Source organism: Bacillota bacterium, assembly GCA_024653485.1.
Lineage (GTDB): Bacteria > Bacillota > SHA-98 > UBA4971 > UBA4971 > UBA6256.
The window spans coordinates 1-55,796 of sequence record JANLFY010000016.1; the positions used below are offsets into that span (position 1 = coordinate 1).

At 63.1% G+C, this 55,796-nt stretch carries 45 protein-coding genes and 2 tRNA genes; 37 read left to right on the forward strand and 10 right to left on the reverse strand.

What is annotated here, in order from left to right; all coding sequences use genetic code 11:
* Positions 1 to 137: 137 nt before the first annotated feature.
* The 20 genes from NUW12_11055 to NUW12_11150 all read left to right on the forward strand — a co-directional run bounded on the left by NUW12_11055 (position 138) and on the right by NUW12_11150 (position 23,509).
* Positions 138 to 222: transfer RNA gene (locus NUW12_11055), tRNA-Leu, on the forward strand.
* Positions 223 to 784: 562 nt separating this feature from the next.
* Positions 785 to 1,930 carry a branched-chain amino acid ABC transporter substrate-binding protein gene (locus tag NUW12_11060; protein MCR4403290.1) on the forward strand — a complete coding sequence of 382 codons (1,146 nt, stop codon included), beginning with the start codon at positions 785 to 787 and terminating at the stop codon, positions 1,928 to 1,930.
* A gap of 169 nt (positions 1,931 to 2,099) precedes the next feature.
* Positions 2,100 to 3,005 carry a branched-chain amino acid ABC transporter permease gene (locus tag NUW12_11065; GenBank protein ID MCR4403291.1) on the forward strand — a complete coding sequence of 302 codons (906 nt, stop codon included), beginning with the start codon at positions 2,100 to 2,102 and terminating at the stop codon, positions 3,003 to 3,005.
* A gap of 90 nt (positions 3,006 to 3,095) precedes the next feature.
* Complete coding sequence (locus NUW12_11070) at positions 3,096 to 4,064, forward strand: branched-chain amino acid ABC transporter permease (GenBank protein ID MCR4403292.1); 969 nt, start codon at positions 3,096 to 3,098, stop codon at positions 4,062 to 4,064.
* The gene (locus NUW12_11075) at positions 4,064 to 5,035 is read left to right on the forward strand and encodes an ABC transporter ATP-binding protein (GenBank protein ID MCR4403293.1); all 972 of its coding nucleotides are present in this window, start codon (positions 4,064 to 4,066) and stop codon (positions 5,033 to 5,035) included. The genes NUW12_11070 and NUW12_11075 overlap by 1 nt, the downstream gene beginning before the upstream one ends.
* Positions 5,036 to 5,081: 46 nt before the next feature.
* Positions 5,082 to 5,864, forward strand: a complete 783-nt coding sequence (locus NUW12_11080; protein MCR4403294.1) for an ABC transporter ATP-binding protein — start codon at positions 5,082 to 5,084, stop codon at positions 5,862 to 5,864.
* Positions 5,865 to 5,882: 18 nt separating this feature from the next.
* Complete coding sequence (locus NUW12_11085; protein MCR4403295.1) at positions 5,883 to 6,023, forward strand: hypothetical protein; 141 nt, start codon at positions 5,883 to 5,885, stop codon at positions 6,021 to 6,023.
* A gap of 524 nt (positions 6,024 to 6,547) precedes the next feature.
* Entirely contained in the window at positions 6,548 to 7,810 is a 1,263-nt protein-coding gene (locus NUW12_11090) for a hypothetical protein (GenBank protein ID MCR4403296.1), read from the forward strand.
* Between the two features lie 124 nt (positions 7,811 to 7,934).
* Positions 7,935 to 8,453 (forward strand): hypothetical protein, encoded by a 519-nt coding sequence (locus NUW12_11095; protein MCR4403297.1) that lies wholly within the window; start codon positions 7,935 to 7,937, stop codon positions 8,451 to 8,453.
* Between the two features lie 24 nt (positions 8,454 to 8,477).
* Positions 8,478 to 9,017: a hypothetical protein gene (locus tag NUW12_11100; protein MCR4403298.1), complete on the forward strand. Its 540-nt coding sequence runs from the start codon at positions 8,478 to 8,480 to the stop codon at positions 9,015 to 9,017.
* Positions 9,018 to 9,758: 741 nt separating this feature from the next.
* Positions 9,759 to 10,544 carry a TIGR04076 family protein gene (locus NUW12_11105; protein MCR4403299.1) on the forward strand — a complete coding sequence of 262 codons (786 nt, stop codon included), beginning with the start codon at positions 9,759 to 9,761 and terminating at the stop codon, positions 10,542 to 10,544.
* Between the two features lie 109 nt (positions 10,545 to 10,653).
* Positions 10,654 to 12,600 carry an aldehyde ferredoxin oxidoreductase family protein gene (locus NUW12_11110; GenBank protein ID MCR4403300.1) on the forward strand — a complete coding sequence of 649 codons (1,947 nt, stop codon included), beginning with the start codon at positions 10,654 to 10,656 and terminating at the stop codon, positions 12,598 to 12,600.
* A gap of 22 nt (positions 12,601 to 12,622) precedes the next feature.
* Complete coding sequence (locus tag NUW12_11115) at positions 12,623 to 13,903, forward strand: branched-chain amino acid ABC transporter substrate-binding protein (GenBank protein ID MCR4403301.1); 1,281 nt, start codon at positions 12,623 to 12,625, stop codon at positions 13,901 to 13,903.
* 97 nt (positions 13,904 to 14,000) lie between these two features.
* Positions 14,001 to 14,930, forward strand: a complete 930-nt coding sequence (locus NUW12_11120; GenBank protein ID MCR4403302.1) for a branched-chain amino acid ABC transporter permease — start codon at positions 14,001 to 14,003, stop codon at positions 14,928 to 14,930.
* A gap of 131 nt (positions 14,931 to 15,061) precedes the next feature.
* Positions 15,062 to 17,863 carry a branched-chain amino acid ABC transporter ATP-binding protein/permease gene (locus NUW12_11125; GenBank protein MCR4403303.1) on the forward strand — a complete coding sequence of 934 codons (2,802 nt, stop codon included), beginning with the start codon at positions 15,062 to 15,064 and terminating at the stop codon, positions 17,861 to 17,863.
* Positions 17,864 to 18,169: 306 nt separating this feature from the next.
* Positions 18,170 to 18,853, forward strand: a complete 684-nt coding sequence (locus tag NUW12_11130; GenBank protein ID MCR4403304.1) for an ABC transporter ATP-binding protein — start codon at positions 18,170 to 18,172, stop codon at positions 18,851 to 18,853.
* Positions 18,854 to 18,859: 6 nt separating this feature from the next.
* The gene (locus tag NUW12_11135) at positions 18,860 to 20,095 is read left to right on the forward strand and encodes an ABC transporter permease (protein ID MCR4403305.1); all 1,236 of its coding nucleotides are present in this window, start codon (positions 18,860 to 18,862) and stop codon (positions 20,093 to 20,095) included.
* Positions 20,096 to 20,120: 25 nt separating this feature from the next.
* Positions 20,121 to 21,365: an ABC transporter permease gene (locus tag NUW12_11140; GenBank protein MCR4403306.1), complete on the forward strand. Its 1,245-nt coding sequence runs from the start codon at positions 20,121 to 20,123 to the stop codon at positions 21,363 to 21,365.
* Positions 21,366 to 21,411: 46 nt separating this feature from the next.
* On the forward strand, positions 21,412 to 22,206 hold the full coding sequence (locus NUW12_11145; protein ID MCR4403307.1) for an outer membrane lipoprotein-sorting protein: 795 nt from the start codon (positions 21,412 to 21,414) through the stop codon (positions 22,204 to 22,206).
* A gap of 292 nt (positions 22,207 to 22,498) precedes the next feature.
* The gene (locus NUW12_11150; GenBank protein MCR4403308.1) at positions 22,499 to 23,509 is read left to right on the forward strand and encodes a hypothetical protein; all 1,011 of its coding nucleotides are present in this window, start codon (positions 22,499 to 22,501) and stop codon (positions 23,507 to 23,509) included.
* Between the two features lie 58 nt (positions 23,510 to 23,567).
* Here the strand turns inward: NUW12_11150 and NUW12_11155 are convergent, their stop codons facing one another.
* A complete protein-coding gene (locus NUW12_11155) occupies positions 23,568 to 23,876 on the reverse strand; it encodes a hypothetical protein (protein ID MCR4403309.1) in 309 nt (102 codons plus the stop codon).
* 528 nt (positions 23,877 to 24,404) lie between these two features.
* On the opposite strand from NUW12_11155, the gene hydE reads away from it, so the two are divergent.
* The 13 genes from hydE to NUW12_11220 all read left to right on the forward strand — a co-directional run bounded on the left by hydE (position 24,405) and on the right by NUW12_11220 (position 43,282).
* Entirely contained in the window at positions 24,405 to 25,772 is a 1,368-nt protein-coding gene (hydE, locus tag NUW12_11160; GenBank protein MCR4403310.1) for a [FeFe] hydrogenase H-cluster radical SAM maturase HydE, read from the forward strand.
* A 198-nt stretch (positions 25,773 to 25,970) separates the two neighbouring features.
* Positions 25,971 to 27,452, forward strand: coding sequence for a [FeFe] hydrogenase H-cluster radical SAM maturase HydG (gene hydG, locus NUW12_11165; protein ID MCR4403311.1), 1,482 nt, complete (start codon positions 25,971 to 25,973; stop codon positions 27,450 to 27,452).
* 40 nt (positions 27,453 to 27,492) lie between these two features.
* Positions 27,493 to 28,836 carry a [FeFe] hydrogenase H-cluster maturation GTPase HydF gene (gene hydF, locus NUW12_11170; protein MCR4403312.1) on the forward strand — a complete coding sequence of 448 codons (1,344 nt, stop codon included), beginning with the start codon at positions 27,493 to 27,495 and terminating at the stop codon, positions 28,834 to 28,836.
* Between the two features lie 131 nt (positions 28,837 to 28,967).
* On the forward strand, positions 28,968 to 30,218 hold the full coding sequence (locus NUW12_11175; protein MCR4403313.1) for a glycosyltransferase: 1,251 nt from the start codon (positions 28,968 to 28,970) through the stop codon (positions 30,216 to 30,218).
* 135 nt (positions 30,219 to 30,353) lie between these two features.
* Positions 30,354 to 32,717 (forward strand): hypothetical protein, encoded by a 2,364-nt coding sequence (locus NUW12_11180; GenBank protein ID MCR4403314.1) that lies wholly within the window; start codon positions 30,354 to 30,356, stop codon positions 32,715 to 32,717.
* A gap of 136 nt (positions 32,718 to 32,853) precedes the next feature.
* On the forward strand, positions 32,854 to 34,011 hold the full coding sequence (locus NUW12_11185; GenBank protein ID MCR4403315.1) for a DNA repair exonuclease: 1,158 nt from the start codon (positions 32,854 to 32,856) through the stop codon (positions 34,009 to 34,011).
* On the forward strand, positions 34,008 to 37,349 hold the full coding sequence (locus tag NUW12_11190; GenBank protein ID MCR4403316.1) for an AAA family ATPase: 3,342 nt from the start codon (positions 34,008 to 34,010) through the stop codon (positions 37,347 to 37,349). The genes NUW12_11185 and NUW12_11190 overlap by 4 nt, the downstream gene beginning before the upstream one ends.
* Positions 37,350 to 37,628: 279 nt before the next feature.
* A complete protein-coding gene (locus tag NUW12_11195) occupies positions 37,629 to 38,612 on the forward strand; it encodes a DMT family transporter (GenBank protein MCR4403317.1) in 984 nt (327 codons plus the stop codon).
* A 99-nt stretch (positions 38,613 to 38,711) separates the two neighbouring features.
* On the forward strand, positions 38,712 to 39,875 hold the full coding sequence (locus NUW12_11200; protein MCR4403318.1) for an ABC transporter substrate-binding protein: 1,164 nt from the start codon (positions 38,712 to 38,714) through the stop codon (positions 39,873 to 39,875).
* A 125-nt stretch (positions 39,876 to 40,000) separates the two neighbouring features.
* Positions 40,001 to 40,861: a branched-chain amino acid ABC transporter permease gene (locus NUW12_11205; GenBank protein ID MCR4403319.1), complete on the forward strand. Its 861-nt coding sequence runs from the start codon at positions 40,001 to 40,003 to the stop codon at positions 40,859 to 40,861.
* Between the two features lie 6 nt (positions 40,862 to 40,867).
* Positions 40,868 to 41,797 carry a branched-chain amino acid ABC transporter permease gene (locus tag NUW12_11210; protein MCR4403320.1) on the forward strand — a complete coding sequence of 310 codons (930 nt, stop codon included), beginning with the start codon at positions 40,868 to 40,870 and terminating at the stop codon, positions 41,795 to 41,797.
* A complete protein-coding gene (locus NUW12_11215; protein ID MCR4403321.1) occupies positions 41,781 to 42,575 on the forward strand; it encodes an ABC transporter ATP-binding protein in 795 nt (264 codons plus the stop codon). Before NUW12_11210 ends, NUW12_11215 begins: the two co-directional genes overlap by 17 nt.
* Positions 42,572 to 43,282, forward strand: a complete 711-nt coding sequence (locus NUW12_11220; protein ID MCR4403322.1) for an ABC transporter ATP-binding protein — start codon at positions 42,572 to 42,574, stop codon at positions 43,280 to 43,282. Before NUW12_11215 ends, NUW12_11220 begins: the two co-directional genes overlap by 4 nt.
* An 18-nt stretch (positions 43,283 to 43,300) precedes the next feature.
* On the opposite strand, the gene NUW12_11225 is transcribed toward NUW12_11220, so the two are convergent.
* Positions 43,301 to 43,377 (reverse strand) — tRNA-Pro (locus tag NUW12_11225).
* A gap of 302 nt (positions 43,378 to 43,679) precedes the next feature.
* Here NUW12_11225 and NUW12_11230 point away from each other — a divergent pair.
* The 3 genes from NUW12_11230 (at position 43,680) to NUW12_11240 (ending at position 45,716) form a co-directional block, all read left to right on the forward strand.
* The gene (locus NUW12_11230; protein MCR4403323.1) at positions 43,680 to 44,246 is read left to right on the forward strand and encodes a uracil-DNA glycosylase; all 567 of its coding nucleotides are present in this window, start codon (positions 43,680 to 43,682) and stop codon (positions 44,244 to 44,246) included.
* A gap of 73 nt (positions 44,247 to 44,319) precedes the next feature.
* A complete protein-coding gene (locus NUW12_11235) occupies positions 44,320 to 44,760 on the forward strand; it encodes a TIGR04086 family membrane protein (GenBank protein ID MCR4403324.1) in 441 nt (146 codons plus the stop codon).
* A gap of 584 nt (positions 44,761 to 45,344) precedes the next feature.
* Positions 45,345 to 45,716, forward strand: a complete 372-nt coding sequence (locus NUW12_11240; protein MCR4403325.1) for a hypothetical protein — start codon at positions 45,345 to 45,347, stop codon at positions 45,714 to 45,716.
* A 94-nt stretch (positions 45,717 to 45,810) separates the two neighbouring features.
* Here the strand turns inward: NUW12_11240 and lexA are convergent, their stop codons facing one another.
* On the reverse strand, positions 45,811 to 46,437 hold the full coding sequence (lexA, locus tag NUW12_11245; GenBank protein ID MCR4403326.1) for a transcriptional repressor LexA: 627 nt from the start codon (positions 46,435 to 46,437) through the stop codon (positions 45,811 to 45,813).
* Between the two features lie 226 nt (positions 46,438 to 46,663).
* On the opposite strand from lexA, the gene NUW12_11250 reads away from it, so the two are divergent.
* Positions 46,664 to 47,074 carry a LysM peptidoglycan-binding domain-containing protein gene (locus NUW12_11250; GenBank protein ID MCR4403327.1) on the forward strand — a complete coding sequence of 137 codons (411 nt, stop codon included), beginning with the start codon at positions 46,664 to 46,666 and terminating at the stop codon, positions 47,072 to 47,074.
* Between the two features lie 135 nt (positions 47,075 to 47,209).
* On the opposite strand, the gene NUW12_11255 is transcribed toward NUW12_11250, so the two are convergent.
* The 7 genes from NUW12_11255 to NUW12_11285 all read right to left on the reverse strand — a co-directional run bounded on the left by NUW12_11255 (position 47,210) and on the right by NUW12_11285 (position 55,518).
* Entirely contained in the window at positions 47,210 to 48,346 is a 1,137-nt protein-coding gene (locus tag NUW12_11255; protein MCR4403328.1) for a HEAT repeat domain-containing protein, read from the reverse strand.
* A gap of 155 nt (positions 48,347 to 48,501) precedes the next feature.
* On the reverse strand, positions 48,502 to 48,729 hold the full coding sequence (locus NUW12_11260; protein ID MCR4403329.1) for a zinc ribbon domain-containing protein: 228 nt from the start codon (positions 48,727 to 48,729) through the stop codon (positions 48,502 to 48,504).
* A gap of 275 nt (positions 48,730 to 49,004) precedes the next feature.
* On the reverse strand, positions 49,005 to 50,420 hold the full coding sequence (locus NUW12_11265; protein MCR4403330.1) for a tetratricopeptide repeat protein: 1,416 nt from the start codon (positions 50,418 to 50,420) through the stop codon (positions 49,005 to 49,007).
* 147 nt (positions 50,421 to 50,567) lie between these two features.
* The gene (locus NUW12_11270; GenBank protein ID MCR4403331.1) at positions 50,568 to 51,404 is read right to left on the reverse strand and encodes a DUF72 domain-containing protein; all 837 of its coding nucleotides are present in this window, start codon (positions 51,402 to 51,404) and stop codon (positions 50,568 to 50,570) included.
* An 8-nt stretch (positions 51,405 to 51,412) separates the two neighbouring features.
* Entirely contained in the window at positions 51,413 to 52,696 is a 1,284-nt protein-coding gene (dinB, locus tag NUW12_11275; protein MCR4403332.1) for a DNA polymerase IV, read from the reverse strand.
* Positions 52,659 to 54,767: a DUF4910 domain-containing protein gene (locus tag NUW12_11280; GenBank protein MCR4403333.1), complete on the reverse strand. Its 2,109-nt coding sequence runs from the start codon at positions 54,765 to 54,767 to the stop codon at positions 52,659 to 52,661. The genes dinB and NUW12_11280 overlap by 38 nt, the downstream gene beginning before the upstream one ends.
* Positions 54,768 to 54,909: 142 nt before the next feature.
* Positions 54,910 to 55,518 carry a phosphate propanoyltransferase gene (locus NUW12_11285; protein MCR4403334.1) on the reverse strand — a complete coding sequence of 203 codons (609 nt, stop codon included), beginning with the start codon at positions 55,516 to 55,518 and terminating at the stop codon, positions 54,910 to 54,912.
* Positions 55,519 to 55,796: the final 278 nt, after the last annotated feature.

Sequence of the window (55,796 nt, forward strand, 5' to 3'; positions counted from 1 at the left end):
GGTGACATTTTCTCAGACCGCTTACAGGGTGACATTATCACAGGCCGACGACAGAGAGACCCCAGCGATCGTTGATCACGAGCCGCGCATCTGGTAGAATATGTGCGCGGACACAACGAACGAAAGCGACTTTGCGTGCGAGAGTGGCGGAACGGCAGACGCGCCAGACTTAGGATCTGGTGGGCAACCCCCGTGAGGGTTCAAATCCCTCCTCTCGCACCAGTTATTTAGCAGGGGTTTCGCGGTTCGACCTGTCATGGTCGTTCGCCGTTGCACAATCTCCTTGTTCGGCCTGTTGTGTGCTGTCCCCAGAAACGCAGTGGGAGGCTCCGCCAAGCCCCGATCCGTCCGTCTTCTCCATAACCACACCACAGCGCACGACCTCGCCGGATGGCCCCACACGTCACGCGGGATGCCTAAGTCTCGCGTCCCGTGTTCTGGTCAGTTCCACATGGGGGACATGCGCCAGTACGCGTCGAAGGAGCTCCTTTGCGCGGCATTCCACTGCTGTCCCGCGCTCTGACCGCGTCCAAGCGCTCGAGCTCACGAGTGGAGACAAAACCCTATCTGAGAACAGCCGCACAGGAGGAGGAGAGGAGCAAAACAGGGCGAATTAGTATGCATCACGCGGCCTCCGCGGGGGAGGCGCGCCCATCCGGCGGGGTCCCGAGTCGTCAGCGTCAATGAGTGGAATGAGTGGATCGAAGGCAAGTAGACCCGGCGGGGCGGGTGGACGCGCGTGAGCTCCGGCGAGAGGTGAAGATCGACAGGAGGTGTCTGAGAAGTGAGAGGTTGTCGGTCGCGATTGTGTCTCGTCTTCTTGGTGACGATCCTCGGGTTGGGTACGTCAGCTTTCGCCGCTAAGGAGCCCATCCGCATTGGCCTTCAGGCGCCTATCACGGGTCAGTGGGCTTACGAAGGTGAGATGGCGCTGAACTGCGTCCAGATCGTGGCAGACGAGCTCAACGGCAAGGGAGGCGTGTTGGGGCGCCCGATCGAGATCGTCCCTGGCGACGACCAATGCAGCCCCAAGCAGAGCGCCTTGGTTGCCCAGCGCATGGTGAGCGAGAAAGTGGTCGCCGTCATAGGCACGTACGGCTCATCGGTTACAGAGCCGGCGGCGACCATATACGAGAGGGCGGGCCTTCTCAACATAGCATACGGCTCGACGGCAGAGCAGCTCACGGCGCACGGATGGAGGTTCTTCTTCCGCACGTGTTTCCGCGACGACCGTCAGGGCGCGTTTTTCGCGCAGTTCGTGAACGACGTCCTCAAGCTCAAGAGGGTCGCCATTCTCCACGACAACACCACTTTCGCAAAGGGTCTGGCCGAGGCGGCGCGCCGCTCACTTGAGCAGGCGAAAAGGGCCGAGATAGTGTTCTACGACGCGGTCACGCCGGGCGAGAGGGACTTCACGCCCGTCCTCAGCCGCATGCAGACCTCCAAGCCCGATGTGGTGTACTACACGGGGTACTACCCGGAAGCCGGCCTCATCATCAGGCAGATGAGGGATCTCGGCAGCAAGGCGGTTTTCGTCGGAGGAAACGCCGCGATCAACGACGAGTTCATCAGCATCGCGGGGCGGGAGATAGCGAAAGGCGCCTTGATGACACAGGAGCCCATGCCCACGGACCTACGCTACCCTGAGGCGAAGTCGTTCCTCGACGAGTACGTCCGTCGCCACAAGGCGCCGCCAAGCAGCCCCTGGCCGGTGTACGCCGCGGACGCGCTCAAGGTCATCGCGGCGGCCATAGAGGCGACCGGGTCGACTGATTCCAAGGTGTTGGCGACCTACATTCGTGACAAGATGAAAGACCTCCCCGGCATCACCGGTCCGATCTCGTTTGACGACGCGGGCGACCGGGAGGGAGCCATCTACCTTGCGTACGAAGTGACCGCCGACGGGAAGTTCAAGCCATACCAGCAGTGACCACGAGCTTGCCAAGCGCGCGTCTCACCGCGCGCTGCGACCCGCGCGCAAAGCGGCGCGGCGCGTAGGGCGAGGCGACCCAGCAGTCGTCCGTGCTCGAGACTGGTCTTCGGATTGGAGGTGGCGGCGCGGAGGCCTGCCCGCGAGGCAGGCCCTCCGTGCCGAAGGTATGGCTTTGTTCGTGGAACAGCTCGTCAACGGTCTCACGGTGGGAGCGGTGTACGCCCTGGTAGCCCTGGGTTACACGATGGTGTACGGAGTGATGAGGCTCATCAACTTCGCTCACGGCGACTTCTTCATGCTTGGGTCGTACCTTGGGTTCACGCTCCTGGTTGGCACGTTCGTCGGTAGCTCTCTGCCGCTCTGGGCCGGGCTGGTACTGGCCGTCGTGGTGTCGGCGCTCGGGATAGCCATTCTAGGGATGCTCGTGGAGCGCGCGGCTTACCGTCCCCTGCGCAGGTCGAACCGGCTAACGGCGGTAGTATCGGCCATGGGGGTCTCCATCTTCCTTCAGAACTCGGCCATGCTCATATGGGGCCCGCGATACAGAGCATATCCGCCTTGGGCCGTTCCCGACGCGCGGTGGCAGATAGGAGCCGTCCACTTAGGCTTCATGCAAGTGCTCGTCCTGGTGGTGTCAGTCCTCTTGATGGCGGGACTGTATCTCTTCGTCCAGCGAACGACGGTGGGAGCGGCTATACGCGCCACCGCCATAGACCATGATGCAGCAAGGCTCATGGGCATCGACGTGGATCAGATCATTCGGCTCATCTTCGTCATAGGGCCTGGGCTCGGAGCGGTGGCGGGGGTTTTACTGGGCCTGTACTACCGCCAAATCCACTTCACGGTCGGGTGGTCGTACGGCCTGAAGGCTTTCACCGCAGCGATACTCGGGGGCATCGGGAACATACCCGGGGCCATGGTGGGAGGCCTGTTATTGGGGATCTTGGAGATGCTCGGGGCGGGCTACGTATCCGCAGCATGGAAGGACGTGTTCGTCTTTCTCATACTGATCCTTCTGCTCATGTTCCGGCCTACGGGGCTCTTGGGCGAACGCGTCGCGGAGAAGGTCTAGAGTGAGAGAACGACGGGGAGTATGGGAGGAGTGCAGGAAGTGACGTCTTTGCATGTCACCCCAGGGCAGGAGCCTAGACGCCGCGCGTGGATGTCCAAGATAGCGGGGCTCGCCGATCGCAACCCGGTCTGGGCACTTGGGGCGATAGCTGCAGCCGCGATCGTCTTCCCACTGGTTGCAAGCGACTACTGGATAGACGTGGCGGTCTTCTGGGGATTGTACGTGCTCCTCGGCCTAAGCCTGAACATCATCGTGGGGGAAGTCGGCCTCTTCGACATGGGCCACATGGCCTTCTTCGCCATCGGGGCATACACCACGGCCATCCTGAGCGGGCGTTTCGGCATCTCATTGTGGCTGCTCCTGCCGGTCGCCGGAATCGTAGCAGGTCTCGCCGGCTACGTGCTGGCAAGGCCCATCATCCGTCTGCGAGGCGACTATCTCCTCATAGCCACGATAGGGCTCAACGAGATAGTGCGCATCAGCCTGCTGAACAACCCTTGGGGGCTCACCGGCGGACCGAACGGCATCATCATGCTGGACCAGTTCCGGGTCTTCGGCCTCCTGATACAAAGGCCGATACACTTCTACTACCTGGTCTGGGCGCTCGTCGCCGCCAGCGTGTTCGCCCTGGTCCGGCTGCAGAGGTCGCGCATAGGCCGCGCGTGGAACTGCATCCGTGAAGACGAGGTAGCAGCGGAGGCCATGGGCATCGACGTGCGGTGGGCAAAGCTCCTGGCCTTCACCCTAGGTGCAGGCCTGGCTGGAGCGACCGGGACGGTCTTCGCGGCCAAACTAGTGGTCATATCCCCCGAGAGCTTTACGTTCATGGAGTCTGTGATTCTCTTCTGCATCGTGATTCTTGGCGGAATGGGCTCGATTCCTGGCGTCGTCCTTGGCTCGGCGGCAATGCTCGTGCTTCCGGAGATCCTCCGCAACTTCGCCCAATATCGAATGCTGTTCTTCGGGGCGGCCTTGGCGCTCATGATGATATTCCGCCCTCAAGGTCTCTGGCCCAGCAAGCGGTGGTCGACGAAGCTGCAAGAAAGCGAGGGTGAGTGATGACCGTCGCCTGTGACAAGATCGGTGAAACGAGTGCAAGCGGTTTCAGCGGTGCCGACGAAACGCACCGCGCGCGTGGCGGATGTGCCTCGCGTCGGCACGACGGTGGAGTCCTCCTCGAGCTGAAGAAGGTGAGCAAGCGCTTCGGCGGTCTACGGGCAGTGGACGGCTTCGATCTCGACGTGTGTGAGGGAAAGATCACGAGTCTCATCGGACCGAACGGAGCCGGCAAGACCACCGTCTTCAACCTCATTACAGGCATTTACCGTCCGGACGAGGGCGAGATCCTCTTCGCAGGTCGAGACCTGGTGGGCAGAATGCCCCATCAGGTGGCTGAAGCGGGTATCGCCAGGACCTTTCAGACGCTCAGGTTGTTCGAGAACCTGACGTGCTTTGAGAATGTGCTGGCGGGCCAGCATTGCAGAGGCCGAGCAGGAGTGCTCGCATCCATTCTCCGAACGGCTGCGCAGCGCGCGGAGGACGAGCGCATGAAGACAGAGGCGGAGCGATGTCTCCGCCAGATGGGGCTTTGGACATGGCGGGACGAACTCGCGCGCAATCTGCCGTACGGGAACCGCAGGCGGCTCGAGATAGCAAGGGCTCTCGCTACGAAGCCGCGCCTCCTCATCCTGGACGAGCCCGCAGGCGGCTTGAACGAAGAGGAGACAGCGGGGCTCATGGACCTCATTGAGGAGATCAGGGCTTCAGGGGTCACCGTCTTCCTCATCGAGCACGATATGCAGGTGGTCATGGGGGTATCAGACGTCGTGGCGGTGATGGACAACGGGCAGAAGATAAGCGAAGGCACCCCCGAGGAGGTCCAGAGCGACGCGCGCGTAGTCGAGGCGTACCTTGGCACCGAGGACGCTTTTGACGATGTGGATGAGGATGACAGGACCGATGGAGACGACAAGGGTGGCCGAACGGCCACCGCCGGGGCGACCGAGAATCCACCGGGTTTCGGAATGTAGGGTTTCGGAATGTGAGGCCAGCCGTGTCTTATGAGGATGGGTTGACATGAGCCTACTTGAGCTTGAGGACGTCCACATATCCTACGGGAACGTGGAGGCAGTGAAGGGCGTGAGCATGGTCGTGGGCGAAGGAGAGACGGTGACTCTCCTTGGCGCCAACGGCGCGGGCAAGACCACGACGCTCCGGGCAATATCCGGCCTACTGCGTCCGCGCGCGGGGCGGATCCGCCTCGGGAATCAGGACATTCACACACTGCCGGCTCACAGAATCGTGGGGCTCGGGGTGGCCCACGTTCCTGAGGGGCGCCGGGTCTTCTCCACGCTCACGGTGGAAGAGAACCTCAACCTCGGAGCGTACGGGCACCGCGCGAACCGCGCCAGGGTTGAGGCGTCAAGGGAACGCGCATACAGGCTCTTTCCGAGGCTCGCAGAACGACGCGGGCAACTCGCCGGGACGCTTTCCGGGGGCGAGCAGCAGATGCTAGCCATCGCCCGCGGGCTCATGGCCGATCCCAAGGTGCTCCTCCTGGATGAACCGTCATTGGGTCTTGCGCCCAAGCTCGTCCAGGAGATCTTCCGCACGATTCGGGAGATAAACAGGCAGGGCGTGACCATCCTCCTCGTCGAGCAGAACGCGCGGATCGCTCTGTGCGTGTCGCACAGGGCGTACGTGCTCGAAACAGGGCGAATCGTGCTCGCTGGCTCCTCGCGGGAGCTGCGCCAGGATTCCAGGGTGCAGCAGGCGTACCTTGGGGTGGGGCGCAGGCCCTCCTCAGGCCGCCGGCCCGCCCCAGAGGAACCGCCGTCCGACTCGCTACCTTGCCGTTGAAGTCGGAGAGGGTCTGTGATGAAAGCGATGCCTTGCCACTTGGTCGCGTCGAAGCTCCTCGTGACGTCCTTCGATGTTCCCTTTCCCTCCAACACCCAAAGAAGGGATGAAGAACCGGGAATCCTCGACAGGCCGAGAGGAACTTGCTACAAGGTGTAGAATCAGTTCCTATCAATGACGAACCGCGCTCGCGGTTCGGAGCCGGGCGCCGGGCCGGCGCGTGCCTTGAGGGGGAGGGACCGGCCATCGGGAAGCGTCCACGTGCCGGGGGCGGCGGCAAGCGAGAACGCCAAGCGCGGCCCGCCCGAAGGCGATCGCTCGGGGATGGCTATTGCAGTGTTCGCGCTGCATGGGCCCACAGTGGTGTTGCGCTCGTCACAGTCCTAGTAGCGGTGTCTCTCCTCTTCATCGTGTCCACAGCGTGTCTCACCTTGGCCATTTTCGCCGCACGCGTAGCCTCGTGGTCCGTGGAGCGAACGAAAGCCCTTTACGCAGCCGAGGCGGGCATAGACCGTTGGCTTTTCGAGGCGTCCGCAGAGCTTGCAGGCTCGGGCACCGGCCGTCACAGTCACGGGGGAAAGGGTCGCGGGCATACCCACCGCCCCGGCGGAGGCACGCCAGGTCACGGCCATGGCGGGGGCGGCCAGAGTGCTCATGGGTCTCCAAGTCTCGGGGACCTCGAGGTGAGTGGAGAGATCGACGGGATTCCTTATGTGGCCAGCGTGGAGAGCTCCCCTTCCCAAGACCTCTATCGTGTGGTGTCCGTGGCCCAGGCGCCTTCGCGTACGGTGACAGTTGCCGTGACGGTGGGACTCGTGCCGGAAGCCTGGAGGCACGTGGTGTACGCCCCTGATCCGTGGTATTCCGCCATCCTGAGATGGTTCCTGATGGTCAACGACCCATCGCAGTACCAGCCGTCGTCTGGGGCGAACGGGGCGGTCTGGCTGGCGTCGCAAGACTCTCGCCAGGTTCCTGTCCCTGACTGGGGCCACGAAGGCGCGGACGGCTACTGGGTCCGAGCGGCTCCGCCGTGGGATCCGCCACTTGACGACACGCCGGTCAATGTCCCTCCGTCCGGGATAGTCACCCTTGAGGGTGACGGCCCCTTTTACATCAAAGACTGCCAGCACCGCATCAGAGACCTCAGAACGAACATAGAAGGCGATCTGTTCATAGAGGACTGTGTGATAGAGAAGATATCGGGGCACGTCACCGGGAACATAGTCGTGCGCAACACCGGGAAGGACAAGGGCGTCGCAGCAATCACGGGACGGATCGATGGCTCGATCTGCGTCGATTCGTCTGAAGCCAGCCCATCTGGTAATTGGCCGGCGAGCACGACCATCGGAAGCGGCGAGGGACCCACAGTTGTCGGGGGAAGTGTGTACCTGCGCGGAAGGTCGCCCGGCATACTCCGGGACGTCCTAGTCATAACGGGGCCGGACGAGGGCGACGACGTCGAAGGGACGTCCATCGGGGGAGGCGCCTTCGCCGACGAAGCGTGCCTCTACGTAGAAGGGCGGGTCACCATCCAAAGGACTCAGACTTTCCCGGCCGTCTTGGCGACAGGCTTTGTCGTCCTTGACGGAACCTCGGGCACCGTCCGCGTAGAAGGGCCGGTGTACTCGGAGGCACAACACGCGTTCTCTGTCCTGGATGTGAACCCTGACATCCCAGGGGATATCGATGAGTGGGTGGACCACAAAGGTCTGGGAGTGCTCATGTTCGGTGACAGCCTCGAGGGAGAGGGACCGCCCACGGTCTATGTGGTGGGCAGCGTGGTGAGTCCGGGTTCGACGCTTCTCGCCGGAAACGTCTTCGTCTCATACGATAGAGGGCTCTTGTCGAACCCTCCGCCGCTATTCTCTGGCGGCAGGGAGGCGGTGAGCCTTATCGCGGGCACGTGGTCGAGCAGTCAGGAGCGAGTCATCGCGGACGAGCCCTAGACCTTTCAAGAGGCGTCGCAGGGCGACGCCGTAACGCGAGGCCGATCCGGGCATGACCACTCTTCGCACGCTTCGAGAGAAGCCAGGGGGCACACCACGCGTGACATGAGATGGAGCTGTGAACATGGACAGGAGAGAACTGCGAGATCCTTGCATGGCCAATGAGACACGACGTACACGCCTCATCCATGCGATGACATGTCGGCAACTGGGCCCATCTGCGATCCGCATGCGGAGCGCGGTGAGGAGGCGCCCGGGAGAGGCCGCGGGTTTCGGACTCATCGAGGTTCTTGTAGCCATCATGCTGGTCTCCGCCGTGGTCGTCCCCGCGATGTCGAGCGTCGCGAGCTTCCTCAGGAGCACCAGGCAGTCCAGCCTCGAGGCCCAGGCTCTCGACCTTGCCCGAAGCACTATAGAAGCACTCAAGGACCTCGGCCCCAACGCGTTTTCTCAGGGAGCGTCGGTTATCGAGGTGGCGAGCCCGGATGGCAAGACGTCGTTCGACGTAGAACGGGTGTTGAGTGTATACGACGAGGACTCCGGAAGCTCGCTGTGGCAAGTGACCGTGTCGGTATACGAACACCCCAAGTCCGAGGTCGACTCGCCCGTGTGCGCGCTGACGACCTTGATATATCCGCAGTGAGCAGCCATGGAGGATGACGAGATCTTGGAAGGGGTACGCATGAACAGGCCGCGCAGCGCTCTCGGCGACAGAGGCTTCACGCTTGTGGAGTTCCTTGCGTTTCTTGCCCTGGTCCCACTCGTGATCGCAATATCTTTCAGCGCAGTTTGGGTCGTCATGGGCATGCACAAGCTCGCGGGCGCGCAGTCAAGCGTGTCCACCGCGGCCATGGTGGTCATGGAGACGCTGGGGCAAGACCTCAGGGGTATGAAGGAGATTCGCGATGATTCCTCCTCAACGTGCCTGCGCGGTCGCCTCCAAGACGACGTGACAGAAGTGACGTACGAGTTCACCCCGCCGGGTGTGTCACAACCGGGTATGATCACGCGGAACGGCGCTCGTCTCTTCGGCTCAGGACTGTCAGTTACCTCATGCGAGTTCACCTACCTGGTGCCGGGTCCGGGAGGCGCGCTGCAAGAAACGAGCGATGTCGGAAGCGCTTCGTCCGTGAAGGTCCGGTTCGTGGTGGAGCAGGCGCCCGCTTCAGCGGGGTTCGAGGCCGTGTTCAATCTGAGAAACCTTTAGCTGAGAATGCAGGCGGTTTCACCGAACCTGCTCGGCGCTCGTCGGAACGGTTTCGGAGCGGTTGAGGAGCAGGTTCGCGCGGGCAAGTCCGGTCGAAGGCCACCGGCGGACGCGGGTGCGCGAACGCGAAATCCGCTGTTGACAACGGAGGAAGGATGTTGCTAGAATAGGGGCAACCGGAGCCGTCCGGGCATCCGGGTCCGATAAGCGAGATCTACATCAGCGAAAGGCGTAGAAGGGGAAGGTCGCCACGGAACGGCCCTATCCGGAGCGAGCGGGGGATGGTGCAAGCCCCGCGGAAACGGGTGTGGTGAGTGGGCCCCGGAGCCGCAGGCTGAAAGGCCGGTACGCGTTGTGCCCGAAATGCGCGACCGCGACGTGACACCGCCAGCGCCGCTGAGTCGTCGTCTGTCGATCGAGGCCGTGACATTCGTAAGCCAGCGTCCGGGCGAGTAGGCTGAGCCGGAAGCCACCGTTAAACGGCGGGGATATCGCCGGACGCGCCGAGGCGCTGAAAGCCGTATCCTAACAACGAGTGGGGCAGGTGTGTCTTGTCTCACGAGGGTGGCACCACGGGTTTGAAGCTCGTCCTTCACGGGGCGAGCTTCTTTGTTTCGCGCGATGTCCGAAGAGAAGACGCGACGTCGCCGGGTGAGGAAGCCTCGCAGCACAGCGGGGTCCGGGCAGCCGTCCTCGGAGATGTCCGGCGGGAGAGATGAGCAGAGAGCGAGGAGCCAGCCTATGTATGACCTGAAAGTCGTCGTCGATGAGGTCCGCGGGTTCTGTGACCTTCCGATGAAGGTGGGAGATTACTTCGAAGTTCACGGGGGGCGGATCACGATCCCTCACGGCAAGTTCATGTGCATGTGGGCGCTTCAGAGCATTCTCCCCATGCTTCCCGCGAGACAGCGGAACATAGTTGAGGAAAACGACTGGCTATCGGAGACTGTTCGCGTGGTATGCCCCGACCCGGATGGCATGGTCATTTTCCGGATCGAGCGCGTGGGCGAGGGCGCGGTAGAGCCCGCTGATGGCGAGATGGGTGAAAGGAGCGACGCGCGAACGGCCACCATTGCCCGCCCGAGCCCCGGGCCGCACCCTAGGATGCTTGTGAATGAGAGAGCCTGCTCGGGGTGCCGAACGTGCGAGCTCGTGTGCAGCTTCAGCCACGAGCGGAAATTCTCCGACTTGCTATCCAGAATACGCGTGGACAAATTCGACGAGGACGGAGTCGACCGTCCGCTCGTGTGCAGGCAGTGCGGGATCGCCAGGTGCGTCGAAGCGTGTCCCAACGAGGCTCTCTCGCGAGACCCAAGGACGAGGAGCGTCGTGGTGGACGCAGCGCGCTGCGCAGGATGCGGCGCGTGCGCCGAGGCTTGTCCTTTTGACGCCGTGGCGTTTCATCCCGACACGGGGATCCCGCTAATCTGCGACTTGTGCGGTGGAGACCCTGAGTGCGTGAAGAGGTGTCCCACCCACGCACTCGCATACGGCCGCGCGGGCGCCCCAAACCGAAACCAGGCTTAGCGCCGGGTGGTCACGTGAAGGAGTGAGGGGCCAAGGTCGCGCCGCGGCCGGTGCCGAGCCGCGGCGGGTGCGTCCTGAATCGGAAGGCAAAGCCGGGAGGCAAATGGACATGAGATTCTTCGGGTATGCTGGAAGGATACTCCGCGTTGACCTGGGCGAGGGTGACCGCGCAGGACACAAGACAGGCGCAGTCGTGGTAGAACCGCTCGACGTCAAAGATGCCTTGCGGCACATCGGCGGGCGCGGGCTCAATGTGGCGCGCCTCACCCGCGAGATAGACCTCGACGTCGACCCTCTATCCCCGGAGAACCTCCTCATCATCGGGGTGGGTCCGCTCGACGGAACGCTCTTTCCCGGCGCCTGCCGCGTCAACTTCACCTCCAAGTCTCCGCAGACAGGGATACTCGGAGACTCCAACGCCGGTGGGTTCTTCGGTCCAGAGCTCAAGTTCGCCGGGTACGACCAGGTCGTCGTGAGCGGACGCGCCAAGACCCTCTCCTACCTATTGATATCGGACGGTGATACGCGTGTCATCCCGGCACGAGACCTGGCCGGACTCGACGTATGGGAGACGCAGAGGCTGCTCCTCGACAGGCACGGCCGCCGGGCGCAAGTGGCGTGCGTTGGCCCAGCCGCTGAGCGCGGCGTGCGTTTCTCGGGCATATTCTGTAACCTGGCACGCCCTGCGGCGCGCACCGGGATGGGCACGGTCCTGGCGTCGAAGAACCTCAAAGCCGTGGTCGTACGTGGTAAGAGGCCTGTGGAAGTCGCCCATCCCGACGAGTTCCTCGACTTCGTCAGGGCCCTGGACACCAAGATACTGAGCCACCCCGAGTACGGGCCCAGGGTGGCGCTTGGAACCACGAGGCTCGTCTCGGCCCTCAACGCCGCGGGGTGCCTCGCTACCCGCCACTTCCAGACCGGGAGGTTCGAACACGCGCCGGCGGTGAGCGGCGAAACCCTCGCGGCGCGCCTCAGGGTGAAGAGCAAGGCGTGTTTCTCGTGCACCATACCATGCAGCAGGTTCTTCGAGGTGAAGTCCGGGCCTTATGCTGGCTTGAAGAGCGAAGGGCCGGAGTTCGAAGGGCTGGCGGCGTTCACCTCGCGAGTGGGTTCGAACGATCTCGAGGCGGGCCTCGCCACACTGGACATGTGCAACCGTGCGGGAATGGACGTCATCTCCACCGCGGAGTGCGTGTCGTTTGCCATGGAGTGCTTCCAACGCGGCATCATTTCGAAGCAAGAGGCAGACGGGCTCGACTTGACGTGGGGAAACATCGATGCCGTGCAGACCCTGGTCCGAAAGATCGCGTCGCGCGAAGGCTTCGGGGACGTGCTCGCGGATGGGGTGCGTGAAGCGGCGCGCAAGATCGGAAGAGGTAGTGAAGACCTCGCCATGCACGTGAAAGGCCTCGAGATATTCATGGCCGATCCGAGAGGCATAAAGGGGTATGCATTGGGCAACGCCGTCGCGAGCCGCGGCGGAGATCACCTCCGGTCGGAGCCGTCTTTCGAGTTCACCCAGGACGCTGCGGCTGCAGTGAGAAGGTTCGGAACGAAGGAGGCAGCATTCAGGCTCGAACACAAGGGCAAGGGGCGTGTGGTCAAGCATTTCGAGGAGCTGTGCGCTCTCGCTGACTCACTCGACGCGTGCAAGAACACGATCGTTAACATGGAGGTCCTACCCTTCGATGAGGCTGCGACAGTGCTAAGAGCTGCAACGGGACTCGACTTCGACGAGACAGCGGTGCAGGCAGCGTGCGAGCGCACGGTCAACCTCGAACGTTGCCTCATAGTAGCGCTCGGAGTTCGGAGAAAGGACGACACTCTTCCGAGGCGTTTCAGGGAAGAGCCGATGCCCGCGGGGTGCGGGGCCACGACCGGCGCCACCGTTGCCTTGGATGAGATGCTGGACGAGTACTATGAAGCCCGAGGGTGGGATGCGGGTACCGGAGTCCCGACCGCGTCTACTTTGGAGAGACTCGGCCTGCACGAATGGGTGACTCGTCTTGCGAGCCGGGGCGTACCGGTGGCCGGCCGCCTAGAATCTCTGTGAGGAGCAAGGAGGTAGAGAAGAAATGAGGCTGGTGGTCACTCATCTGGTTGGAGCGGCGATGCGGAGATCGATGGGGATGATTGGGGTTTTGGTCAGGAGAGGGTGCATGCTTCGATTCGAGCGGATCGGGGAGGACGTGAGCCGTCAACTGTGGATTGCGGCGCTCGTGACGTTGGCCGTGTGTGCGCTGTCAGGTCCGGCCTTCGGCAAGGACCTGCCCTCCGTCAAGATAGGTGCGGCCGGTCCTTTCACCGGGGATCTCTCCAAGATCGGCCTGGATTCGTTGAACGCCATTCGCATGGCAGTGGATGAGGCCAACGCCGAAGGCGGAGTAGCGGGCCGCAAGATCGAGATCGTAGTCGGCGATGACGCGGGTGACCCCGCTCGGGCTGTCACCGTCGCCGACAAGTTCGCCATGGATAGGAGCGTGCTAGGCGTCATAGGCCCAATGAACAGCGGTGCGGTGAACGCTGCCCTACCCACGTACCAGCGGGCGGGCCTCGTGATCATAAGCCAATCGGCCACCAACCCGTCCCTGACGGAGCGCGGGTACTCGGTGATGCACAGGATATGTCCCAGAGACGACGCCCAAGGGCCGGCGGCCGCGAGGTTCATAGCGGAAGAGCTCGGCGCGAAGACCGTGTACGTTATCGATGACAAGGGAGCGTACGGCCAGGGTCTCGGTGACCAGGTGGCCGCGGCTCTCGAGAAGGCAGGGGTCAAGGTCGGGCGCGGCCAGATAACACCGGAAGACAGGGACTTCTCACCCATTCTCACGAAGGTCAAGGCCGCCGCGCCGGACCTCCTGTACCTGGCTCTTCCTAATCCCGCCCAGGCTGCGGCCCTGATAAAGCAGGCTGTCGGGCTCGGCCTCCGTCCCAAGCTCATGGGAGGCGACGGCCTCAAGGAGAGGGACCAACTCATAGCGGGCGCGGGAGGAGCGGCGGAAGGCATGTACGTGACGGCCATAGGGCGTGACATCAAGGACGTGCCCGAGGCACAGAAGTTCATCAAGGCGTTTGAGGGCAAGTACGGGGCCATGAGCATATTCTCCGGTCAGAGCTACGAGGCGACCAAGCTGCTGATCGACGCGATGCGGAAGGCAGCGGGCAGCGATCCCCTCGCGCTCACACGAGCATCGGTGCTCCAAGCTGTCCACCGCACTCAGGGATACCGGGGCATACTTGGATTCCCCATCAGCTTCGACAGCAAGGGAGACGTCCTCGGCGCCAGCATCTACGTGTTCCAGGTGAAAGGCGGGGACTTCGTTCAAGTGAAGGAGTACCCCGCTTGGGCCAGATGACCGAACCGACCGGGCGGAATCGCAAGAGTCGGCGGGTGACGGCAGGAGTCGAGACTGGTCGGCGAGGACCCGGCAGCGAGGAAGGTGAACCTGCTGTATGGAAGAGATGCTCGCGCAGCTACCCCAGCAAGTCGTGAACGGCCTCACGCTCGGAAGCGTGTACGCCTTGCTCGCGCTGGGTTACTCCATGGTCTACGGCATCCTCAAGATGCTGAACTTTGCGCACGGGGACGTCCTCATGGTCGGCGCGTTCACCGGGTGGGGCATCCTGCAGCTTTTCGCGGGAAGCGGCTCTCTCACAGCGAATCCCTTGATAGTGGTCGCGCTCATGCTCGTGGCCGCCGTAGCTTCTACCGGCCTTCTTGGCGGATTGATAGAACGCTTCGCCTACCGTCCCTTGCGCACGAGCTCGCGCCTCGCCCCTCTCATCTCGGCGCTCGGCGTGTCGATCATCATCGAGAACGTAGCCATGTTGTTGACGGGGGGGCGCGCGAAGGCATACCAGACAGAGATGCTCATTCCGCCCACGTGGACCATCCAGGCAGGGGGAGCCACCGTTTCAGCGACGCGTCTCGCGATATTCGCTTCGTCGATAGCCATCATGCTCGCGCTCGACTTCGCCGTATCCCGCACCATGCTCGGCAAGGCCATGCGGGCCGTGAGCGAGGATCTCGACGCCGCAGAGTACATGGGCGTCAGGACGTCCAGGGTGATCGCTGCGACGTTCGTCATGGGCTCGGCCCTTGCGGGCGTCGCCGGGGTCATGATCGGGCTGTACTACATGCAGGTGGATTTCATCATGGGATTCTCGGCCGGGCTGAAGGCGTTCACCTCGGCAGTGCTTGGAGGCATCGGGAACGTAAGGGGCGCCATGGCAGGCGGGATCGTGCTCGGCCTAGCGGAAAGCCTGGGAGTCCTGTTCGTGGCGCCCGTGTACAAAGACGCCATCGTCTTCTCCGTGCTCATCGCGGCGCTCATCGCAAAACCCTCCGGACTGCTGGGGGAGCGCGTGCGAGACAGGGTGTAAAGCGGCGGACGGCGCGCTGAAGGGCACGACGACCTGACGCGATGACCGGGGGGCATCCTAGCGGGTTCCGGGGCGACGGGGTGTGAGGCGATGAGGCAGGCGAGAAAGGCGGGGGAGGAGAATCAGTGCAAATGGATAGAGGTACTGATGAGAACGCTAGCAAACGACCGCGGGGACCCCATGGGTGGTCGCGTTTCGCCTTTCCGGGGGTTGGGGGAGTCGTGTATCCCGCCCTCGCCGCTTTCGCCCTCGTCCCCGTGCTCACGCATGACTCTTACCTGCTAAGGGTCGGCGGAACCGCGGGCATCTATCTCATCCTGGCCGTCGGGCTCAACATAGTAGCCGGCGAAGCTGGGCTCCTCGACCTCGGATACGTGGCCTTCTATGGAATAGGAGCATACGTATACGCCTTCCTTTCGTCGCCTCACTTTGGGCTTCACGTGCCGTTCCTGCTGAGCGCGACGTGCTCTGTCTCGTCGGCCGTGCTCGCTGCCCTCGTCGTATGCCTGCCCACGCTCCACATACGCGGGGACTACCTGGCCATGGTCACTCTGGGGTTCGCGCAAATAGTGCGCATCCTCCTCAACAACCTTGACCGGCCGGTGAACATCACGAACGGGCCGAACGGCATTGTGGCCATAGACCCTCCGAGGCTCTTCGGCCAGAGCTTCATGTCGCTCGAGGCGTCCTACTCCTTGATATGGGTGGTCGCGGCCGCGGCCGTCATCGCGGTGGGCCGCGTCCTTCGCTCGGGCATCGGCCGGGCTTGGGCCGCTCTACGCGAAGATGAGGTGGCCGCGGCCTGCATGGGTGTCAACGTGCTGCGGTACAGGACCATGGCGTTCCTCTGGGGAGCCGCTCTCGCCGGGCTCGCCGGGGCGCTCTTCGCCTCATGGCAGGGAGCGATCTTCCCCCAGAACTTCACGACGGCTGAGACCATCGCCGTGTACTGCATGGTGATCATGGGCGGGATGAGGAGCCTGCCCGGGCTGGCAGCAGGTGTGGCGGCGCTTGTAGTGCTTCCGGAGGTGCTGCGCGCCTATTCCGTATACAGGATGCTCATCTACGGGATCGCGCTCGTGCTCCTGGTGGTGTACCGCCCCCAGGGCCTGATCCCGGAACAGTCCTCGCTTTGCGCGCCCTCCGGACGGGCGCGGCGGCGCGCCTGGGTTAAGGAGGAGGAAAGAAGTGCGGGGCGCCAGGACCGGCGATACGAGGAGCAGCGAGAGGGCACGAGTCCGTCGCCACCTGACTCTGTGCCGGCGCTCGAAGTCCTCGACGCGGGATGCAACTTCGGCGGTCTGGCGGCTCTATCGCGAGTGACCATGACGGTGCGCCGGGGCGAGGTGGTCGGCGTCATCGGGCCGAACGGAGCGGGCAAGACCACCCTCTTCAACGTCATAACCGGCGTCACGAGGCCACAAGCAGGGGACGTCAGGGTCTTCGGAAGGAGCGTATTGCGAACCCCGCCCCACGAGATAGCCGCGCTCGGCGTCGCGCGCACGTTTCAGAACATCAGGCTCTTCGAAGGCAGGAGCGTCCTCGAGAACGTCCTCGCGGGCTGCCATCTTCGAACGAGACGAGACATCGCCGGGGCCATCCTTAGGACTCGGGCATTTAGGGTGCGCGAAGAGTCTGAGACAGCCGTAGCGCAAGACGCCCTGCGCACCGTGAGCCGTTCTCTCCAAGATCGCGAGGCCGAACCTGTGCGCGATCTCGCGTACCCGGACAGGCGTCGCGTGGAGCTTGCCCGGGCGCTCGCGGCGCGTCCCCGAATCCTTCTGTTGGATGAGCCCACCGCTGGCATGACTCCTGACGAGATGGCGGACATGGTGGCCACGATCAGGATGCTCAAGGACCACGGGCACACTATCGTCGTAATCGAACATCACATGAACGTGGTCGCCGAGACGTGCGACCGCGTGGTCGTCCTTGATCATGGCGAGAAGATAGCCGAGGGCACGCCCGCCGAAATCGCTTCGAACCCCGAGGTCGTCCGAGCTTACTTAGGAGCGGAGAAGACTGCCGCGAACTCCAGGCGCACGGCGCTCGTCGAGGGGAAGCCCGCGGCCGAGGGAGACGGGAGCAAGAGCGGGCAGGGGACCGTGCGCACGGGGACCGTCCGTCGCGCGCCAGGCGAACGCGAGCCCATAGGGCTGCCGCAAGCAGTAGGAGGCTGCCCGAGACTCCGTGAAGAAGGACGCGACGAGGCGCCCGAGCGCCGAGCGCCCATCCTTGAGGTGACGAATGTTCATTCGTCGTACGGCGCTGTCAAGGTGTTGCAGGGAGTGGACCTTCGCGTGGAAAGCGGTGAGATCGTCGCGGTCCTCGGGAGCAACGCGAGTGGAAAGTCCACGCTGCTCAAGACCATACTCGGTCGCCTTCGTCCTTCCATTGGTGAGATCCGCTTCATGGGACGCCGGATAGACGCGCTGCCGACGTCCGAGATAGCGAGGGCCGGAATCGCTTTGGTCCCGGAGGGCAGGAGGATCTTCCCCGGGCTTTCAGTCCTGGAAAACCTCGAACTCGGTGGGTACGTCCTCGGAGACCGGACGAAAGCCGCCGCGAACATCCAGCGGGTCTTCGACCTCTTTCCCGTGCTCGCGGAGAGACGTCACCAGAAGGCGGGGACTCTCTCGGGCGGCGAGCAGCAGATGCTGGCCATCTCGCGAGCCCTCGTTGCAGACCCCAGGCTCATCTGCATGGATGAGCCATCCATGGGGCTCGCGCCCGTGCTTGTTGATAGGGTCATGCAAGTGATAGAGGACATCCGGAGGTCGGGAGCGACAGTGCTGCTGGTGGAGCAGAACGCCCGTGCGGCGCTCGCCATCGCAGATCGGGCTTACGTCCTCCGCGCAGGGCGCGTTGCGGTGACGGGACCCGCCACAAGATTCCTCGATGAGGCATCTCTCTCGGAAGCGTACCTTGCCTAGATCGCCATCCGCCTCGTCCCGAAACGCTGCCTCCCTCGGTCTATCCGAGGGCCTATCCGAGGCCCGAGCGCTTGCGCAGGCGGTCCACGGGCCTCGCCCATGGCAGAAGCGCCCCTGGTGGACGCATCCTTGGAAGACGCGTCCACGAAATTCGGACGCGCCTGATTGAACCGCTGAGCGCTCTGTGGTACCATAAGGTCTGGGTCGTCGTCACCCCTGAGTGCAGGCGACGCGCGAAGTGCGAGGGGTAAACGTCAGCTGCGGACCGCTTGGCGGGGTGGACTCGACCAGAGGGGAGGCACGAGTGTGGCGCTCATAGAGCTGAAAGGGGTAAGAAAGGACTACCGCCAAGGCAAGTTGGTGGTGCCGGCGCTGCGTGGAATCGACCTTGACATCGAGAGCGGTGAGTTCACGGCGATAGCTGGTCCGTCGGGCTCGGGGAAGACCACGCTCTTGAACCTCATCGGCTGCCTGGACACGCCGACGGAAGGCGTCATCCGCCTTGACTCGCTCGATCTGGCGAAGGTGCGCAAGGCACAGCTGGCCGACATTCGCCGCCGGAAGATAGGTTTCGTGTTCCAGTCGTACAATCTGATCCCTGTCCTGACCGCTTACGAGAACGTCGAATTCTCCCTTGCCCTGCTCGGCGAGAACTCGATCGACGCAAGACGCCGGGTCATACAGATCCTTGCGGAGGTGGGGCTCAGCGGGTTGGAGAATCGCCGACCCGGAGATCTCTCGGGAGGTCAGCAACAACGGGTGGCTATCGCGCGTGCCCTCGTCAAGGGGCCGGACCTCGTCCTCGCCGATGAACCCACGGCTAACCTCGACTCTGAGACGGGCAAGGCCATCATAGAGCTGATGCTCGAGATGAATCGAACGAAGGGCACGACGTTCGTGTTCAGCACGCACGACCCGATGGTGATGAGTTACGCCCGGCGGCTCGTTACCGTCCGCGACGGCCGGATCGCCGAAGACAAGAGGAGGTAACAGCACATGCGTTACCTGCTCAAGCTGGCAGCAAGGAACCTCTGGAGACAGAAGCGCCGCACATTTCTGACGTTCCTCGCTATCGCAGTGGGCCTTGCGGCGCTAATAGAAGTTGACTGCATCATGCGCGGCGTGGACCGCGACGCCATAGACAACCTCATCAACCTCGAGACGGGGGACTTGCGCGTTCACGCACAGGGCTACTTCGCACAGCGAGAGAGCCTTCCCATCGATCTCGTGGTCGAGCCGAGCGCGGTCCTCGCAGCACTTGGCAGCGTGCCGGGTGTGAAGACGGCGACGCCAAGGCTGGTATTCGGGGCCCGCCTCAACACCGGTTGGGAGGAGATCCCCGTAGTGGGCGTTGGAATAGACCCGGAGCTCGACCCCCAGGTGTTTACGCTGGCTGAGTACGTCGAAGGCAAGTGGTTGTCGCGAGGCGCGGCTGAGGCGCTCGTCGGTTACAATCTAGCGCAGGTGCTCGAGCTAGAGCCTGGCGACATCTTCACACTCGTCACGCGCACGCGTGGCGAGGCGTTCCAGGCCGTCGACCTTACCGTGACAGGTCTCATCCGGAGCCCTCACCCCCAGGTAAACAGCGGCCAGGTCTACCTCCCGCTCGACGTTGCCGACCAAGCACTCGCTGTAGGTGGGGGAGCGACGGAAGTCGTCTTGAGGATAGAGAGGCGCGCGAACATCGATGAAGTCTCTGGGCTCGTGCGCGCATCGTTGCAAGGGGCCGGCATACCCGCAGAGGTGCTCACATGGAGAGAAACCGCCAGGGACTTTCTCGCCATAAGCCAGAGCAAGCAAGGGTTCACCGGATTGCTCATCTTCATGATACTCATCATCGCTGTGGTCGGAATGGTCAATACCATCCTCCTCGGGGCCATGGAGCGCGTCCGCGAGATCGGGATGATGAAGGCCATGGGCATGTCTCCAAGGGAGATCGTGCTCCTCTTCATGTTTGAGGCCACAGGCATAGGCGTGTTGGGTTCGATCACTGGGTGCCTCGTGGGTATTGCGGGCAACGCGTACCTCGTAAACCACGGGATCGACGTCCTTCGAGCGTATCAGGGTCTCGACATCGGTTACCCGATAGCTGGGGTCCTCCGAGGAGCCTGGAACTGGCCCATGATAGTTGAGACGTTCTTTCTGGGCGTAGTCGTGAGTTGGGTGGCAAGCTACGTTCCCGCCAGGAGGGTCGCAGCCCAGGATCCCCTCGTATCGCTGCGCCACGGCTGACACGGAGGTGTGGATGGTGCGCCTAATGCGGATTGCCTTGCGGAACCTCGGGCGAGCCCGAGCGCGTACCGCGCTCAGCTTGATCTCGATAGCGGCGGGCGTTTTCGTAGTCGTCCTCACGAAGGGAACCGTTGATGGGATAGTGGACACGATCGTGGTCAACTCAATCAGGCTAACGTCTGGTCACGTGCGCGTCATCGCCAAGGAATACCCCCTCAAGGAGCGACTCCTCTCGCTCAATTACCCTGTGGACGGCTTTCGGGGTGAAGGCTACGAATCAATCACGGAGGCGTTGAGGGAGATTCCCTTGGCGTCTCGCGTCGTCCCGCGCCTTCGCTTCGGCGCGATGGTGAGCAAGGGCGAGGAACTCGAGGGGCTGTTGGCGGTAGGGGTGGATCCGGAGGCAGAGGAGAGGCTCATCGGGTTGACCCGTTACCTCGTGGAGGGCCGCCTGCTGCGGCCCGGGGAACGTGAGGCGGTCATGGGCCACAGGACCTTGGACAGGCTCGGTCTCGAGGTGGGCGACAGGTTCACTCTCGTTTTCAGCACCGCTCTCGGTTCCCTCAAGGGCTACACCTTCGTCGTCACGGGTTCGGTCAGGAGCGGGCTGCAGTACCTCGACGACGGTCTCGTGTTCGTGCCCTTGGATGTCGCACAGGCCATGCTGGACATGGGTTCCGCAGTGACCGAAGTGCTCGTCATGGCCGAGGACGAGGCGAGTGTACCCAAGCTCGTGCGCGACATCGAGGATATGCTCAAGGCCAAGGACGGCGATGCACGTTACGTCGCCCAACCATGGTACAATCAAAATGAGATGATGAGGATGTTGATTGTAGCGAGCACGTCATACAACCTCGTCTATCTCTTCATCCTCTTCCTCGCGAGCTTCGTGGTGATAAACACCATGCTGATGATAGTCAACGAGAGGCGGAGGGAGATCGGCATGATGGGAGCTCTCGGCCTGAGGCCGGAGCAAGTGAGATGGCTCTTCCTGCTCGAAGGCGGAGTGATGGGCGCCATAGGAAGCGCAGCGGGCGCGATTGTCGGAACGACAGCCCTCAGAGTGCTGAGAGACGTCGGAATACCCATCCCCGGAGCGTCCACCGTGGACAAGGTGCTCTTGATGCCCTCCAAGCTGTACCCAAGGTTCAGTTGGGACGTCGTCGCCTTCGCGTTCGTTGCGGGGATTGTCGTGACGCTCATCGCTGTCTCCTGGCCGAGCGACCAGGCAGCCAAGATAGAACCAACGCAGGCTCTGAGGACTCAATAGCGTCAAGAGCGTCGAGAACGACAGGAATGCGCGGGAGGATTTGAACATGATGAGCGTGTGGGGAAACATGGTGAAGGTGAGGCCCCGCATCCGGCTTCTGATCCCTGCGGTGGCCCTGGTGTTGCTGACTGCAGCCATGAGTGGGCTTTCGGAGGCGGGCGACTTGACCGCGAAAGAGATCGTCTCCAGGATGGACGCGAACGCCTACATGGCCAGCGCTCATCTTGTGGCAAAGCTCGTCATCAGGGCGGGCAACAGAGAGATCACGAAGGAAATGGAAGGGTGGGTGGTTGGGAACGAGAAGGCAGCGGTGACCTTCCTCAACCCCGGCGACCGCGGGACGAAGTATCTCAAGCTAGGCGACGAGCTATGGATGTTCTTCCCGGACGCGGAGGATCTCGTGAAGATCTCCGGCCACATGCTCAGACAGGGCATGATGGGCAGCGACTTCTCGTACCAGGACGCTCTCGAAAGCGAGAAGATGGGCGAGCTATACGACTTCAAGGTGGCGGGAGTGGAGGACTACGGAGGAGCCAGATGCTACGTGCTCGAGGCCACGGCGCTTCCCGGCAAGCAGGTCTCGTATCCCCGGCGCAAGATCTGGGTTGACAGCGAGAAGTTCGTGGCCGTGAAAGAGGAGCTGTACGCGGCGAGCGGCAGACTTCTCAAGGTGTCCCGCGTTGAGGAGCTGAGGCAGAAGGGCGGGCGCACGTACGCGAGCAGGGTCGTAATGGAAGACAAGCTCAAGCGGGGCTCGTCAACGACCTTCATAATCGAGAAGATCGAGTTCGATGTGGACATCCCGGACGACGTTTTCTCTCTGAGAAGCTTGATGCGATGAGGGCCGGCACCGGTAGCGTCGGTCCGGCACGCAGAGGACCCGATGACGATGCTTGTCCTCCCGAACGTGCTGCCGTGAGAACACGCGACGAAGGGCGGTGAGTGGTCCTGTGAAAACCGTGGGACGCTGTCCTGTGCGCTGCCCGTCTGCCACGAAAGGCGTCTGTTCTTTGGTGGCGGTCCTTTGCTTCGTGGCCGCGCTCGAACTTGCGTGGGGGACTGCGATCGCGCGATCAACGACCGAGGCGGCCTCGCTACCCTCTCTTCAGGTAGGAGGAGAGTGGCAAACGGGTGTGCAACTAGCCCGAACAGACGACTCATGGGCGACATCGGCGACATCCACTCTGAGGTTGAGACTGCGGCTCGGGGGAGGCAACTGGAGACTCTGTGCGGACGCAGGAGCGATGCTCGGGAACTCACCGACTAGCGGCGACTGGACAGTGACGACCGAGGTGGAGCGAGCGTATCTCAAGGTCTTGCTGCCGTGGGCAGACCTCAACCTCGGAAGGCAGGAGATCAACTGGGGCGTGGGGTACGCCTGGTCGCCCACGGACGTCTTTGGCGCAGCCAAGACGCTAGACGCAGGGGGATTGCGTAGGGGCGTGGATGCGGTGGTGATGAGAATCCCGACGGCACCCCTATCCTACCTGAGTCTGGTCGCGGCGCCCGACGGAGATGCCGTCCATGGAGGCGTTCTGGACACGTGGCGGTACGCGGCGCGGTACCACGGAAACGCTGGAGGCACTGACTGGTCCCTGGCTGCCGCGCAAGACCCTGACACGACCATGGTGGGAGCGGACGCCAAGGGCGATCTCGTGGTTGGGGAGCTGTCTATCGGGTGGCACGCAGAGGTCGCTCACCATACTCCGCGTGATGCAGGCTCGGGGCCGTGGGTGGAAGGGTTGCTAGGCGCCGATTACAGCTGGAACGGCGGGAAGGTCATCTGGGCGGGAGAGTACTTCTATGACTCACGGGGCGCCGCGACACAAGATGCGTACGACTACGTATCGTGGCTTGCGGGCGACCGCCAGCACCTGGCGCGCCACTATGCGTTCACCCAGCTGGCGTACGCTCACGATGAGTTCACCTCCATCTCTGGCTCGGTGCTCGCGAACCTCGTAGACCGCAGCGCGGTGGCGACGGCAGGCGCGACCGTCTTGCTCAGCGATGGGTGTTCGCTGTCGCTGTCAGCAACCGCCCTCTCAGGCAGCCAAGGCGATGAGTTCTCAGGAAGACCCCATCCAGGTGCGCCGCCCGGCAGGCCTGACCTGATGCTGCGAGCCCTGGCAACGTACAGTTTCTGACGCGGGCGCCTGCATGACCCGGGACTCATGGCCCCGAACGCATGGCCCCTAACGGACTCTACTCTTGCTCGTGAGAGTCTCTTGCCTTGACTGGGGGGCGTGGAGCGTGCACGATGGTGATGCTCTCGAGCACCAGCTCCGTTTCCTGCACCCCTCGGTTCCTACGTATGCGCACCTCGGCGCGGGGAATGAAAACGGAGAACTCGTGGGGGAGGCTGGACGTGAACCATCGCCGCATCGACATGCCCAGCTCGCCTAGGACCACGCTGGCCTCGTCGAGGGTGACGGGGCAGCACAGGCCATCGCCGCGCGTTTCGGCTTGGGCGTCCTTTCGGTTGTCACGCGTCGCACGAGCGTGCCCGACCACGCGTTCGCATCTCCTAGCGACGCTGACCGGGCCGTCGATCTGAAATGCATCGAGAGAACGGTCCCGTGACCCGCGGGGTCGGCGGGCGACGCCTCGGACCCAGCCGGCAGGGCGTTCGATGAGTCGAGCAAGTCGCCTTAGCACCCATGTCCACCCCCGTCTCGTACCAGCGTATGCGGCAGCGACGGAATTCGTGCCCAGCAATGCCGCCCGGCCCGCTCGACCGCTCGTCGGCGCATCAAGAGCGTTTTAGCGGAGGTAATCAATGGGGCGGAGGTGATCGATCGCGCCGATTGCATGGAATGCGCCCTGCCCCGCCTGTTGGGCTCACCGCCTCGTACATTGCTCGTACATTGGTGAGCGTACACCTCCGTCCCACACGACCCGAGCGCAGTTGATCTCTCCGCGGGTTCATGGTAGAATGAATGTGAAAGAAGGCACAATCGCGTGCGTCCTGACGGTCGAGGTTCCTATGCGCAAGACACGAACGGAACGGGACCCGGGCCGAAGGGTACAGTGGCGCGAAGGGTGTCGATCGCATCGATCGAAGAGGTTTTCGCCGTCCCTGAGCGGAGGGGTCGCCTGAGTGCAAGGGGAGACGCGCGGATGTGGGCGCTTGGGGCGCCATCATTTGCCAGGTCTCAAAGCCCGTCTCCCGACAGGGAGGCGGGCTTCTTACGTGCGACGGGCTACGTGCACGCTGCAGACGGCGCGAGAGGCACCGACGACGGGAGGCGACCGCAGGCGATGGAGCGCGTCACCGAGCACCATTCCGAGGGCTTCGAAAATGCGCTCAGAAAGGTGAAGGACGCCCTCGGGCCCGATCACCTGGGGGCGCAGGGAGAGGCGGGCACTACCGCAGTTCAGAGTCCAGCTGAGGTCGGGCTCACCGAGGAGGACATCGTCGCGCTCCTCGAAGCCGGGCCACGGGAGCAGCAAGCGCTCTTCGACCTGGCGGACGACGTTCGACGGCGTTTCATGGGAGACGAGGTGCATCTTCGCGCGCTTATCGAGTTCTCCAACCATTGCGTTCGAAACTGCCTTTACTGCGGCCTGCGACGCGACAACGCCAAGCTCGTCCGTTACCGATTGAGCGTACACGATGTCCTGGAGATCGCGGCGAGGGCGGCGGCCGCGGGGTACAAGACCATTGTCCTCCAATCCGGCGACGACTTCCATTACCGCGCCGATGACATCGCAAGGATGGTGGAAGGGGTCAAGCGGGCCGCAGACGTGGCTGTAACGCTCTCCATAGGTGAACGCTCCAGGAAGGAATACGCGATCATGAGGCGTGCCGGTGCCGACAGGTTCCTGCTCAAGCATGAGACCGCCGATCCCGACCTCTACGAAAGGCTCCACCCCGGCATGTCGCTGGAACGCCGTCTGGAGTGCTTGAGAGACCTGCGCGACCTTGGGTTCCAGGTCGGTTCCGGAAACATCGTGGGCCTTCCCGATCAGACAGTCCGCATAATCGCGAAGGACATCAAGCTGCTGCGGGCCATTGACGTGGAGATGGCCGGTATAGGTCCGTTCATCCCTCATCCGGACACACCGCTTGCGGGGTGTCCTCCCGGCACGCTCTCAATGTCGCTGAAGGCCCTCGCCGTGACCAGACTAGCTCTGCCCCTCGCTCATCTTCCCGCGACTACAGCTCTGGCCACTCTGCATCCAGCAGGGAGGCGCTTGGCACTCACCTGCGGTGCCAACGTAGTCATGCCCAACGTCACGCCGCTGGAATTTCGGCGGCTGTACGAGGTATATCCTGGAAGCATCGCCCTGCATGCACCGGAGGACGGCGGGCTTTCCGAGCTTACACAGGTTCTTGCGGCTCTCGGCAGGCACGTCTCCAACTCATGCGGGCACAGCCCGAAGGCCGCGCGGAAGGGGCTCGATTAAGCCGCCGGACATTCGGCACAGTGCGCATTGGCAAAGCGAGCCCACTCCTTGGAAGGGTAGGGGGGTGGGGTATGGGCCGACTCCGCCCCATGCTCCCGGGGGTAGGCTCCTCGTTGGAAGTAGCCCTCCCCCGGCAAGCCGCCCGCCTCGTCCTATGGATAACAGGTCAATGACGACTAGACTGGAGGTGGTTATCCCGTGACAGTGACTGATTACGATTTCATCCCGTACGGCGAGATCGAGCGCCTCCTCAAGGACTCGACCGAGCCGGATCCTCGCGAGGTGCGTGACATCGCCGCGAAGGCGCGCGAGGCTAAAGGCATCTCCCCCGGTGAGGCAGCGAGGCTCCTCAACGTCAAGGACGAGGATTCCCTCGACGTTCTGTACGAGGCAGCCCGCGACGTCAAGGAACGGATATATGGAAAGCGCCTGGTGATCTTCGCGCCTCTCTATTTCTCCGACTTCTGCGTGAACAACTGTGCGTATTGCGGTTACCGCCGCGACAACCGGTTCGCTCGGCGCAGGCTCACGATGGAGGAGGTCGCCGAGGAAGTCAGAGCGCTCGAAGCCATGGGGCATAAGAGATTGGCCCTCGAGTGCGGAGAGGACCCGGCACACTGCCCGATCGATTACATCGAAGACGTGATCCACACCATATACTCGACGAGGAACGGCAACGGGAGCATCCGTCGCGTAAACGTGAACGTGGCCGCTACCACTGTGGAGGACTACAAGCGTCTCAAGGAGGCCAAGATCGGAACGTACGTCCTCTTCCAGGAAACGTACCACCGGCCGACGTACGCGGCGATGCACCCGTCCGGGCCGAAAGCGGACTACCATTGGCACCTCGGAGCCATGGATCGGGCCATGGAGGCGGGCATCGACGATGTGGGCATCGGTGTCCTCTTCGGACTGTACGATTATAGGTTCGAGGTCCTCGGGTTGCTCTATCACGCAGCCCACCTCGACTCGGCGTTCGGCGTCGGCCCGCACACCATATCAGTCCCGCGGCTTAGGCAGGCGCGCGGCGTCGCGCTGGACACGTTCCCGCACCTCGTGAGCGACAGGGACTTCAAGAAGCTCGTGGCGATCCTGCGCCTTGCGGTCCCTTACACCGGGATGATCCTCTCCACTCGCGAGCGGCCGGGGTTCCGCGACGAGGTCTTCGCCGTGGGCATCTCACAGATCAGCGCGGGCTCGCGCACGGGAGTGGGAGCTTACAGAAAGGAGAGCCCAGGCGACCCCGACGGATCGTTTGCCGGCCCCTGCGCCGCGACCGCGGGCCAGGCCCCGGCCACGACCTTGTCCGCTGCTGAGAGCGACGGGGGGGACAGTCCGCAGTTCACCGTGGACGACCACAGAAGCCCGGACGAGATAATCGCAAGCCTCGCCAGGTCCGGGTACATCCCCAGCTACTGCACGGCCTGCTATAGGCAGGGGCGCACGGGGGACAGGTTCATGCAGTTCGCGAAGAGCGGCGCGATCCAGAACCTCTGCCAACCCAACGCCATCTTGACGTTCAAAGAGTATCTCCTGGACTATGCGTCAGACGGCACCAAGAGGGTGGGCGAGGAGGCCATAAGGCGTCATCTCGAGATGATCCCATCGCCGATCATCCGCGAGGAGACCGCTTCGCGCCTCCGAAGACTGGAGCAGGGGGAACGTGATCTGTACTTCTGATGCTTCTTAAGGGAAGGGCGGCCGTGTAGGAGGGTTGGGAATGCAGTCCACTCCACGCAGCAACAGGCTGCACATTGCGATCCTCGGTCGGCGCAACGCGGGCAAGTCAAGCCTGATAAACGCGCTTACCAACCAGGACATCGCCTTGGTGTCTGACGTCCCCGGGACGACCACAGACCCCGTGTACAAGGCCATGGAGATCCTCCCTGTCGGACCCGTCGTCATCATCGACACGGCCGGAATAGACGACTCGGGGCAGCTCGGCGAAATGCGGGTGCAAAGGACGAAACGGGTCCTGGCGAAAGCGGACCTCGCCATACTGGTAGTAGACGTCACTCGAGGCGTGGGAGACTACGAACGATCCATCCTGGCAGAGGCCCGCGAGCGAGGCGTGCCGGTGATCGGGGTAGCCAACAAGACGGATCTCATAGGCCCGGCCGCGGAGCGCGACCGCCGGCCCGCCGGCGAAAGCGCTGTTCTGCCGGAGAGCGCGGCTCGCCTCGGCGCCCTGGAAGCGCAACTGGGAATCAGCCTCGTGCCGGTCAGCTCCAAGACTGGGCAGGGTCTCGGCTCTCTCAAGGACCGCATCGTCCGCGAGGCTCCCAAGTACTGGGAGGGTCCTCCCGTGATCGGAGATCTCGTGCGCCCCGGGGATACTGTAGTGCTTGTGGTGCCCGTCGACATCGAGGCTCCGAAGGGGCGTCTCATTCTTCCGCAGGTGCAAACGCTTCGGGACCTCCTGGACAACGACGCTCGAGCGGTGGTAGTGAAGGAAAACGCGGTCCGGGAGACTATCGAAGGCCTCCGGTCACGCCCGGCTCTGGTCGTCACCGACTCGCAGGCGTTCGGGATCGTGTCAGAGCAAGTTCCGAGGGATGTCCCGCTCACGTCGTTCTCGATACTCTTCGCTCGCCACAAGGGCGACCTTTCCGCGCTCGTCGAGGGAGCGCGCCGCGTCGCAAAGCTCGAACCAGGCGCGCGGGTTCTCATCGCCGAGGCATGCACTCACCACCCGATAGGGGACGACATAGGAAGGGTCAAGATCCCAGCCTGGCTGGAACAAGAGGTCGGCGGAAAGTTGCGGTTCTCGTGGGCATCCGGCGCCAGCTTCCCAGAGGACCTCGCACGCTTCGACCTCGTCGTTCACTGCGGAGGCTGTATGATCAACAGGGCGGAGATGCTGCACCGCCTAGCAATGGTGAAGAGAGCGGGGGTGCCCGTGGTGAACTACGGAGTCCTGATCGCCTGCCTCCACGGCATCCTCGACAGGGCTCTCGAGCCGTTTGTCGCCGCAGGGGTCCTCGGCGCTGGGGAGGCGAACACGTCCCCGCTGAGCTGCAGGCGCCGTGCTTCCGGCGGCCAACCTGAAGCCGAACCGAAGTGACGCATATCGGCCCGGGCACGAGCGCAGGCTAACGGCCGGGAAGCCCAGACGTGCCCCGGGGCGGACCGGGGGACGACGCGAGCAAACGACTGGGAGGGAAGCCGAGGGGCCCCAAGCCGCGGCGCTGCGAGTTGTCGAAGAAGGTCAAGGTTCTGCACGTGGTGGGACCTTCGAGAGGCGGGATGAGGACCCACCTCTCCAACCTGATAGAGGTCATCGATCGCAGCACGTTCTACATCGTGGTGGCGTGTCCCGAGGACGCTGCGATCTCGGCATGCCTCGAGCGGTGCCGGTGGAAGCACGAGCCCTTCTCCGTGCCCGAAGGACTGTCTCATCCGCGGGACGCTGCGAAGGTGATCGCGCTCGCTCGCCTCATCCGCCGCGTGGAGCCTGAGATATGCCATTTCCACGGGTTCAAGGCCGCAGCTCTTGGCAGGGCAGCAGCACGGGTTCTCGAGCGTGTCCGCGCCTTCCATCGCCCGGGGACGGACCTCGCGCATTCCGCAAGAGGCGGGTACAGGCCCGCCGTCGTGTACACCGTGCACAACTCAGTTCTTGCGAGGGCCCGCGGCAGCCCGCAGGGGCGTCTTTGCGCGTACCTGGAGCGCGCTCTTGCGCCGGTCACCGACCGCGTCATCACCGTATCGGCGGCGCTTCGAGACGAGTACGCCTCCATCCCGGGGCTCGGTCCGCACAAAGTGAGGCACATACCCAACGGCGTGGCGCTCGACCGCTTCGGCGGAGGCCATCAAGGGGGGGTGAGCTTCCCCGAAGCGAAGGCGGGAGCGCGGAGTGCGCTTGGCTGCCGGACGGACGCGGTCCTCATCGGCACAGCCGCACGGCTCATTCCCGACAAGGGCGTGGGAGTGCTCGTCCACGCGCTCGCGCGCCTTAGGAGGTGGGGCCTTCGCCCCATGGCTCTCATTGCCGGAGACGGGCCGGCCAGGCGCGATCTTGAAGCGCTCGCAGCGAGACTAGGAGTGGCAAACCAGTTACGGTTCCTGGGATTCGTGGAGGACATGGCGCGCTTCTACGCCGCCATCGATGTGTTCGTGCTTCCGAGTCTGTCTGAGGGCATGCCGCTATCGCTCCTCGAAGCCATGGCCGCTGGGGTTCCGGTGGTGGCCACACGCACCCCAGGGACTGAGGAAGTGGTAGCGCCGGGGATGGGATGGCTCGCCGCGCCTGGTGATGACCTTGGGCTGGCAGTCTGTCTGAAGGAGTGCTTACTTCATCCGTGGGAAGCCGATCAAATGGCCGCGTGCGCGCGAGCTGAGGTGCGGCAGCGCTTCTCGATAGAGGGCATGGTCCGGGCGACTCAGGAGGTGTACATCGAGGCGCTGTCAGACAGGACGAGGCCGTTGCGGGACGGCCCGCGGTAGCGGGATCATGAGAGTCGGGAAGCCGAGACGACGACGTCGCAAGCGGAGGTCGCCGTGACTCCGGGACAAGGTCGACAGACTGTGTATCGAGCGTTCGCTGGACAAGGAGTGAGCCGCGGGTGTTCGCACCCCTTCGTGTTCCGCGGCCTCACGGTTCTCGCGCTCGTCTTGGGGCTCCTCGTCCCCGGTCGGGCGTCCACAGCATCCCGGACTTGTGCCCTGGCCGCGCCGGGCGCGGGGGCGCGGGACCGCAAGGTGGTCCTCGTTCTGATCGACGCTCTCACGATCGAGGACATAGACCGGGCTCTCGTGCCCAACATACGGAAGCTCGCGTCAAGCGGCGCGATCGGCCTCATGAGCGCGCGCACCGCGAGAACCTTGCAGGACGAGCACACATACGTGACGCTCGGCTCAGGGACGAGGGCGCAGGGCCCGCCAGAGACGGCGAGCGCCTTCAACTTCGACGAAGTGGTGGAAGGCTCGCCCGCGGGCGCAACGTTCGCGCGAAACACGGGAGTGAAGGCGCCGCCTGGAAGCGTGATCCATCCGTACATGGCCCTCATCATACGAGCCAACTCAAGCTCGAGCTACCGCATAGTCCCCGGAGCCCTGGGTGAGGCGCTCGGAAGAGCGGGAAAGAGGACCGCCGTCTTCGGGAATTCCGACACGCCGGGGCGCCCGGGACGCTGCGCGGCTGCGGTCGCCATGGACTCCCGGGGCGTGGTCGACATGGGCGACGTCGGTCAGGGCACGGTCGTCCGAAGAGACGACTTCCCGGGTGGGATCGCGACCAACACCGGACTCCTCGCCGCGCTCGTGGCTGAAGCGGTGACGACGGGAGAGGCGGATCTCGTGGTGGTCGAGTCAGGGGACTGTGCGAGAGTGGAGCGGTACCTGGAGGCCGGACTCCTCACGGACGCGGCATATGAGCGTGCGCGCCGCGTCGCGCTCTCGTCAGCTGACTCTCTAGTCGGTCACCTCATTGAATCGCTGGACCTCTCTGTCACCACCCTCCTTGTCCTGACGCCGACGCCAAGTGCGAGGGAGGTCGCGTCGGGCCGCAGCCTCGCACCGCTCGTCGCGGCCGGAGCCGGCTTCACGCCCGCACCGGGATCAGAGGGGGCGCTCTTGACCTCCGCCACGACGAGGCGGGACGGCCTCGTAGCGAACATAGACGTGGCGGCATCCGTAGTCTCGTGGCTGGGCGCAGCCGCGCCTACCTGGATCCTCGGCACGCCAATGCACGCCGTGCCGAGCCGCGCGCCCATGTTGCGCTTGGAGTCCATGCACGACGAGATCGCGTCTACGTCTCTCATGAGAGCGCCGCTCCTCAAGACCTTCGTGGGCCTTCAAATCGCGGCAACCCTTGCATCCCTCGGCATCGTCGTCGCAGCGATCGCGAGGCGTGCCACCCAAAGGCGTTCCAGCGTGTTCCTCGAGTCGGGTGGGTCCGATACACGCACTACGCCCGCGAGCGCGCCTCGGATCGCGAGGATCATGTGGGCGTTTCTCCTCGCTCTGGGAGCCGTGCCTCTCGCCATGCTGGTCATTCCCCTCGCGCGTCCGGCAACCACAGGCTCCGCTGCTGCGGTGCTCGCGACGATCGTGCTCGCTGTGTGCCTCGCGGCGAGCATCGCTTTCGGCCGCGCCTCGGCTCTTGGAGCGTTTGCGGGGATCTACCTGCTCACCGCTCTCGCCGTCACATGCGACATCCTGTTTGGAGCCAAGCTGATGCGACGGTCGGTGCTGGGCTATGACCCCATTGGGGGCGCAAGGTTCTACGGCATAGGAAATGAGTACATGGGTGTGCTCATCGGGTCGCTCATCACGGGAAGCGGTCTCGTTCTCGATTGGATGAGTTCTCGCGCCGTCCCACAGAGGACGCGCGACGCAGTCGTCTCTGGGATCGGGGTCACTTTCGCAGCGGTCCTTTTCGTGATCGGCTCGCCCTCTCTCGGAGCTAACATGGGGGGCACGCTCGCGGCTGTCGTGGGATTCGGCGCGGCCTACCCGCTGTACCTGGGGAGGAAGGTGAGGAGCCGGGAATTGGCCGTCTTGGCAGCGCTGGCAGTGTCGATTGTGGCGGGGATCGCCGCAATCGACGCCGTGAGGGCGGGTGGCCCGGTGTCGCACTGGGGCCGGACCGTGCTCGCCGTGCTCGCGGACGGTCCCGCAACACTGGCGGACGTTGTCCGGCGCAAGGCAGCGATGAACCTCAAACTCATACGCTACACCATCTGGACGCGGGCGCTATTCGCGTTCCTTGCCGCACTGATCCTTCTCCGCGTGCGGCGGGTGGGACCGGTCGGCAAGCTCACCGACTCCCATCGCGGGCTCGCCTCCTCACTCGACGCAAGCCTCGCCGGGGCGGCCGCGGCCATGGTAGCCAATGACTCGGGAGTGGTGGCGGCGGCGCTGCTCATGCTCTATCCGTGCCTTGTCGCGCTGTACCTCGCTGTCTCGGAAACGGAGGCGGAAGCGACACCCCGTGACGGCTAGACCGCGCAGCGTGCCCGCGTGGTCCCATGTACGACCACCTCCAACAGCACCCTGATACCCGCATCCGAAGCACTTCCATTTCCCGCCGTGCTGTGGTATTCTCTGGATAGACGCTGTCCGGGCGGGGTGATGAAGCATGCTCCGGTGCCTCCACCTGGCCGACCTGCACCTCGGCTGGTCCCCATCTGATCTTCCTGACGACAAGGCCGGGGCGCGGCGACAGGAACGCGACCTCCTCCTGAAAAGGGCGGTCGACTTCGCGCTCGAGCCCGCCAACAGGATCGGCATGGTCATCATCGCTGGCGACCTCTTCGAGTCCCACAGGCCGGACCCTGCCGTGGTCGAGGAAGCGGTCCGACAGCTTGAACGCCTGGTTCGGGCGGGCGTGTTCCTCTTGACCGTTCCCGGAAACCATGACGAGATAACATATCATGACTCGGTGTTCAGAAGGCTTGGCGGTTCTTGGCCTGGCGTGCTCGTGCGTAACCCCATGCCTGAGTTGGTTGCCTCAGAAAGCGTCAAGGGCGTGCCTGTCCACGTGTACTCCCTGGCCTATACAGGAGGGCTCACACGGGTCAGCGAGCTCGCCACTCTTCCGAGCGCGCAAGGACCCGGGGTGAACATCGGGGTTTTCCACTGCTCCCTGGGCTGGGGGACCTCCGACAGAAGCCTGCCGATACCGCCGGGCGCTCTGGAGGCCGCGGGGTACACGTACGCGGCTCTCGGGCACGTCCACAGGCACGAAAGGGCGAGACTCGGAGGGAGGGGGCTGGCTGTATACCCGGGTATGGTGGAGGCCAAGGGGTTTGACGATCCTGGAACCGGAGAGCTCACTGTGGTCGACTTCACCGACACCGGCACGGGTTGGACCGCGTCGGTGAAAACCTCGCATGTTCCTGCGCGAAAGTACGTCTCGGTTGAGATCGAGGCCTCAGCCAGCCGGTCGTATGACGAGCTGGTAGATGCGTGCCGTGTGGAGGCCGGGGCCGACCAAGACGCTCTCGTCAGAATCGAGCTCAAGGGCGTGCCGCCGTTTGCCGTGGACGCGGATGCCCTGGCGAGGTCGCTTTCGAGGGAGTATTTCTTCGTCGAGGTGGTCGATGACACCTCGTTCTTCAACGCCGGCGTAGGAAGCCTGTACGCTTCGGAGCCAACAATCCGGGGGCACTTCGTGAAAAGGCTCATGGCACGGCTTGAGCAGGCGCGCGAAGAGCGTGAAAAGCGTGTCCTGGAGCTCGCGCTGCGCAAGGGTCTGGCGGCTTTTGGGGCTGGCGAAGGGGGTGACGAGCGGTGAAGGAGGTGTCGCTCAGGAAGCTGTCCCTCGCCGGCTTCGGTCCGTACCGCGACAGGGTGGAGGCCGTGTTCGGCCCGGGCGTCAACGCGCTGGTCGCGCCCAACGAGCGCGGCAAGTCCTCGTTGGTCAGCGGGCTTCTCGCGACCATATTCGGCCTGCCGGCGAAGAACGACCCTTCCGTGTTCGGGCAAGCCCGCTTCAGAAACTGGGACGGCCCTCGGCGTTTTGAGGGAGAGGTCGAGTTCGAGTCGGACGGGGGCGTGTACAGGATCCACCGGGATTTTGACACGCACAAGGTGTCCCTGGCGAAGCTGGAGAACGGGCGGTACATAGCTCTCGTGATGGGTGAGCACAACCCCGGAGCCACGAGGAAGCCGAATGAGGCCTATGAAAGAAGCCTGGCGGAACTCATCGGAATCTCCTCGCGTGAGCTCTTCGAACGCACTTTCTGCGTCACCCAGCCCATCCCGGAAGCGAAACACCTTGATGAGAAGGTTCAGGAACTCCTCTCAGGCGCAGGGGGAGGGTTCGCACGAGCGCTGGAACGGCTCGTCAACGAGCTCTCGGCACAGACCAAGACCACCGGGGAACGAAAGGTGACCTCCCGGAACCAAACGAAAGACCGCGTTCTCGAGGAGCTGACCTCACGCATTCAGGCGCTCGAGTCGGAGCTCGATGCCTCCCGTCGAGCGGTTGACTCGTTGCAGCCCGTTTTGAGAAGGCTCAACGACATCGAGCGCGAGCTCGCGGAGGCCAGGAAGACCCTGGCATCCAAGGAGACCATCGTGAAGGCATGGTCTGAGTGGAGGCGGCTCGCCACTGAATACCGCAGGGCAACGAAGGACCAGACGAGTCTCGAGGCGGCGCTCGAGAAGGCCAAGAGCCTCGACTCCGATATCGACGCCGAGAACAGAAGGGTGAGAGAAGGCTTCCCCGAGTTCGAAGGGGCGCCCCGCGAGACCGAACGAGCGTTGACTGAGCTCATTACCCTCAAGGCCAAACGGGGAGAGGCGGAAAGGGCGATCCTGGACGCAGAAGCAGCGGTGAGGCTGAAGCAGGGCGAGCTGGACCGGCTCAGGCAGGAGATTTCCACCCTCCGCGACTGGGGAGCGCTCGGTCCGGCGCCCGAAGCGGCAGCGCGCGGCGCGAGACGGAAGGCCGCCGAGATTGTTCAGAAGTGGCGGGTATTCCTCGATCACAATTCGGAGCTTGCCTCGTGCGAGGCGGAGCTCGCCGCGAGATTTCAGGTGTTCGCTGAGGCGAGCCCCGAGGAAATCGCTCTCCTCGCGAGCTACTCAGCCCGTCTTGTCGAGCTTGAGAGGGACATGGAGAGAACCCGCAGGGATCTCGAGACACTGCGCGAGCGGACGAGGGTCGTCGCGAACGTCCGGGAAGCATTCCAAAAGCGTTACGCGGGGATCGCAGCTCTCGGCCCAGGCGCTGCGGACACCATCCGGCAGATCCTGGGCGCCTTTCGCAGGGAGAAGAGGCTTCAGGGGGAGCTTGCGGAACGCAGGCGGTCAGTGGACATGCCCCGTGGTGCGCGCGCCGCGGCCGGCCTCGCGTCGGCTCTCGTGGCGTCCGTCGTCGCGTGGCTGTTGCTGGGAGGCTCCGCGACAAGAGTAAACACATGGATATCTCTGGTCGTGGCCGTCCTCTTCGGTCTCGCGGGATACGTGGTGTCGGGCGCCATCCACGCCCGCAGGGTCGCCGGCGAAAGGCTCGAAGCAACGAGGATAGAATCGGAGCTCGCACAGTGCCGCCGCGAACTTGCGCTCCTCGGCCAAGCCCTGGGCGACCTGGCCTCGAGCGACGAGGCGTCGCTCGGAGCCCTGCTCGAAAGGCTGGAGCAGCGCGAAGAGGAGGCAGCGGTGCTTGCGGAAAGCGAGGCCCTTCTCCCGTCTGATGAAGAGGCGGGGCGAATCCTGGAAGCTTTCGAACGAGCCAAGAAAGGCTACGATGAATTCGTAGCAAGGACAAGCAGGTTCTCTGAGAGCTTCAAGGATGTCGGCGCGGCATTCTCCGAGTGGAAGGCCATGCTGGACCGGAGGAGCCGCCTGGAAGGCCTCGTACGAGCTTTCGCGCGCGAGGCTTTCGGCTGCGAGCCCGAGGCCGCCGAGCACGCTTCACTGGCTGATCCCAAGGTCGGCGATGAGTGGAGAGAGCTTGCGCGATTCGTGTCCGTGGCCGCCTCGCCTGAGGACGCGGGCACTGTCGGCCAGCTCATTGCCTTCTTGGAAGGAGAGGGAAGCGACGCAGCCTGGTGGGAGCGAATGATAGCCGAGGCTGGACGCTACGAGGGTCTCCGCAAAGACATTCAGGCGGCACAAGCGACGATAGAAGCGGGGAAGGAGCACGTAGATGGCTTGAGGTCACGGGTCAAGGAGTTCGAGGCGAAGGAAGAACAGGTGTCTCGGCCGCTTCGCCCCTTGCTTGAGGCGTCTGGTGGCGACCCGGAGAGAGCGCAGAGGAGATGCGAGGAAAGACGCTCTCTCCTCGAGAAGATCGAGGCGATGAGAACGGCCCTTGCGACACTCCTCGAACAGCATGGCGCCTCATCTGTGGACGAGCTCCGCGAGAAAGGCACGAGCGCACGCAACAACGCAGCACAGTCTCTGGCGGAATGGAAGCGCCTCGTGAACGACAACCCGGGGCTTCCGGAGATCGATGAGGCTGGCGACGTGGAGAGAATAGAGGCCAGGTGGAGGGCTCTCAATGGCGAGGTCGAACGTCTCCGCGGGCACATCGCCACGCTCGAGAAGGAGAGGGGAGACCTCGCGGCGGAGCAAGGACGCCTCGAGGGGAGGTCCTCACTGAACATCGCCCAGGCGGAAGCGGAGCTGGCAGCGCTCAGGCGTAGGCGTGAAGAGGTAAGCGTGTTGGCGGACGCCCTCACAATCGCCTGTACTGAGCTCTCAGAGGCTGTCAAGGACTTCCAGGGATCGTACCGCACGCTCCTGCGGGACGTGGCTACGAAGCACTTCGAGGCGATAACGGGAGTGAGGGGTCGTGCGGTCGTGATCGACAGCGACTTTCGGATCCACGTCGAGGATGGTGGCGTGCCGTGCGACCTCGCTCAGTTGAGCAAGGGGGCCCAGGACCAGCTCTACATCGCCCTGAGACTGGCCGTGGCCGACCTTCTTGCCGAGGACTACCGTCTCCCCTTCATCTTCGACGACCCCTTCGCGGCGTGCGACAGTGCAAGACTCGCCAACCTGCGCGAGATCCTGCTGCGGATCGCCAAGGACCGGCAGATCCTGGTCCTGTCGCACCTCGAGCCGGTCGCAGGTTGGGGAAAATCGGTGGACGTCCGCGAATACGGAATGAGGGCAGTTTAGGGTGGTCGATTGCCGGCCTGCGGTCGTGGGCACGGCATCGGGCCTCACCCCGCATGTCATCGCTGCAGTAACCCGGCGAGGTCTCCTAGCCTTCTCAAGCAGGGTTTTGAGGACAGCTAGCGTATATTCATAAAGGCGGGTATGCGTAAGGCGGGTATGCGTGAAGGCGGGTATTCGTGCAGATTTCACCCGCGGCCTTTCGCTTGTTGAGATGTCTTCGGCTTTCGTGCCCCCAGTGCCATCGGTGCCATCGATGAATAGAAGGGACGGCAGTTTCCCATGCAGGACCGGGTGAGCATCCGCGGAGCGCAACGCACACGTGTCATCGGCTTTTGCATGGCTTTCGCCGCAGCCGTCATCTGGGGGACCCTAGGCATATTCGCGAAGTTCATATACGTCTACGACCTCGAGCCCGTTGTGCTTGTGAGCCTCCGAGGTTCCATCGCTTTTGTCACGCTTTTCATCATCCTAGCCGCGCGAGATCGCTGCAAGCTACGAGTGCCGCGCCAAGACCTGTGGTTCTTCGTCGCCTTCGGTCTAGTGGGGGTGACGCTCAACCACATGTCCTATTTCGAGGCGCTCAAACGCACGACGGCCACGACGGCGGTCATCCTACTGTACACGGCGCCGGTCTACGTGACGCTTGGCGCGGCGGCGTTCTTCGGGGAGAGTCTTACGCTCACGAAGATCGCCGCCCTCGTGGTCACGTTCGGCGGATGCTTCCTCGTGGCTGGCGGATACGAGCCAAAGCTCCTAGCCCTGAACCCCACGGGGGTCTTGTTCGGCCTCACTGCCGCGATTGCGTACGCGTCGTACACGCTCATGAGCAAGCGAGCTCTCGAGAGACATTCCTCATGGACTTCGGTGCTGTGGGCGTTCGGCTTCGGAAGCCTGTTTCTTCTGTGTTTGGCAGGAGGACGAATCGCGAAGGTTGCCTCGCTCCCACTGCGGGCGTGGTTGCTCATCCTGGGCCTTGCATGGGGGCCTACGCTCGCAGCCTACTGGTTGCACATGGAGGCACTGACTCGGATCGAGGCGAGCCACGCCGGAATAGTCTGCATGGCTGAGCCAGCCGCCACGGCCCTCCTGTCTTACGTGCTGCTGGGCGAGAGGATGACACCATGGAAGCTACTGGGTGCAGCGCTTGTGCTCGTCGGGGTGCTCATCCTGCAAGTCCAATCCATCGGTGATAGCAGCGCCCGTGGACGCCGGTCTGGAACGTCCGAGCGCGAGGAGGTGAACGCGGGGCACGGAACCGGGTGAGAAGGCACGGTGAGATGAGATGAGATGAGATGAGATGAGATGAGATGAAAGAAGCCTCGCTAGGCTGTATGCTACTGCTGAAAACGGAGGTGCGAAGAAGTGAGAAAGTCGGTTTCCTGGTTGCTGCTCGCTGTGACGTGCCTGCTGGTGGGCATCGCGGGGCCGGCCGCGCTTGGCGCGGAGCCTATCAAGATAGGGCTGCACGCGCCGCTCACGGGGTTCGCGGCTGCTGACGGGCTCAGCGTGAAACAATCGGTCGAGCTTGCCGTAAAGCAGGTGAATGAGGCTGGAGGCATCAACGGTCGGCCAATTCAGCTCGTGGTGTACGACGACAGGGCAGACGCCAAGGAAGCGGTCGCAGTCGCGTACAAGCTCATCGAGCAGGACAAGGTCGTCGCGGTGGTCGGTGGGTCTTACAGCGCTCCCATGCGGGCGGTCGCGCCCATCTACCAACAGGCAGGGATCCCCATGGTGGCCGGTTTCGCTGTTCATCCCGATATCACCCGAGCGGGAGACTTCGTGTTCAGGTGCGGGATGCTGGGGCCCATCGAAGGCGCTGCTGCGGGCGAGGTGGCAGGCAATATCCTCAAGGCGAAGACCGCCTGCCTCATGACGATGGACAATGACTTCGGCCGCGCCCTGGCCGAAGGTTTCCGCAAGCGCGCCGGCGAACTGGGTGTCAAGATCCTCTGGGAGAGCCTTTACCCCCTCGGCGAACAGGACTTCACGCCGTACATCACTCGACTGAAGCAACTCGGCCCGGATGTCGTCTTTGCGAGCGGATACTACAACGAAGCCGCTCAGTTCTGCAAGCAAGCGAAGGAACTGGGGCTCAAGGCTCAAATCCTGGGCGAAGAGGGTTTCGATTCACCGAAATTCATCGAGATCGCTGGAAAGGCGTCTGAGGGCGTGATCATCGTAACCAACCTCAACAGGGACGACACGAGGCCCGTGGCCAGGGCGTTCATCGAGGACTACAGGAAGCTCTACAAGATGGAACCCGACATGGTGGGCGCGTCCAACTTCGACGCCCTTCTGGTGATAGCCGATGCACTCCGACGGGCGGGCTCCACAGATCCCAAGGCGATTCGCGATGCGATCGCCACGACAGCGAACCTCAACGGCGCGACTGGCGTGATCCGCAGCTTCAACAAGCTGGGTGAATCGATGAAGCCCATTCAGGTTCAGGTGGTGAAGGAGGGTCGTTTCCGTTACTTTGCGGAGGTAAGCGATCCTGCTATCATAACCCCTCCGGAGAAGTGAGAGCAAGCACGACACACGGGTCGAAGACATAGCAACCGGGCAAGCGGGGGCGAGGTCCGTCCGGAGAACCGAAAGGTACGGCGCCCGGGCGGGCATCGCCCCCACGCAGTAGGAGTGATGGGAGGTTGTTCTGGCAACAACTCGCAAACGGCGTAACCATGGGGGGCATCTATGCTCTCATTACCCTTGGGCTAACGATGGTTTACGGTGTCCTGCGTATCCTCCACATCTCCCACGCAGGGGTTTTCGCGTTGGGAGCGTATGCCGGTGTCGTGGCGCTCTCGCTATCCGGAAACCTGGTCGTCATCACGCTCATCGCCATGGCGGTCTGCGGACTGGTGGGCATGTTAATGCAGAGGTGGGTGTACCGGCCGCTCATGGGGTCGTCGCGCATCGTTCCGCTGATAGCGTCCATCGGAATGTTCATACTCATGGAGGATCTATTCAGGCTTGCGGCTGGTCCCTACGTGCTTCCGCTCCCGGCCGAGGTGCCCTTTGGATTGGACCAGATAACCACGTCGTTCGTCACAGGCAACCAACTGATCGTGCTGTCGGGCGCGGTGGGGCTGCTCATCCTTACGTGGCTGGTCATCAACCATACCCGGCTCGGTCTTGCGTGGAAGGCCACGGAGCAGGATTTCGAGACAGCAGCCTCGTGTGGGATCAACGTAGACCAGGCAGTGGCGATGAACTTCCTTCTGGGCTCCGCGATAGCCGGGGCTGCCGGGGTCCTAGTGGGGTTCTACTATAACTCGGTGTCCCCCACCATGGGGAGCGTCCCGGCGTACAAGGCGATGGCCATCGCCGTGCTCGGAGGTCTCGGGAACGTGTGGGGGACCGTGGTGGCGTCCGTTCTCCTCGGAGTCACCGAGGCGTTTCTCGTGACTTCGCCTGTAGGACTACTCCTGCCTCGCGACTCCATCGCGTTCGTGGCGTTGATCCTGGTCCTCCTCTTCAGGCCGTACGGCCTCTTCGGGCGGAGGTGACGCGCTATGGGACTGTACCAGGTGACAATTGCGATCACTTTGGGCATATACCTCATCCTCACCATGGGGCTGAACATCATCACAGGGTACACGGGGCAAGTCTCCCTGGGGCACGCGGCATTCTTCGGGGCGGGCGCATACGCTTCAGCCATTTTGTCCGTGAGGTATGGCCTCCCGTTCTGGGGAGCCCTTCCGCTCGCCGTTGTCGCGACCGCTCTGATGGGGGCGGTGTTGGGGACGGTGAGCACCAGGTTACGCGAGGACTCTCTCGCAATCACAACCATCGGCGTGAATTTCGTGGTGGTGTCGGTGTTCAAGTATTCGTCGTTCTTTGGCGGCGCTCTCGGCATAGGCAACATCAGGTACCCTTCGCTGTTCGGCCGGGTGCTCACAAAGCCGGAGTACCTTCTGGTGGTGGCGGCGTGCGTGGCTCTTGGCATGTGGTTTGACAGACGCCTCGTAAAGTCGTGGCTCGGTCTAGCGCTCAGGGCGGTGGGCCAGGACGAGGCGGCCGCGCAGTCACTGGGCGTGGACAGCCCACGTTTCAAGATAATCGCATTCATAATCGGCACGGCGTACGCCGGAGCGGCGGGCTCTCTCTACGCCCACTTCATGACGTTCATAAGCCCTCAGGACTTCGGGTTTCCGGTATCGATAAGCATCATCTCGATGGCGGTCTTCGGAGGGCTGGGAACGCTGCGCGGCGCCATCCTCGGCTCGTGTGCCCTTGGGCTTGCCCCAGAGGTATTTCGCCCACTCGTGGACTACAGGAACCTGATGTATGGTGCCCTGCTTCTCCTCATGATGCGCTTTCAGCCGCAGGGCCTCATAGGCGACGGAAGCCCCCTCTGGGAGCGGTTGCGTTCACTCATTGCCGGGGGAAGTACCACGAGTAGGGTAGGGGAGGGCGGTGCGCGACATGAGTCACGGCGCTAATCATAGCTCAAGTGCGGGGGAGGCCCAGAAGACCAATATCCTCGAAGTTCGCAACGTCAGCAAGCAGTTCCATGGGGTACGCGCCCTTCAAGGAGTCACTCTATCAGTGCGGCAAGGCCAGGTTTTCGGCATAGTGGGGCCTAACGGCGCAGGGAAGACCACGCTCTTCAATATCGTGTGTGGCGTGTACCCCCCGACGGACGGTCTAGTGCTCTTTCAGGGGAGGGACATCACCCGGCTGGGCTCTGCGCGCGTCGCCAGACTGGGCGTGGCGCGCACCTTCCAAATCGTCCGATCGTTCCCGCGCATGACAGTGCTGGAGAACGTGGTGGTGGGATGCGGCCACAGAGTGTACAGCACCCTCTCGGGGCTCGTTGGCACATACGCCCGAAGAGAGATCGAGGACAAAGCTCTTGCCCTCCTAAGGCTCGTGGGGCTCGAGCAGGCAGCGAGCACGCCGGCGGGAAAACTCCCCGTCGCAATGCAACGGCATATGGAAGTGGCGAGAGCGCTCGCGCTGGATCCTTGTATGCTCCTTCTCGATGAACCCTGTGCGGGGCTTACTTTCACAGAGTCAGAGGATTTGGTCGAGCTCGTGAGGAGGGTAAGGGACAACGGGGTGACGGTGTTGATAGTTGAGCACAACATGGGCGTCGTGATGAGCCTGTGCGACGAGATCGCGGTGCTGGACTTCGGGGTCAAGATAGCTCAAGGGTCTCCCGCCGAGATCTCATCCAACCCCCGCGTCATCGAGGCGTATCTCGGGAGGGAGGCGTGACAATGCTTACTGTCGAGGGGCTCACCATCCGTTACGGCGATATGGAGGTCGTACACGGCGTGTCCTTCGAAGTGGGTCAACGGGACAGCGTTGCCATAATTGGGGCGAATGGGTCGGGCAAGACCACGCTCCTCCGCACGCTTATGGGGCTCCACCGGGATTTCGACGGGCGCATCACGTTCATGGGACGCGACATAGGACGGATTTCCCCGTGGGCGAGGGCATGCCTGGGCATGGCGATGGTGCCTGAGGGAAGGCGAGTCTTTCCCGACCTCTCTGTCGAGCAGAACCTCCTCATCGGAGCGTACTCGCGGCAGGACAGGTCCGCGGTGCGCGCGTCCCTGGACGAGGTGTACAGCCTTTTCCCTGTGCTACGTGAGCGCAGGAACCAGGTGGGCAAGACCCTGAGCGGGGGAGAACAGCAGATGCTCGCGATAGGCAGGGCCCTCATGGCGAAGCCCAGGTTGCTCATGGTGGACGAGGTGTCAACGGGGCTCATGCCGATCTTCGTGGACAAGGCTTTCCACGTGCTGAAGAGCCTGGTCGACCAGGGAGTGAGCGTCCTCCTCGTGGAACAGAACGCGAGAAAGGCTCTGGCGGCCATGGCGAGGGGCTACGTTCTGGAAACCGGACGGATCGTGCTATCTGGTCCCGCAGCGGAACTCGCAGCGAACGCAAATGTGCGGAAAGCTTACCTCGGGGCGTAAGGGGGCACAAAAAGAAAATGGTCGGGGCAGGCGGACTTGAACCGCCGACCTCTTAGTCCCGAACCAAGCGCGCTACCAACCTGCGCCATGCCCCGACCGAACGTCGTAACCGGTTGCTTCACGCATAGTATACTAGAACCACGGCAACATGTCAAACGCGGGATCTTACACAAGACGCCGCTATCCAGGGAGTAGGTGAGGACGGGTGCCAGAAAGCGGGCGGCAGCAGCCGCTTCCCATCTTCGATGACACGCGCGCAAGAGCAGAGGGACTCTCAGCCCCACCAGGTGAGCTCGAAGAGAAGATGGCGGACGGCGACACACAGACCAGACAGCCCGCCCTTAGGCCGGAAAACGACGGTGTCGCACCCTACGAGCCCTCTCCGGACCTCGAGGCTCTGGAGAGGACCTGCAAGACGTGCAGGAAGTGCAACCTGCGAGCGGGCTGCAGACAAGTCGTTTTCGGCGAGGGCAACCCCCATGCCAGGCTCATGTTCGTGGGCGAGGGTCCGGGACAACAGGAAGACATCCAGGGTAGGCCCTTCGTCGGAGCTGCAGGTCAGCTCCTGGACAAGATCCTCGCCGCTGTAGGCATCAAGCGAGAGGATGTCTACATAGCGAACGTGGTCAAGTGCCGCCCGCCGGGAAACCGCCTTCCCACCTCGGAAGAAGCTCAAGCGTGCCTGCCTCACCTCATCGCTCAGATCCGGGCGATAAGACCGAAGATCGTCGTGTGTCTCGGCGCGCTCGCGACTCAAACGCTCATCGACAAGGGAGCACGCATAACGAGAGCAAGGGGAAACTGGTTCCGCAAGGACGGCATCTTATACATGCCCACGTTCCATCCTGCCGCGCTCCTTCGTGACGAGACGAAGAAGCGACCGGTATGGGAGGATATGAAGAAAGTCAAGGAGATGCTCGACCGCCTCGAGGGGAAGTTGCGCAACTCTCCCGGTAATGATTGACCACCCCGGCGAATAATCTAGTGGCGGAGGGCGTTCCATCCCTCAGCTGTCAGCGTTTCCGGGGGGTCATGACATGGCTCCGGACAGAACGAGCAAGGGCAAGCCCGAGAAGGGACGACCCGACAAGAGTGCCGGCACGGAGCGGTCGGAGTGCGGATGGTTCCTGGCGGTCGTGATGGGTCTGGCAGCCTCCTTCATAGCGGTGATCGCCGTGTTCCTCGCGGTCGCGACCTACGACTACATGGTGTCGGCCGAGGTGGCTCGCCTCGGCACGCTGGCGTCGGTCGGAAGCTATGTTGCCACGGCCGTGGGAGGCATGGTGGCGGGCAGGAAGTCTGGGAGGCGCGGCCTCGTTCATGGAGGCTTGGTGGGCTTGCTGTTTGCCGCATCAATCCTCATCGCGGGCGCGGGAGGCCCCGCGAGCGTTCCGCTGACCGCCGCTACACTCAAGAGACTTCTCTTCTCGGCGATCGCTGGAAGCATCGGTGGAATGCTGGGCGTCGCCTCCACGTGAAACAGAACGCGCCCGACAGATCCTGGAGGTCCGACCGGGTATCCGCCGACCCTTCTGCTTTCGTTCCCCTCTTGTACCGTGGACATCCCGCCCGCCTGTGAGCGCCTCACGCGCTGGATTCGTGAGCATGGACGCCATCGCAGGCGCGTCACCGTTCGCATGCTCGATTCTGAGGACAATCGAGGGAGTGATAAGAGGCTGGAAGATGTGTTATAATACGACCAGAGGATGAAGCACCGAGAAGAGGGGGAGTCCGTCTTGAGCCAGTTCGGCGCAAAGGCGCAGGGGAGCGCCTTCGCTGTGGCGCCCGTGAGGGCCTGCGTCTGCGCTGGTTTACCCGTTCCCCGAGGACGCGAAGAGGTCCCCGGGGCCGGTGGCGACTCCCGTCAACAGAGAAGTGGCTGCGTGGGTGTGTGTGGCTGTGGGGTTTTCCGCGACATGCTTGTCGTCTTGGCTCTAGACGCTATAACCCGGCCGGGGCTTGCGAACGTTGATGCCCCGGCCGTTGCGTTTCCTGAGGTTCCGAAGGAGTGTCTAAGTCCCGTGTAGGGTTGCCAAGAGAATCCATACAGGAGGGGACATGGGTGATTCAACTGAACGCGGAGGACGTTATCAGGGGCCTCAAGAGACTCAAGAGCCTCGCTAAGCAGGACATCCTCATCAGCAGTCTTGCCCCCAACCCGGAAGCCTGGATCAAGATGGCTACAGCACGAAAGCAGAAATATGAGACGCTCATTGCCATGGTAGAGCAGTATGGCGTGCCGGGAGCGTGCGAGATCGCGTTGGAAGAATACGCGAGCCTGCCTGCGACGGACGGAGGAGACTCCGCTGACATCGATCCCCACACGAAGGGAGAAGAGCAAGCGCTAGAAGTCTTTTTCAAGACGATCGGCGTGGACGGTAGAGCCCTGAAGGATGCCAGGACTCGACGTAAAGGAGCAGGAGGGGTCCAGTAGGACCCCTCCGACTTCAATCGCCGAGTGGGGCTCGCGGCCTCGTGCACCCCATCGGACCTCTCGCGCGTCGATGAAGCTCCGGACCGTGAGCTAGCTAATGAAGCCTCCTCACGAGTCCGACGACCTTGCCCAGAATGACTACGTCTCGAACCATTATGGGATCCATGAACCTGTTCTCTGGCTGCAGGCGGATTCTCCCGGGTTCTCGGAAGAACCGCTTCACCGTCGCCTCATCTTCCAACAGAGCCACGACGATGTCTCCGTTGTCGGCGGTGTCCTGCTGTCTCACGATGACGAGATCTCCGTCCAGGATTCCGGCTTCGATCATACTATCCCCGCGCACCTTCAACATGAACAACCTTCCTTGCTCGCCGAAATCCTTTGGCAGGGGAAAGTAGTCTTCGATGTTCTCGACCGCCAGTATCGGCTGCCCCGCCGTTACGCGCCCCACTACAGGGACAGCATGGGCGGCGCCACGGCGGATCCCTCCTGACCCCGGAAGAACCTCGATGGCCCTCGGCTTGGTGGGGTCCCTTCGTATGTATCCTTTCTTCTCGAGTTGTGAGAGATGCCCGTGAACCGTGGACGTCGACCTTAGGCCCACCGCATGACCGATCTCCCGGACCGACGGCGGGTACCCGTGAAGGTCCGTCTGCTTCGTGATGAAGTCGAGGATCTGCTGCTGACGATGGGAAATCGAGAGAGACTTCTTGCGCGGCATCCTCCAAAACACCTCGCTCCGGGGTCTATAGCTTCTCTGATTGGCCTATCGGATTCTCCGAGTCAGATTATACCATAGGCCAACACGACGCGCAAACGATTGTTCGATCCTCAGCATGAATAGAAATGACAAAACCCCCTTGACGCAAACATATGTTCGTGATATGATCGGCCTGGCACTCGAACATATGTTTTCCAGATGATGAAGACGTTGGGGAGGTCGCACCATGTTGGGCAACACCGAAGCTCTCACGGCTGAGACAAGACGGCCGGCGCGCGCTGAAGTGGCCATCTTGCTCACCTGCGCCATCGTGGCGGCCGGCGCGCTGGGCATAGTTCTCAGGGCCGCTCGACCCCGCGGTGAAGCTGCACTGGCCCGGGCAACCCACACCGTCGAAGTGGTGGTGGCATCGGGCGACACTCTGTGGTCTATCGCACGGGAACATGTCGGCAGAGATGTCGACCTTCGGGCGGCCGTCGACGACATCGTGGCGAGGAACCGTCTCTCCAGCACGATCCTCCGGCCCGGCCAAGTGCTAGTCGTGGCGATCGACCCAAGAATGCGCTGTGTTGAGCCCCCACGTCAGTCAACGCGTCGCGCAAAGCATAACGTAGAGCTCGCTGCGGCCACAAGGTAGCGGCCGCAGCGCCTCGACATTGCACCACCCCCTTTCCCGTCCGTTTGGATCGCATAATATATCTTATGTCAACTTAATGAAGGGAACGGCTGTCCCCAGCGTTCCGCGCCTCGCTGCAGCCGCCAAACCGCAAGGCTAACGACACCCGTCAAGAGCCTCTTCGATCTCCTTCACCACGCGCGGGCTGGTCTCCGCGGAAAGCGCCTTCTCTAGGACGTGGACGGCGGCCGGTCCGCCTATCCTGCCGATTGCCCACGCCGCGTGGGCTCGCACGGGTTCGTGCGGATGGCTGATGAGGCTCGCCAGAGGCGCCAGTAGGCTAGGCTCCTTGGTGTTTCCAGCAGCGATGGCTGCGTCGGCCAAAATGCGGTTCTCTCTAGCGTAGTTCCTTCCAATGATGCATCGCATCTTCTCCAACCTCGTCCTGCGCTCCATCACGCCGTCTCCGAGGATCCCCGCAAGCGAAAAGAGCTCGAGAGCCTCCATTGAAGGTTCCACGGCGCGGCTCGACGCCCGGGCGTTGAGCGGGCAACATCGCTGGCAGGCATCGCAGCCCAGGATGTTTGCCCCATAGGCCAATCGAATTTCGACCGGCACGATCTCGCCGGAGTTCATGTACGCGCGCACACACCGCGCAAGGTCCACGACCCCGCCGGCTTGCTGAATCGCCCCCGTCGGACACGCCTGAACGCAGGCACCGCACCCTCCGCAATGCTCATCAGGCGCGGACGCGCCTGATGACTCGTCCGCGTCCAGTGCTGCGTCCGTGACGATCGCATGAAGGGTCACGAAAGAGCCGGACTCCCGGCAGTGCACAAGCGAGTTCAGTCCGTAGGACCCGATTCCCGCTCGCACCGCAAGAGGCTTGACCGGGAGGCTGGCATCGGCTGCCGCAGTCCGGACTCCCACTCCCTCGAGCTCCCGAGCGAGCAGCAGCGCGGCCGCATGCCCCTGGGGGTAGGCGCAGTAGTGCGCCGAATAACCAGCCGCACCTTTTGGGAAGGGAGAGACGAAGGGCACGTAAGGGCGGGCGAGCACCACTATTGAGCGTGCCGCCGGCATGATACCCGAAGGACTACTTCCTAGACGCCTCAGATATACCTGACGCTGTTTTGCGGACATGATGCCCGCTTCGACGCGCCGCTCGATCTCATGATCCCACTCGGACAGCGCATCGACGCCTGTCACACCCACGGCGGCGAATCCGAGAGCCTCAGCTTTCTCCGCTATTAGGCTCCGCAGGCCCTCAGGCTTGGCTTGTGCAACAGTCATGCTCACACTCGTCCCTCAAAGAAGAGAAAGGCGAGACCCACCTGCGCAAATGAGCGCGCACCGGGTCTCGCCGATTCACACTTGCCCTCAACAGCGGGTGCGCTCACCCATCCCCAGCCGTGCGCCAAGTCATGCGCCAAGTCAATGGTACGTGCTCAATGGCAGGTGCTGCACGTTCCGCCACCGCAGGACGAGCACCCGCCCCCAGACGACGAGGCGGTGCTCTTGAAGCCGGAGCCTCCGTTGTACCCGAACGTCGACATGAGCCGCTTGACCTCAACCGCCCCGCACCTCGGGCACTTCACGTCGGCGACGGCGCCGCTCGTGACAAGCTCCTCGAATTTGGTGCCGCATTTCGCGCACAGAAACTCGTAAATCGCCACGGTACGCACTCCTCCGTTTCCCGACTGCTTGGGGTCTCCCCTCTTCCCTACCCTTCCCCGTCACCGAGGAGATACTCCCAGGGGGAGTATACAATCATCTTCCTCTCTCGTCAAAGCGTCATCGAAGCGGCTCTCTACCGCCAGATGCATTCGACCGGCGACGCCGCTGTCCATCCCCGCTGTTCCGCCGCTCTCTCGCACGACAGCGTATCCTCGCAATCCTTGTAATCCTTGCGACCCTCGCGCGCCCTGCCTTGCGCACGGATCCTCGAGGCCTAACCCTTCTTCAGCCTCGCCAGCTCTTGCCGCAAGGCAGCATCCCCCGGATCGATGTCCAGCGCCTTCAGAATCTCCTCTATCGCCTCCGCCTTCATGCCCTTGGCCTCGCAGACCATTGCAAGATGGTAGTGCGCGGTCGCAAGGGTCCTCTCTGGGAAGTTTCCGGAGAAGAGCAGCGCTCTTCTGATCGTCCTCTCCGCGTCGTCCACCCTTCCCTGCTTGAAATAGGCCCACCCGAGGCTGTCCATGTACACAGGGTTTGCAGGCTCTCGGTCCACCGCCTTCTCCAGGAGACTGATGGCGCGTTTGAGATCAAGCTTGGTGTCCGCCAGGATGAACCCCAGGTTGTTGCACGCAGGAAGGTAGTCCGGGTTCAATTCCAGAACGGCCTCAAGCTCTTTGACTGCCTTGACGGCATCGCCGGAATACCAATAGCACAGTCCGAGCTCGCACCTGGCCTCGATGTTCTCTGGGTCGAGCTCGATCGCCCTCAAGTAAGCCCGGATGGCCTGATCGTACTTCTTCCGGCTCTGTGCTGACTTCGCCTCCTTAATCTTCGCACGCATCTCCTCGGCCTCTTTCACCACGAACAGGTCGTCTTTCACCCCCGTGTTGAGCCTCACGTCCCGGAGGACCTGTTCCACGCGCCCTCGCACTGAGAAGAGCTCCACCCTTGTTGGTAGAAAGACCCCCTTCTCCACCTGAGCGAGGGTGATCTCCCCTCTCCTGTCGCCGCGGAGATCTGTCACGGTGAGGATGTACGACTTCCAATCTCCCTTCTCGCCTTCTTCGATTCCCCCCAGACGCAGGAGAGTCGGTTCACCGAGGATAGCGCTGGTCTGAGCCTGGATGACGAGGGATTTGATGTTGTCGACCCACACGATGTCAGGGTTCGCCCACGGAGCTTTCTTGTCCTGGACCGTTAGGACGTAAGCCACCCTATCCTTGATGTTGGCCCTCTCGGATACCCGCACGTCATAGGCATCGGCTATGCTATCACGAACGAACCTCAGGATGTACGCGAGCGTCTCGAGACCTGCCACGGACATGGAGTCATACGCCTTCCAGTGCCCGGTCTTCGGCACGACGACCCCAGCGCCCTTCGCCAAAATCACGCGCGTGCCCTCGTTGGCCTCGGGAGCGAGATATGTTATGTGGTACTTGTCAGGCCTCTTGAAGACGACCTGCATCGTGACGGTCTCCTCCACGCCGCCCCGGTTGTGCACTGACTCGAGGATGCACGTGAGATCTCGAATTCTCGCGTTCGCACTCTGAATCTGCTTGAGCACCTCCTGAACGTTGATGGTCTCGGCCGCATCCGCGTCACCGCTGCCCGTCAACGCAAACAAGAAGACAGCCGTCGCCACAAGGATCGCCATCCCTCTCTTCAACCGAACCAGCCCGATTAACACAGCATCCCATCCCCCAAACTCGCCCGTCTCGCGCCCGGCCGCCGGAGCGCCCGAAGCACTCTTCCGCTGAAAAGGCATAGCCCTCCATAGTACAACGGGCGACGTAATGCAAGGTTCCGTGGCGACGTCCGCCCGCCGCACGGCCGCTCAGCCGTCTTTGCCGCCCGAACCCTCGAAACCCAGCTTCATCATGTTCTGCAGCATGCGCGCGTTCTCCGCTGCCTGCCCCGCATGACAGTTGTTGAAGAGCACGTACGTCTTGGCCGCGCGCGCGTCCAGTGCGTTGATCTTCGGAACCCACTCCGCGAGCTCGGCCTCGGAATACAAATAGTTGTAGCGCTCCCACGCCTGGTCGTGGTTCCACCATTTCTCGGCGTTCCTGCCGTGAAACCTCACGTACGCGATGTCCGAAGTGACCTCCGCTACAGGCGGGACGAGCCCTCTCAGCCTGGGCTCGTCTACGCAGCAGAATCCCAGGCCCTCTAGACGAAGGAGCTCGAAGGTGTCCGGCCTTACCCACTCGCGGTTCCGAAACTCCACGACCACGGACAAGTCCTTCAGGCGATCCTTCAGCCGTCTCACGTAGTCCAGGTTCTCCCGCGTCCTCTTGAATCCCCACGGAAACTGCGCCAGCACACACCCGAGGCTGCCGCGCGATACCATCGGTTTGATGGCCTCGACGAACGCCCGGAAGACGCTGTCAACGTCCCCCCCACCGCCGGCACCGGGCTCACCCGACTGCCCCTTGAGCTCGTGAGTCATGCCCTTGAACGCTTTCACACAGAATTCGAACCCCTCGGGCACTTTCCGCGCCAGGCCTTCCATCGTCCGCACCGAGGGCATCCGGTAGTAAGTGAAATCCAGCTCGACGCAGGGAAAGAGTCTGGCGTAGAATCCCAGCATCTCCGCGTCCTTGACGCCCGCGGGGTAGAAGACCCCCTCCCAATCCCTGTAGCTGAACCCGGCCGTCCCTATGAGTACCATACTCAGCCTCAGCCTCCCCGGCGCTTCCCATCGCGCCTGGCTCCGCCCTTGCCCCAAGCACCGTCCTCTTGCGCCCCGCCGGCCCAATCGATCAGGCTCGCCCTCGTGACGACCCCGTCGCCGAACTTGTCCCTCACTCTATCCAGCGCGGACGCGAGACGCCTCTTCCGTTCGAGCACCACCGGAGACTCGAAGAGAGCGAGCTGGCATGTGAGATCGCTCGCCGCAGCAAGGCCGGAAGCGGATACGCCGATGAGCCGAACCCGCCGCGAGCGCGCCCAGTTGGCCCGGAAGAGCTCCACGCAGGCGCGGTATATGTCCTCGTCGTCGCAGGTGAACCTATCGAGAGTGCGCGACCGGGTGATGGTGGTGAAATCAGAGTACCTCAACTTGAGCGTGACCGTCCTCGCCACGAGATCGTGCCTGCGGAGCCGCCTGGCCACCTGATCTGCGAGGGATAGCAAATGTTTCATGATCACGCCGTCGTCGGCGCAATCCTCATTGAGGGTGGTCTCCCTACTGAGCGACCTCGGACGCTCCGACACTCCCGCGTCCACGGGGCTCGTGTCTATCCCGTTCGCAACTTCGTGCAGGACGCGCCCCATGACACCAAACCTCGCCACGAGCATCTGGACCGGGGCCTTCGCGAGAGCGCCCGCCGTCACGATCCCCATGCCCTCGAGCGCCGCCGCGGTCTTCTCGCCCACTCCGTAGAGCTTGCCGACGGGCAGCGGCCAGATGATCCTGGGGACATCCTCGCGTCTGATGACGGTCAATCCGTCCGGTTTGCGCATGTCTGAAGCCATCTTGGCCAGGAACTTGTTCGGAGCCACTCCAACCGAACACGTGAGCCCGAACTCGCGCCGCACGTCTTCCTTGATCTTTCGTGCTATCGTGAGGCCGTCCCCATGCAGCCTTTCGCATCCCGTGACGTCCAGAAACGCTTCATCAATGGAGAAGGGTTCCACCATAGGAGTGTAGCGCCCGTACACCTCGAGAAGACGCCTCGAAACCGCCGCGTAGTCTGAAAGTCGGCTGTAGAGGAAGACCCCGTGCGGGCAGAGACGCTTGGCCTCCCTCACAGGCATAGCTGATCTCACTCCGAAGGCTCGCGCCTCGTACGAAGCGGTCGACACCACCCCTCGTCCGTCCGGGTCACCGCATACGATGACGGGTTTCCCCCGAAGCTCGGGATGGGCCTGCTGTTCAACGGCGGCAAAGAACGCGTCCATGTCGATGTGAATGACGGTTAGCTCACTTCCTGCGCGCGAGTCCCGCTCTCTCGAGGTCATTCGCGAACCCTCTCAAGTCGTCGAGGGTGAACCCGGGGAACTCCGACGCCACGAGGGTGACGATCCTCTCCAGCGTGCGCCGGCCGTCCATGTAGTTGACTGCCTCGACGAGCTTCAGCTGGAAACTGGGGTCTTCTCTCTGTCTGCTCTCGTAGTGTTCCCTGCGTCTTTCCTCGAGCCTGTCGTACAGGTACGTAGGATCGAGCGGGCCTTTGAAGAGGCGGATGTACACAGCCCCAGCGGTCGCCTCCACATCCTCGTCTCCCGCCCGTGCCAGGGCAGCCGACCTCCGGATCCGCTCGACCGGTGCCTCGCTGCCGACGCCCGGACGCCCGGCCTCTCCGGCGCGGCCGCCCTCGCCGCCCGGTTCTCCGGCGAAAACGCCAACCTTCACGCGGGATGCTTTGGCGGCCGCTCGAATCCCCCGCTTCAGAGCCTTCGCCATCTCACGCACCCTCGACGCCTCGTCGGCGCGGACGCACTTCACGACACCGTCCAACGCGGCCAGGTCCTTTTCTACGAGAACATCCAGGCGCCGCTCGAAAGCCCGGGCTGCTTCGGCTTTCTTGGTGGAATCGGGACACACTGTCAACGCTTCGCACGTCGTGGAGGCGGCCTCCGCGATCCTCTTCCGCGCACCGGCGTCCACTACGTTCAGCATGAACTGGGCAGACTCCAGGCCACCCGCGGCAAGCGTAAGCGCCGTCGAGCCCGCCACGAGTCCGACGCGTAGGAGCTCTTGCGCGTCGAGGTGCTCGATCGTGTCCCTGCTCGAGTGGTAGAATCGGTCTGGCCAGTGCCCGATGTACACGCATGGCACCTTGAACGAGGAGTCCGTCAGGATGTAATGGTCGGACCCACCTGAGAAGCCGGCGATGTTGTAGTGCCAGCTCTCGCTGGCCTCGCTGCCTTCATACGGCCTACCTCGGACGGCCACAGCCTTCATGTAGAAGGCTGCCACGTCGTTCACAGGTGAGGGCAAGCTCCATGGAGTGCTAACGAGGTTCGCCACGGACATCGTGTCGCGGGATTCCCCGACCATGTCGAGGTTCACGCCCGCCCTGACCCTTTTCGCCCACCCAGGGTGTCGCTCAAGATACGCCATGGTGCCGTACATCTCGGGAACGAACATGAGCCTCACTCCGAGGCGCGGCCGGGGCAGCCTTCCCGCAGCGATGGCGTCGGCCAGGGCGCGCGCGATCTCCATGGCAAGTCCGCATCCGCTCGCATTGTCGTTGGCCCCGGGTTTCGGGTGGCAGAGGTGAGCTATGATGAGCACCTCGCCGCCCTCGGAGTCGCTCCCCGGTATGAGGCCTGTGACCACGTGCATCTCCCCCGGGAACAGGCGCGCCTCCACTACCGCCTTCACCCGCACTGGACCTTGCTTGAGAAGGGATCTGAGCCCTTCCGCCTGGCGGTGCGATAGTGAGAAGCCAAATACCATCCTCCCCATGTCCTCGTGGCCAACTGGAAGGCTGGCATAGTTCACGGCATCAGGCAGGTCGCATCGAGTCCTGCCGATGGATGGGTCTTCATGCGCCATGTGGTCGGTGAGAACCCCGATAGCGCCGCGTTTTCTGACGGCGTCAGCAAAGGCCGCCCGGGCAGAGCCCGACGTGAGAACGAGCTTACCTGCCACGCAACTGGTCGCGTACACATCGTCGCACTTCCCATCCCCAATGTCCACGACCTCTGAGACGATCCCTTCTGTGGGCGTGGACGTGCTGCCGAATGCGAGGCACATGGGCTCGACGTCGAAGTCGCATACAGGCCTGCTCTCGGGGTGCACGATGGAGAGTGTCGCGCGCACGGGTTCCCAAGCGGGTGCGGGCGTCCAAGTCCCGTATGTCCTCTTCCCGTCGATGGGGTACTTCTCGATGACCGCTTGGTCGATTCCCCAGTCCACGAGCTTGTCCCTTATATACCGGGCCGCCCGCGCGAAGTCCGATGATCCCCTTGCCCTGTGGAACCGCGCTATCTCGGACGCGCAGACGAGGGCACGCCCGCCGCAAATCTCGCGCTTCAGCGCCTCAACGAGCCTCGAGCCCACCATGTGGCGTTTCCAGCCCATCGCCCCCGTCACCGCTCACCGTAAGCCGCGATCGTCTATGCGAGACACCCAGGACCAGCAGCCAGGGAAGGTCGGGAGGTCGGCGACGGGCGTTCCCCCTTTCGCCGCATTCTGGTCACCAGGACACCATCATCGTTCCGCGTCAGTTGCCCCCAAGAGCGCGCCTCTCGGTCGCTCCGAGAATGGTGACGAAGTCGCCTTGCTTGAGCCCGGCGGCGTTCGCTTCGTCGGTGTCCACGTGCATGTCAAGGGCGAAGTCATCTCGCACTCTCACGACCACCTCGTCGAACACGAGCGCGCGCGGCCCTCCCGTGCGCACGAGCACCACTTCACCGTCGCTCACGCCGAATTCCTTCGCGAGCTGCGGAGTGAAGTGTATATGCCGCTTCGCGACTATGACGCCCTCCTCCAACTTGACCGCGCCGTGCGGACCCACCATCACTATGCCGGGTGTGCCGGCAAGGTCGCCGGACTCCCTCACGGGGGCCTCGACACCCAGCGCATAGCAGTCCGTGCGGGATATCTCAACCTGCGTTGCCTTCCGGACGGGACCCAGTATGCGGACTTTCTGAATGACCCCTTTGGGCCCGACCAACGTCACGCATTCGTTAGCCGCAAACTGACCGGGTTGAGAGAGCTCCTTGAAGCACGTCAAACCGGACCCCGGCCCGAACAACGCCTCGAGATCTTTCTGAGAAACGTGTACGTGCCTTCCTGAAACACCTACTGGTACCCTTTTTGCGTCGTCCATCGCGCCGACACCTCCAACGTCGTGACTCGTCCCCGCGGACCCTGTTTGCGGGGGCGGATTCCCGTTTATACGTTCTCCGGACATCCTGGATTTCCTTCCCTTGCGGCTGCCCCGCCCTGCAGGTAGGGGTTGGATGCCGGGACAGCACGGCTCAAGTCCGCGTGCGTCGCCTCGGCACGCGGGGGATGACTGCCCCGTTCGTCTTGACACGCACCGACGGCCCGGGGTGCGTGTAATTCCTGTAGGTGATGAGGGCAGGAAGAGCAGGTAAGATGTTC

What these genes read in the sequence shown, in the direction of transcription:
- NUW12_11285 (MCR4403334.1), bottom strand. Translation starts at nt 55,518, where the DNA reads ATGGACGACGCAAAAAGGGTACCAGTAGGTGTTTCAGGAAGGCACGTA.
- NUW12_11075 (MCR4403293.1), top strand. Translation starts at nt 4,064, where the DNA reads ATGACCGTCGCCTGTGACAAGATCGGTGAAACGAGTGCAAGCGGTTTC.
- NUW12_11140 (MCR4403306.1), top strand. Translation starts at nt 20,121, where the DNA reads ATGCGGATTGCCTTGCGGAACCTCGGGCGAGCCCGAGCGCGTACCGCG.
- NUW12_11210 (MCR4403320.1), top strand. Translation starts at nt 40,868, where the DNA reads ATGGGACTGTACCAGGTGACAATTGCGATCACTTTGGGCATATACCTC.
- NUW12_11080 (MCR4403294.1), top strand. Translation starts at nt 5,082, where the DNA reads ATGAGCCTACTTGAGCTTGAGGACGTCCACATATCCTACGGGAACGTG.
- NUW12_11105 (MCR4403299.1), top strand. Translation starts at nt 9,759, where the DNA reads ATGTATGACCTGAAAGTCGTCGTCGATGAGGTCCGCGGGTTCTGTGAC.
- NUW12_11145 (MCR4403307.1), top strand. Translation starts at nt 21,412, where the DNA reads ATGATGAGCGTGTGGGGAAACATGGTGAAGGTGAGGCCCCGCATCCGG.
- NUW12_11185 (MCR4403315.1), top strand. Translation starts at nt 32,854, where the DNA reads ATGCTCCGGTGCCTCCACCTGGCCGACCTGCACCTCGGCTGGTCCCCA.
- NUW12_11215 (MCR4403321.1), top strand. Translation starts at nt 41,781, where the DNA reads ATGAGTCACGGCGCTAATCATAGCTCAAGTGCGGGGGAGGCCCAGAAG.
- NUW12_11135 (MCR4403305.1), top strand. Translation starts at nt 18,860, where the DNA reads ATGCGTTACCTGCTCAAGCTGGCAGCAAGGAACCTCTGGAGACAGAAG.
- NUW12_11085 (MCR4403295.1), top strand. Translation starts at nt 5,883, where the DNA reads ATGAAAGCGATGCCTTGCCACTTGGTCGCGTCGAAGCTCCTCGTGACG.
- NUW12_11095 (MCR4403297.1), top strand. Translation starts at nt 7,935, where the DNA reads ATGGACAGGAGAGAACTGCGAGATCCTTGCATGGCCAATGAGACACGA.
- hydF (MCR4403312.1), top strand. Translation starts at nt 27,493, where the DNA reads ATGCAGTCCACTCCACGCAGCAACAGGCTGCACATTGCGATCCTCGGT.
- NUW12_11110 (MCR4403300.1), top strand. Translation starts at nt 10,654, where the DNA reads ATGAGATTCTTCGGGTATGCTGGAAGGATACTCCGCGTTGACCTGGGC.
- NUW12_11250 (MCR4403327.1), top strand. Translation starts at nt 46,664, where the DNA reads ATGTTGGGCAACACCGAAGCTCTCACGGCTGAGACAAGACGGCCGGCG.
- NUW12_11195 (MCR4403317.1), top strand. Translation starts at nt 37,629, where the DNA reads ATGCAGGACCGGGTGAGCATCCGCGGAGCGCAACGCACACGTGTCATC.
- NUW12_11280 (MCR4403333.1), bottom strand. Translation starts at nt 54,767, where the DNA reads ATGGGCTGGAAACGCCACATGGTGGGCTCGAGGCTCGTTGAGGCGCTG.
- NUW12_11120 (MCR4403302.1), top strand. Translation starts at nt 14,001, where the DNA reads ATGGAAGAGATGCTCGCGCAGCTACCCCAGCAAGTCGTGAACGGCCTC.
- NUW12_11070 (MCR4403292.1), top strand. Translation starts at nt 3,096, where the DNA reads ATGTCCAAGATAGCGGGGCTCGCCGATCGCAACCCGGTCTGGGCACTT.
- NUW12_11255 (MCR4403328.1), bottom strand. Translation starts at nt 48,346, where the DNA reads ATGACTGTTGCACAAGCCAAGCCTGAGGGCCTGCGGAGCCTAATAGCG.
- NUW12_11270 (MCR4403331.1), bottom strand. Translation starts at nt 51,404, where the DNA reads ATGGTACTCATAGGGACGGCCGGGTTCAGCTACAGGGATTGGGAGGGG.
- dinB (MCR4403332.1), bottom strand. Translation starts at nt 52,696, where the DNA reads ATGACCTCGAGAGAGCGGGACTCGCGCGCAGGAAGTGAGCTAACCGTC.
- NUW12_11125 (MCR4403303.1), top strand. Translation starts at nt 15,062, where the DNA reads ATGGATAGAGGTACTGATGAGAACGCTAGCAAACGACCGCGGGGACCC.
- NUW12_11115 (MCR4403301.1), top strand. Translation starts at nt 12,623, where the DNA reads ATGAGGCTGGTGGTCACTCATCTGGTTGGAGCGGCGATGCGGAGATCG.
- lexA (MCR4403326.1), bottom strand. Translation starts at nt 46,437, where the DNA reads ATGCCGCGCAAGAAGTCTCTCTCGATTTCCCATCGTCAGCAGCAGATC.
- NUW12_11065 (MCR4403291.1), top strand. Translation starts at nt 2,100, where the DNA reads ATGGCTTTGTTCGTGGAACAGCTCGTCAACGGTCTCACGGTGGGAGCG.
- NUW12_11235 (MCR4403324.1), top strand. Translation starts at nt 44,320, where the DNA reads ATGGCTCCGGACAGAACGAGCAAGGGCAAGCCCGAGAAGGGACGACCC.